Origin of the sequence: Algoriphagus namhaensis (assembly GCF_042649705.1) — a bacterium.
Taxonomy (GTDB): Bacteria; Bacteroidota; Bacteroidia; order Cytophagales; family Cyclobacteriaceae; genus Algoriphagus; species Algoriphagus namhaensis.
In genome coordinates, this window is record NZ_JBHRZS010000003.1 from 288,358 (window position 1) to 346,028 (window position 57,671).

Here is a 57,671-nt window from a genome sequence, read left to right on the forward strand (position 1 = left end):
CACAAAGCTCCTTTCTATAGTCATATAATCTTCGTCCCAAGCGCAAACCTCGAAATTCGGGCTTGATAAATACGTCAATGCCATAAAGCAAATCACCATCGTCATTGTGCTTTTCAAAAGTAAAATTGGAAGTAATTCCCTTATAGGTATGCTCTCCTTCCAAGTGATCTTCATCCACCACAATGCTCAAGGCACAACCGGCGAGCTGATCATTAATTCGAATTACCACTTGACCTTCTGGAAATTTGGTCAAAAGAATCTTGATTTGATCTTCACGCCAATAGGCCTCTGCCATTGTTTGATAGCTATCTACCATGGCATCTTTTAGTTCTTGGTAGTCAGAAAGTTGAAGATATGAAAGCGTAATATTTTCTATTTGAGAATGATCCATTTCTAGTATTATAAGGCTGCAAATCTAGCTATTTAATTGCACGAAAAAGCGAGCAATCGAAAACTTAATGGTCTATGATGGCCGGTAATTTATAGCGTGTTTTCTAATTTATTTCGGTTAGTGGCCATTAGATTAAGACCCTAGTTTTTGGTCTAGGGTCAGGATAGTTTGAAGAAGGACATTGGCTCCGTTTGCAATGTCCTCTGGGGATGAATATTCGCTTGGAGCATGAGAGATGCCATCCTTGCTTGGGATAAAAATCATACCCATCGGTGCTATTCTGGCCATTTCTTGAGCATCATGTCCAGCGCCACTGGGTAGGCTCATTGTGGAAAGACCTAGGGCTTTGGCTTGTTCGTCAATGATATTGCGGATGATATCATCTGCTATGGCCGGCTTTGAGGCCACATCAATCGGCTGGATAGACACTGTGGTGTCGTATTTTTCCGCTGAAGCTTTGGCCCGTTTTTCTAGTTCGGCATACATGCTTGAAATTTTTTCTGGCGAAAGGTCTCTAATTTCCAAATTGAGGGTCACCTCACCGGGAATTACATTTCCAGCTCCCGGAGATGCCTCAATCTTCCCGACCGTAGCCACTTGTTTGCCTTCAGTAGATTTTGCGACTTCATTAACCGCCAAAATAAACTCAGCAGCTGGAAGCATAGGGTCCTTCCGCATATTCATGGGGGTGGTGCCTGCATGATTTGCAAAGCCGTGAAAGGTAAATGTCCACCAATTTATGGCGACGATTCCTTCAACTACTCCGATTTTTACTTTTTCGCGATCCAGATTTCCTCCTTGCTCGATGTGGAGCTCTAGGAATGCAGCAAGTGAAAGCGGATCCCTTTTGAGTTCAGGAATCCGATCAGGGTCGCCTCCGATTTTTTTGATCCCCTCATATTGAGTGATACCAGCATTGGTCACCACTTGAAGGGCCTCTTTACCAAGTTCTCCAACCAAAGCCCGACTTCCGATGACCCCACCTTCTTCGTTGGTGAAAATGATTATTTCGAGAGGGTGCCTTGTTTCTATCCTTTCATCGGCAAGAGTCTGCATGATTTCTATGGCGCTCATGGAGCCCACAGGACCGTCATAGTCACCACCATTAGGCACTTCATCAATGTGGGACCCAAAGGCAATTGGCTTCAAGGCCGGGTTTGTTCCTTTTCTTTTGCCAATGATGTTTCCCGCAAAATCAACACTGACTTCAAGCCCAGCATCATTCATCAAACCCATTACATAGCTTCTAGCTTGAATATCATATTCAGAGAATGCAATGCGGTCTGTTCCTCCATTTGCATTTTTGCCAAAGGTGGAGAGTTTTTTAAGGCTTCCGTTGAGCCTTTCTGAATTTACTCGGAGTTCTGAGGTTTGCCCTAGACAAAGGGTCGGGATCCAAAGGAAGAAAAGAATTTGTAAAATTTTCATTGGAGCAAAGATTAGAGAAATAAAATAGGGAAATAGGACTAAAACAAAAAGTCCCTCTCCAATATCGAGAGGGACTTTTAAGGTTGGATTTAATTCTATTTCATCCAGGCGAGTTTGATCTCGTCCGGGGCCTTCATTCGGTCTGCCAGTCGCATATAGCGATCAGCCAGGTTTGCGAGATAATCTTGAGCCTTGGACGCTACATCGTTCAGGCCAGTTAGGGTTTCTACTTTCCAGGTATTCACCAAATGATCGATGATTCGAGCATAATCCCAGCCGGTATAAACCCCAATTTTCTGAGTGATGGCCGAGAAGTCTTTAAACAAAGTAGGGTTATTCCCTCCTTCACCCATCATTACTGCTGGCATGACGATTTGCTTTCGCATCATCTGCTCAAATGCATGTAAGGCTCCATTCGGATCGATTTCAAAAATCTTGGACATAAAGCTTTTGTAGGCTTTTTCGTGCCTTGCTTCATCTCCCGCTATGGTCTTACAGATTCTAGAGAGGACTGTGTCTCCAGCTTTATCTGCGAGTTTACCTGTATTTACGTGTGAAATTTTGGTAGCTCTTTCTTGGAAAGATGTGTAAATCATAGCCTGATATGGGTCTCCATCCGTTTCTGGATCAAAGCCATTATGTAGCAGTCGATGAATAGTCCGCTCCACAGCCTTCATGTCTACTCTACCGGTCATATATAGATACTTATTCAGCAAGTCACCATGTCTATTCTCTTCTGCTGTCCAAGCTTTAGACCATCTTACCCAGCCTGATGGATTGAAGAGATTTCTCTCCTCGTTGATTCCTTCTAGCATATTGAAATAGGTCTGGTAGCTGGGTAGAGCCTCTTCAGTAATCATATTGCCCACCAAAGAACTCAAAACGGTATCTGGGATTCCCTCAGCTCGCTGCTGTAAAGCTTTGATTTCCTCGTGAATGTTTGGGTCTGAGAAATCCGGAAGAAAATCAGTAGGCTGCCAGCATTCATCAGGGTCAACCAAAATAGTATCTACTGCCTCCGCCACAAATCCTTCAATTTGAGAAATCACCTCTAGGTTTTTCTCAAGCTCGTAGTTTATTTTTTTATCTGTTTTCATATGTTCTAAAATCAAAAATTCAATTCAGGTTTACAGAGACTAAGTTAAGCACAAATACTAAGAAAAATCGGCAAATCTTAATTAAGGGCATTATCGAGGACAAGTGGGTAAAAGAGGTCTTGGCTTTCCATCTGGCTCATCTCAAATAATTATTTAACTTAGGAATGTTAGCTCAAAGATTAGCATATGGGAAAAATTCTGGTGGTAGGTAGTAGCAATACTGACATGGTGATCAAAGCACCAGAGCTTCCTAGACCGGGAGAAACGGTTTTGGGCGGCGAGTTTTTTTCTTTTGCCGGAGGCAAAGGAGCCAATCAAGCCGTAGCTGCAGCAAAGCTGGGTGGAGATGTCATTTTTCTGGCCAAAGTCGGAGATGATGAACTTGGAAAAAATGCTATTCAGAGTTTTCAGAAACTAGGTATAGACACTTCATTGATCCGGTCTGCAAAAGGCTTGCACTCAGGCGTTGCGCTGATATTGATCGATGGGAATGGGGAAAACAGTATTTCTGTGGCGTCAGGGGCAAATAATTCCTTCACTCTGGCGGATATAGATTCTATTGATGAAGTTTTGGGCCAAACTGAATTTGTCCTGGTGCAGCTGGAGATTCCCATTCCCATGGTGGAGTATTTGGTAGAAAAATGCAGTGAGAAAGGAGTCAAAGTGATTTTAAATCCAGCCCCTGCCGCCAAATTGAGTCTGTCATGTCTAGCTGCTTTGAATATCATCACACCCAATGAAACCGAAGCGGAAATGCTTACAGGAGTCAAAGTTTCAGATGAAAAGAGTGCTGAAAAAGCGGCTCATGTTTTATTGGAATCAGGTGTGGAAAATGTGATCATTACCTTGGGAGCCAAGGGTTCTTTTTTTCTCAATCGAGTAGAAAAAGGGCTAGTTCCAGCCTTCTCGGTTCAAGCCTTAGATACAACTGCAGCAGGAGATACTTTTAATGGAGCACTTGCAGTCGCTTTGGCCGAGGGCCAAAGTCTCAAAGACTCGATTCTCTTTGCAAACCGCGCCGCATCTATCTCTGTGACCCGGATGGGTGCACAAGATTCCCAACCCTTTCGACATGAAATCATCCTCTAACTTCTAGACCATGTTCATTCCTCAATCCTACGCCTTGGCTGTGCTTCTTTGCGTGATCACGATGATCTGCTGGGGCTCTTGGGCCAATTCCCAAAAGCTCGCTTCTAAATCTTGGCCATTCCCCCTGTTTTATTGGGATTATGCGATCGGCATTGTGCTTTGTTCACTCATTTTCGGGCTTACGCTAGGAAGTTCGGGATCAGAAGGCCGTGCATTTTTGGATGATATTGCTCAGGCAGATTCCAGTGCGATAGGCTCGGCATTTATCGGGGGCATCATTTTCAATTTGGCCAATCTTCTGGTAGTTGCAGCTATAGACATTGCTGGAATGGCCGTGGCTTTTCCAGTGGGAATTGGAATAGCCTTGGTTTTGGGTGTTTTGGTAAATTATTTGGCAGAGCCTATTGGTGACCCACTGATTCTTTTTCTAGGAGTTGCCCTAGTAGTTTTGGCGATTATTTTGGATGCAATCGCATACGGCAAGCTTTCTCAAGGAAAAGCTCAAACTCCAACTCGTGGTATTTTTCTTTCCATTGCGGGTGGCATACTGATGGGCTTCTTTTATCGATTTGTGGCAGCTTCGATTTCTACCGATTTCGACGCTCCAGAAGCTGGCTTGATGACACCTTATTCAGCGGTCTTCATTTTTGCTCTTGGTATTTTTGTCTCCAATTTCCTTTGGAATAGCTTTTTCATGTTTAGACCCCTTCAGGGTCAAGCAGTGAGTTATGCGGACTATTTTAAGCTTGGAACCCTAAAGCTTCATCTAGTAGGTTTACTTGGAGGGATCATTTGGTGTATTGGTATGTCACTGAGTGTGATTTCTGGAGAAAAGGCAGGCTTTGCGATTTCTTATGGTCTGGGTCAAGGAGCGACTATGGTTGCTGCCGCTTGGGGTGTGTTTGTTTGGAAGGAATTCAAAGATGCTCCGAAAGGTACGTCGACCTATGTCCGATTGATGTTTTTGGCCTTTATCTTAGGTTTGGTGCTGATCATTTTTTCGAGATTTTCATAAAAAAACCTTCTCGATTTCTCGAGAAGGCTTCGTGTGATACTTCGAATAAATCAGTATTCCAGCTGGTATGCTGCAACTTTATTCTTGAAGAAAGTTGGGACTAAGACCACATTGTCTTCAGGGATGAATCCTAGGTCAGCAGTATTTGACTCCTCTGCTTTGGTATCCAAAAGTAGAGTTTGACCCTCAGAAGTGACGAACCAAATCTCTCCAACCCATCGAGAAACGACAAAATTACCGTCTCCTAAAATAACTAGTCCGTCTCCTCCCGTGACGTGGGAGTTAATGATCTCAGTGCTTCCTTCTTCTGTCCACACGATTAGGCCAGAGGCATCCAAGCCGTAGATGACTCCACCTTCTGATACGGCGATCCCGTTAATGGATTCATGACCTTCAGAAATGGTGCTTACCACTCCATCTGCTAGTAGATGAACTTTGCCGGTATTCATGTCTGTGAAATAGACTTTCCCGTCATGGGTAGCCACATCGTTTAGAAAAGTTGCTCCTTCCACAGGGTATGTGGCGCTGATGCTGGCAGATGCAATATCTATTTCCACCAGTTGATCAATATCGGTCACGTAAAGCTTTCCGTTTGCTATTCCCATTCCTTTTGGAGCACTGATTCCTGTGACCCAATCCTGAGTCACAATAGTCCCGTCTTTAGCTATAATAGAAATGGAGCCTTTTCCATCCTTATCGGTAGGATTCCCTTCGATATTTGAAACATAGATTACTCCAGATTCTTGATCATAAAGAACAGATTCATTGGTGATCAGCGTTTCTGGGGATTCACCGAGCAAGGTGAGCGTGGGTGTCTTGACATCTTCTACTTCTGCCAGTGGCTCTACGATTTCTTCTGTTTTGTTTGAGCCACATGCCAATAGAATAGCCCCGGAAAGTACTAATAGGCTATAATTTAGGTGTTTTTTCATAAGTCTAATTTTTGGTTAATGTCCAGTTTTGTTGGTTAAAATTATTGGGTGCAGATTCCCGAAGACGATCTTCGATTTCATCCAAATACATGGTGTTATAGCGCAATCGAGTGATGTAATTTGGCAAGGTCGGATCTCCATTCCAGCAGTGCTCTGCACGGTCTCCATAAGCAACCTCACCAGCATAGTAAGGATTTTGGGTTTGCTCCAAGAATTCTTCGGTGAGATACACTGCATTGTTCAGATAGTAGTTGTCCATATCACCGCAATAGATATGTACTTTTCCTTCAAGCTTAGGTCCCAAAGTCTCCCAATCCCGCTCCATGATATATCGAAGGTCGTAATTTTCTCTCCAAAAGTTTGCCACCTCTGGATCGATTTTTCCGGAATACTTATCCCAAATGGGTTTTGGGTAGCCATCATCGCCAACGGGTGAATAGACCGCCTGCCAAATATCAAATTGCTCTCCGGATTTCGTTTTGTCACCACCGATTGCTAGTTCACGATGATTCATATCTTTCAGCATTGCATCTACATGTCCTAAGTAGTCCCGGTGTCCGGGTCGCAGCGTTTTGCGAAATTCACCTTCTTGATAATAGGCGTTTTTGTCTTCGTAAAGATTCACAGTGGTAAAGGCTCGGAAGTCAATCGGATCCGGACAAGCAGCAAAGCAGCCATTGTATTCGTCAGGGTACTTCACCTGCACGGCTAAAGCCTCCCAGCCACCTGTACTTCCCCCGTATAAAAACCTAGCCCAGCCCTCGCCGATTCCTCTGAACTCTTTTTCAATGTGCGGGATCAATTCGTAAGTGATGGCATCTCCATAAGGTCCTAGGTTTTCTGAGTTTACTGCATAGCTATCGTCATAAAATGGATTGGCATGCTGAATTTCTATAGCGATAAAACGCTTGAAGTCTGGAGAGATCCAATCTTGGTAGAAATCATAGGCTTCTTGTTGCTGCATTTTGGCGTAACCGTAAATCCCAAATCGAGCGCTATAGTCGTCCTCGCCTAAACTAGGATCTGGTGGAGAAGTCCGAAAGCCCCCAAAATCATCCGGGTAATGTCCATGAAAAACCATTAGAGGGTAATGGTCATTTGGGTTTTCTTCAAAGCCCTCAGGCAAAAGAACATGAGCCCCGAGATACATGTCTCTTCCCCAAAACTCAGATAGTAATTCAGATTTGATTTTGACGTGTTTGATGTATTTGCTGTCCTCTTTTTCAGAAATGGGAGGGATTATTTGATCGATGTTCAGTTCGATTTTTTGGCCTTGCTTGAAGCTGATTTTTTGTGGCGTACTGTAAATATTACCAGGAGTATTGGCCCATTTTCGACCTTCTCCCTGATCCATGGCTAATTTTACAGTGTGTCCATCTGCTCGATTGAAGGTTTCGTATTTGATCACGAAAGCTTGAACGGTATAGTCTCCCTCTTCTAAGTTGGCCATTGATTCGATGGGATAGCCAAAGCTCTCAGTATCGAAATAGACTGGGTTTCCCGCTTTGTAATCGTCTATGTCCATGCCAAAAACCTGAGCGGTTTGCACATTATCCGAAATTGAAAATCTAGGTTCTCTTTCTCCATCTTTGGAGAAAATCAGTAAAACCCGACCATCCTTAAGTCCCTCGGCTAGGGCTGGGTCTAGGTTGATTTCAATGGCTTGTTCCGAATTTGGTGCACAGGACCAAATTAGAGTGATTAGTACACAGATTGCGTATATTTTTTTCATTGAGCTGGGGTTTTTTCTATTGAAATTTAAGCATTCCACTGTGAATCTTTGAGTGGAGGGTGAAAAATTCCCCTCGATTCGAATTTCTACAGCACCATTTGTAGAATTTTTTATGCCTAGTCGAGAAAAGAATATAACTTGATTCGATCTAAAACCATCAAATATGAAAAAGACCTTATCCTTCCTGTTTTTTGTTGCCTTAGCCTTTGGCTGTGCAGCACCTGAAGAAGTTCAAATTGACTATACCGCCATGTCTGATGCTGAGCGATTAGAAGCGGCCACTGAGATGGCAAGATCTACCATCATGGTCGATGGGCATGTCGATTTACCCTATCGGATGAAGGTGGGTGGATTTACTCTCCAACGTGAAATTTTGGATGTATCCGTACGAACAGACGGGGGGAATTTTGATTACCCTAGAACCAAAGAAGGTGGATTGGACGCGCCTTTTATGTCCATTTATATCCCAGCCGGCAACCAGGCCATTCCCGGTGCCTCAAAAGCTCTGGCTGATTCTTTAATTCTAATGACTGAGCGCTTGACTGAAACCTTTCCTGACAAATTTGCCATGGCCTATAGTCCTGCAGATATTGAGGCCAACTTTGCCAAGGGCATCATTTCTCTTCCAATGGGTATGGAAAATGGAGCTGGGCTCGAGGATGACTTAGCTAATGTTGAATATTTTCATAGCCGAGGCATTCGTTATATCACCTTGACTCATGGCAAAGACAACTTGATAGGTGATGCAAGTTATGATACCACAGGCACCCATGGCGGGCTTTCCGAATATGGTAAGCAGGTAGTTGAGGAGATGAATCGAGTTGGGATCATGGTGGATTTGTCACATGTGTCTGATAATACTTTCCGGGATGCCTTGGCGATTACCAAAGTGCCAACAATGGCTTCCCATTCTTCTGTAAGGAAATTTACGCCAGGTTTTGAGCGGAATATGAGCGACGAATTGATTCAAGCCATGGCAAAAAATGGAGGTGTGATGATGATCAATTTTGGGGGAACCTTTATTGATTCGGCTTATGCAGCAGGTGCCGGTATGGTTCGAGAGCATTTGGTGAATTACATGGTAGATAATGGTCTCAGTCGCTCAGATTCAGCTTTTGTTGCTTATGCTGCAGAATATACCGCTGCAAATAATCCATTCCCAACAGTAGAGCGGGTTGCGGATCATATTGATCACGTAGTCAATTTGGTAGGAGTAGATTATGTAGGTCTTGGTTCTGATTTTGATGGAGTAGGAGATTCTTTACCCACAGGCCTAAAGGATGTATCCATGTACCCAAACTTAATTGCAGAGTTATTGAAGCGCGGCTACTCCAAGGAGGATATCGAGAAGATATGTTATAAGAATATTTTCAGGGTCTGGAAGGCCGTGGAAGATTATGCGGCGCAGAATTAGTCCAATTTAGTGTTAGTAAAAAATTCCTTCTAGCAGTTTTGTCCGGAAGGAATTTTTTTGCTCAGACAAATTTTCGATTTTTATCAAATAAATAATTCACAAAGTCTTTTAGTATGAAAAAAATATTTATCGCGCTTGCTCTTTTCTTAACTATTGGGGCAGGCTATTCACAGCAATCTGAGCCAAGTATCTTCGCCACAGGGATAGAAGGCTGCTACAGTAATTACTATATTTCTTTTCATGAAAGAGGAGCTTTTGAGGTTCCTGATGGGGAGCACGAAACCGTCATGGTTGTGATTAATCAGGGCAGAAGCGAATGTTATCTGGCAAAGGCTAAGGTTGAAAATGGACAAATTGTTGCACCAGTTTCTGTTCAGAAAGAGGATGGGACCTATGTTCCCGCAGCTCGAATGTTTAAAGCATTAAATCAAGAGTGGCTTGAAGATCAAAACCTTGAAGCGTTATATACCATTACAGATGGGATGAGCAGCTTATTTAAAACCCAAGAAAACTATTGGGTGCGATTATTCTTTCATACCTACATTCACCCAGATCATGGAGGCAACAAAAAAGCCCCACCTGCAAAAGATCTTCTTAAAGGAAATTAATCACAATCCCCATCGAAGCCGATGGGGATTTTTTTGTCTCCGTGATCGTACTCCTTTTTACAATTGTACTTTTCGATGTAAAGTATTTCCCTATTTTTCAATACTTTACTTATTAATCCTTATTTTTAGTATTAATTTTTTTATGATGAACCCAAATAGATTTTCTTTTTCGATTGCCGAGATATGCAATTGGACGGTCTTAGTCATGTTAGCTTTTGTTTTCATGTCTTGTCAGCCTTCATTGCCAGAAGAGGTGGAGGTTGCTTATGTAGACTTACCTGATCAGATTGATTACAACTTCCATGTAAAGCCAATTTTGGCGGATCGATGTTATGCCTGTCATGGTCCCGATGAGGGATCACGGAAAGCAGGTTTACGACTCGATATCGAGGAAGAAGCATTCATGAAATTGGCTTCTGGTAATAGAGCTTTTTCCAAAGGAAATCTTGGGAAAAGTGAAGTCTATCACCGAATGGTGAGTCTGGATCCGGAGGCGATCATGCCTCCTCCTGAATCCAATCTTTATCTTACTCCTACAGAAATAGCCACTATTGCCAAATGGGTGGAGCAAGGGGCTGAGTGGAAAGAGCATTGGTCGTTTTTGACAGTAGAAAAACCAGAAGTTCCAGAAGTTAAAAATGACTGGCGTCGAAGTAATGCTGTGGATCATTTCATCCAAACTGAGCTACTGAGACAAGGACTTTCACAAAATCCAGCGGCAGATAAAGAAAGGTTATTGAGAAGAGTTACGATGGACTTGACAGGCCTGCCTCCGACCCTGGAGGAAATGGACGCATTCCTTGATGATAAGTCGCCCGATGCCTATGAAAAAGTAGTAGATCGACTTTTGGCCTCTAAAGAAAACGCCGAACGATTAACTATGGAATGGCTCGATGTAGCTCGATATGCTGATACGCATGGGGTGTCCTTTGATGGATACCGTGAGATGTGGCCTTATCGTGATTGGGTGATTGAAGCGTTCAGGCAGAATATTCCCTACAGTGATTTTATCACGAAACAAGTTGCCGGGGATTTATTGCCTAATGCGAGTATTCAGGATAAGCTTGCAACAGCATTTTATAGGCTGAATCCTATGGAGGCCTCAGCAGGGTCTATCGATGAAGAATATCGTGTGGAATATGTAGCGGAGCGAACAGCCACAACTGGCTCGGCTTTTCTTGGACTTACTGTGGGCTGCGCACGATGCCACGATCATAAGTTTGACCCTATAAGTCAGAAAAATTTCTTTCAATTATCAGCTTTCTTCAACAGTATCGATGAATATGGTTTAGGCCCAACTGATTTGAACAGGGCACCTACGGTTTTACTTTTTGATGAGGCCCAACAAAGAGGTCTTGACTCTTTGGAATCTGAGATTATGGCTAAAGAAAAAGAATTGAATCAGCTCAAGGCGGATAAAATAAAAAGCTATCTCGGGGGGCTGGAAAATGGCAAAATCAAAAATGAGGCAGGCTCATTTTCTTTTGAGAGTTTTGAAAAGGCTAAACGAGAGGACAAACGAGAAAATCCATTTGCTGAAGAAATGGCTGCGGAGTACAAATTGCTTTCGCCAAAAGAAAAAGCTAAAGTAGATTCATTAAAAGCTGTTGAAAAAAAGAAAAAAAAGGTAGAATATGAGGAATACCTAATCTTAGATAAAAATAAGATTTCCGAAGCCACTCCAGGGGTTGAGTTGTCTGAGGCGAAGGTCGGTAAGGGAGTCGTTTTTGATGACGACTACGACTATGTGAGCTTGAATAAAATTGGATTTTTTGACCAATATGACAGGTTCAGTACTAGCCTTTGGGTGAATCCTAAGAAAGAGGAAACTCGACATATCAAGAATATTATTGGTAATAGCACAAATTTTCTGGGCTTCTTTCGAGGTTGGGAAATGATTCTGGATTCGGCTAATCATCTTTCGGTACGCCTGATTCATAGACTTCCTGATGATTATCTACAGGTTACCAGCACCCAAGCGGTTGCGTTCGAGAAATGGTCTCAAGTTGGCTTTACTTATGATGGTAGTGGAAAGGCAGAAGGAGTTTCTCTTTACGTGAATGGGCTAAAGCAGGAGACCGAAACCCTCAAAGATGAATTGACACGAAGTATTTTGCCAATTCATGAGTACACGGCAAAGCTGGACACCCTGCCTATTCGTCTAGGAAAAAGCTACCGACTTTTCACCTCTGATCCTGGACTCTATCGCGGCGTTATGGATGAAGTGAAATTGTTTGATCGCGACTTAAATCCTGATGAAATGGCAATCTTGGGCGGGATAGATGCTAAATCCACCTCCAATTCTGCGATTGAAAAGTATTTTACTGAGAATGATAAAAAAGCTCTGGCATTACGAAATGAACTGCGAAATCTGCGTAAAGCCAAGACCGCTTTGATGACTTCTGTGCGAGAAGTAATGGTGATGGAGGACATGGCTGAGCCAAGGCCGACATACCTTTTGGATCGAGGAATCTACAATGCACATGCTGAGGAGGTGGAGCCCAGCACTCCTGAGAATGTACTTCCATTCCCTGAGGACTTTCCTAAAAATAGACTGGGACTAGCCAAATGGCTTACTCATCCAGAAAATCCACTTACCTCAAGGGTTATCATTAATCGCTATTGGCAGATGATTTTTGGAGTAGGTATTGTCAAGAGTTCTGGTGATTTCGGTATTCAAGGCGATTTACCTACACATCCCGAATTATTGAATTGGCTGGCTGCTGAGTTTATGGATTCAGGCTGGGATTTGAAGCATATGCTTAAGCTTATGGTGATGTCGGCAACCTATCAACAGTCTTCATTTGCTGGTCAAGATAAGTACGATAGAGATCCCGATAATAAATACTATGCTCGCGGAAGTAGCTATCGACTACCTGCTGAGTTTATTCGAGACAATGCCTTAGCATCAAGCGGGGTTTTGGACAAAAAAATCGGTGGGCCAAGTGTAAAACCATATCAGCCCAAAGGCCTTTGGAAAGAGTTGGGGGATTTCTCCTTTAAGCTCCACAAATACCGTCAAGACACTGGTTCAAATCTTCACAGAAGAAGCCTATACACATTTGCGAGAAGGTTTTCCCCCTCACCTTTTATGATCACATTTGATGCGGGAAATCGTGAGATATGCATTACGCAAAGGGTGAATACCAATACGCCATTGCAAGCACTAAATCTGCTGAATGATCCTCAGTTTGTGGAAGCTTCACGACTGATGTCCGAGCGAGTGATCAAGGAAAAAGAAACCCTTGAAGAGCAGCTTGTCCTTAGTTTTAGATTGTCTACAGGTGTGACACCAAGTGAGCAATTGCTTGCAACCTTGAAGGAACACTATGAAAGCTCTTTTGAATATTTCAAAGCCAATCCAAGTGCTGCTGATTCTTTACTGAAAGTGGGGGAGTTGCCTCGTGATGTAAATCTGGACAAAACCCAAACAGCCGCCATGGCTATGGTGGCTAATTCAATTTTTAATTTTGATGAAACCTACATGAAAAGGTAATTATGGGACATAATCATATTCATACTCCCCTGACTCGAAGAGAATTTTTAACCAAAACATCACTTGGAATAGGAGCTGTTTCGTTAGCCTCCTTACTCAATCCAAGTTCACTTTTTGCTGCTGGAAATGGGACTCATTTTGTGCCGAAGGCGAAAAGAATTATTTATCTCTACATGGCAGGCGCGCCATCTCAATTGGATTTGTTTGATTATAAGCCACAGTTGATCAAAAGAAATGGCCAAGACCTTCCTTCTAGTGTTTTGGGCGATCGAGTCACAGGTACAGTCTCTGCTCAAAATTCTCTTCCAATGGTAGGTTCGCCCTATAATTTTAAACAACATGGAGGCAGTGGCATGTGGATGAGTGATTTGATGCCTCATATGTCTAAAATCACAGATGAACTCTGCAAAATCCAGTCTATGCACACAGCTTCTGTTCAGCACGAACCTGCACAGATGTTTACCAATACTGGCTCAGAGTTGCCAGGAAGGCCGTCTTTTGGGTCTTGGATTAGTTATGGGTTAGGTTCTGATAATGAAAACCTACCAGCCTTTATCGTTTTGAAAACTGAGGGGCTAGAAGGAGGTTTTGCGGGACTTTATTCGAGCGCATTTTTGCCAGCGGAGCATCAAGGAGTTCGTTTTCGTGGGGGAAAGGATCCAGTTTTGTTTCTAACCAATCCTCCAGGAGTAAGTGAATCAGCGCGAAGAGAGCAGCTTGATTATTTGAAAAAAATGCAAGAAGGAGCTTTTGATTTTTGGGAAGACCCGACCATCAAGGCGAAAATGGCTCAATATGAAATGGCCTTCAGAATGCAAACTTCTGTGCCTGAAGTGGTGGACACCAAAGGCGAGCCGGATTACATCTACAAGCAATATGGTGAAGACAGTAAGAAGCCTGGAACCTTTGCAAGCAATTGTCTCTTGGCACGAAGACTAGCTGAGCGTGGTGTAAAATTCATCCAAGTTTACCATGGGGGCTGGGACCATCATAGTGATTTGCCGCGAAATATTGGTGACCGAGCCAAAGAAACAGATCAGGCTAGTGCGGCTTTGATCATGGATCTGAAGCAAAGGGGTCTTCTAGAAGATACTTTGGTGGTTTGGGGTGGAGAGTTTGGCCGAACCTGCTTTTCCCAAGGTCAGTTGACCAAGGATAATTTTGGTCGTGATCATCACCCAGATGCCTATACCATGCTTTTGGCAGGAGCTGGAGTCAAAAAAGGAATGACCTACGGTCGGACTGATGATTTTGGATATCATGTGGTGGAGAATCCAGTTTATGTACATGATCTTAATGCTACATTACTTCATTTGATGGGGCTGGATCATGAGCGTTTGACCTATAAATTCCAAGGCAGAAGATTCCGCCTAACCGATGTAGAAGGCCATGTGGTAAAGGACATTCTGAGTTAAATTTCTATTGAATTTTTAAGCAAGTTTCATTGCCAGCTGCATCTGTTGCGCAGATGCTTATAGTGTCACTTGGCAATATTTGCTCTATTACGGACGACCAGAGGTATTCTCCGTACCAATTCATCGGAAAATCTTTATCATTTACTTTTACCAAAACCGATTTCCAATCTTGTGGCATGCTCGGACTTTTATTGTCATGGATTCGAGCTTTGATGATTGTGCTTTCACCAATTTCAATATCAAAATGAGAAATGATAGGCTTGGCGCTATCGATTGGAATATTTTTTCCGACAAAAATCCGTTCCTCAATTAACTCTTCCCCCTCACCTTGGCCCATTATAATGTCCATTTTGTGATCTCCATTGATATCAGCAAATACTAAGGATAAGGTATGTGGTGTGGGTTCTCCTGAGAGAATGGACTCTCGAAGTGTAAATTTTCCTTTTCCATCATTGATTAAGAGGCGATCTTCCCCTGTAAGGGAGCTCAGAATGAAATCTGCATCTCCGTCCGAATCGAAATCCAAAAAGGCCACGTTATTGTCATCTTCTCCCGTGTTGGCTTCATCCTTCCAAAGGACCGAAGTTGCATCGACAAATCTCTTTGCGCTATCGTTCAGAAAAATATGTTCACGGCGGGACCAAGAATTTTGATCGACGATCTCACCATCATTTACCGTGACTAGGTCTAGGAAACCATCTCCATTCACATCCATGGCTTCAAATTCGTAGTTATTCGTGTAGGCTGGAAGCATTCTTTTCTCTTCGAAATTTCCGAGGCCATCATTCACATAAATCCGACTCGTTCCGCATCGCTTGCAAGAAATGGCGATATCCAAGTAAAAGTCATTGTCAAAATCGATGAATTCTAAATCCCAAGAAAATTGAATCAAAAGATCGGGCATCTGAGTATCCGTCTGATCAGAAAAGATGCCATTCCCGTCATTTATCCAAAGCATAGTTTTCCCGCCGTCGTTGTTCATATTAGAGCCAGGGCCCCAATCTGCCAAAACTATATCCAGGTCCCCATCTATGTCCACATCGCCAAACTCTACGTCCCCAACACTGGCAAGTTTTTGAGGTAAATGGGAGGATGTCACTTTGCTGAATTCGCCATTGCCCGTTCCAAGGTACAGTTGACTTTGATTTTGAAAAGTAGCTCCAATGAAAATATCAGGGTAACCATCTGCATTCAGATCTCTAACCTTGATCACCCGGGCGTAAAATTTCTCTTCCCCAAAGACTTGCTCTGTAACCTCCAGAAATTGCGTTTCTGACCCTTGATTGATGAAAATCCGACTTGATTCGAGTTTTCCAGGCTCGGAATAGTCGCCTCCGTTTGCAAAAATCAAATCCACCAATCCATCTTCATTGAGATCAGCCACTTCCACACGATTGGTCCACTCTCCTGTTTGAGGCAGATAGACACTACTTTGATCTTCCCAGAGATATTTCTCCTCTGAGAGAGAGGACTCTTCGGTTTGTGGAGGGGCGCATGCAAACAAAAGTGATATTGAATAAACTAGAATATTAAGTTTTTTAAAAAATTGATTCATAAGTCAAATGGTTCTAACATAATTCAAACAATACCCCGCTGGATCGGAAGAAAGTAAGTTACAAATGTTATCTTTAAATAAGCCAATTTTACTTTTATGTACGTTCTGCTTCAATCTGATGCCACACTTTTTCTAGGCCGATTTCATTCTCTCACTGTCCATTTACCTATTGGATTCTTACTTTTGGCGGTTTTGATATTTTTCATTTCCTACTTCAAGAGATTTGAATTTTTGCTTAAAGCTCTTCCCTTGACGCTTTTTCTTGGGGTTTTGAGTGCCATAGCTTCTGTTGTTTTGGGATTATTTCTAGCTGAAGAGGGAGGATATCCGGAAGATAGTTTGTTTTGGCATAGGCTTATGGGAATAGTTGTGGCAGTGCTTTCTGTAGCTGCACTCCTATTGATTTTGGGTTTTTTCAATAAGAAAAAAAAGGTCCATTCCTTGGCTTCGAGGCTTCAGATTGGGGAAATGGAAAAAGGCATTCTCGAAAAGAAGTCAAGCCTAGCAATTCTTTTCAGTGCTATCATCGTCTGTATCTCCATTACAGGACATCTCGGTGGAAATTTGACCCATGGAGAAGACTATTTGTTTGCCTATGCTCCCGAGCCTATTCAAGAGCTGTTCTCAAGCGGTGAAGAACAGAACGCATTATCATTTCCTGAGGACTCAGATTCTACCTTGCTTTTTGAGCATATTTTGGGTCCTGTGATCAATCAAAAGTGTGCTTCCTGTCATAATTCTGAGGTGCAAAAAGGAGGGCTGATGGTTACTTCTCTCGAGGAATTGATTGAAGGTGGAGAAAGTGGTCCCGCGCTTTCTGAAGGTTCGCCCGAGTCCAGTGAGTTGTTCAAACGAGTGACGATGGACCCAAAGAGCCGAAAGTATATGCCACCAAAGGGGGCTGGTCTTTCATACGGTGAAATCACTTTGTTGAACTACTGGATTAAAAATGGAATGGGGGGAGATCTAGCTGTGACTGATGAAGAAATTCCAGAAGAAATTCAATCAATTTTGGCTTCCGACTTTGGCCTTTCGACCAAAAGAAAAGCACACTATGAGAAAATAAAGGTAGAAAAGGTGCCAGAAGAAACTCTGGCCGGGCTAAAGTCTGAGGGCTTTAGAATTTCCACTCTTTCAGAGGAGAACAACTTTCTGGAAGTTGTAGCTACAGGAAAACTAACCAAAGAAAATCTTGATGCTTTGCTGGAGATTAGTGAACAAATAACATGGCTCGATTTGGGCAATTCAGGTATTGAGGATTCGTGGCTTTCTGTTCTAAGCGATTTCCCAAATTTGACTCGCTTGGTTCTGGATAATAATCAGATTGGGGATCAGGTGAGCAAAGCTTTAGCTAATCTGGATCATTTAGAATCCATTAATCTCTACAATACTTCAGTGGGGGATTCTACCTTGGAAGTTATTGCTCAAATTAAAAGTCTTCGAACAGCCTATCTATGGAATACCAAAGTTTCGAAAGACTTGGTGGCCAAATTCAATGAGTCAAATCCCAAATTGAAAATTGATAGTGGAGTGATGGGTTCAAATAAAGAAGAGGAGTAAGAGGGGTAACCTATTCCAAAGTCAAGCACATACTTTTTATCTGATCGGGGTCTACTTTGGCTCAAGGAGCGCTTGATTCCTTTGGATTTTTCTGTCAAAAATTCCGAAAAAAGCGAAATTCTAATAATAAATCAGCCATAATGACCGAAAAATCAACTTGGAGATGAATTTGATGAAGGGATGATACTGAGTAAATTCTAAAAGGGTTTCTCCCGATTTGGAGCTCAGCAACGGAATTCAGAAAAATAGAAAAGAAGATATAATATGGACTTTAAACAATTCACAATCAAATCTCAGGAGGCGATCCAAAAGGCTCTGGAGTTGGCATCGGCGGAGGGGCAACCCAATATCGAGCCCGTTCACCTGCTCAAGGGAATCCTATCTGAGGACGAAAATGTCACCGATTTCTTGTTCAAGAAATTGGGGACAAGTAAGCAACTTATTAGCCAAAAGCTAGATGAACAATTGGCTAAACTCCCCAAGGTTAGTGGGGGGCAACAGCCTTATCTATCCAATGCAGCCAATCAGGTTTTAACCAAAGCCAAGGACTATTTAAAGACTTTTGGTGATGAATATGTGGCTATTGAACACCTTATTTTGGGTATTCTGGCTGGGTCAGACCCTACGGCTCAGTTATTGAAAGATCAAGGATTAAACGAAAAATCGCTAATCGAAGCAATCAAAGAACTTAGAAAAGGCAATAAAGTGACAGATCCTAACGCAGAGAGTAAATATCAGGCTTTGGAGAAATACTCCAAAAACCTGAATGAAATGGCCAAAAAGGGTAAAATTGATCCTGTCATAGGCCGAGACGAAGAGATCCGAAGAGTACTTCAGATTCTTGCTAGGCGTACTAAAAACAATCCGATTTTGATCGGTGAGCCGGGTGTGGGTAAGACTGCAATTGTAGAAGGATTAGCCCAGAGAATTGTCTCTGGGGATGTGCCTGAAAACCTTAAATCTAAGACCTTAATATCTCTTGATATGGGCTTGCTTGTCGCAGGAGCAAAGTATAAGGGAGAGTTTGAGGAGCGCTTGAAAGCGGTGATCAAAGAAGTGACGGATTCAGACGGAGAGATAATTCTCTTTATCGATGAGATCCATACGCTGATCGGTGCTGGTGGAGGAGAAGGTGCGATGGACGCTGCAAACTTGCTTAAGCCAGCCTTGGCTCGTGGTGAGTTGCATGCCATTGGTGCCACCACTTTGAAAGAGTATCAGAAATATATCGAAAAGGATAAGGCGCTAGAGCGAAGATTCCAATCTGTAATCGTTGATGAGCCAGACGCTGCCGATGCTATTTCTATCCTACGAGGAATCAAGGATAAATACGAACTGCATCATGGCGTTCGAATCAAGGATGATGCAGTGATTGCTGCTGTGGAGCTTTCGCAGCGATACATTTCTGATCGGTTTTTGCCAGATAAGGCCATCGACTTGATGGATGAGGCTGCAGCAAAACTGCGAATGGAGATTGATTCATTACCACAGGAATTGGACGAACTCAATCGAAGAATCATGCAGCTCGAGATCGAGCGCGAAGCGATTCGAAGAGAAAAGAACAAGGATAAAGAAACGGTGCTGAGCAAAGAATTGGCAGAACTTTCTGAAAAGCGAGATTCAGTAAAAGCCAAATGGGAGAGCGAGAAGGCCGTAATTATGGGTATTCAGCGAGAAAAAGAGAATATCGATAAGTTTAAGTTGGAAGCCGAACAGGCAGAACGAGTAGGGGATTTCGGGAAGGTTGCTGAGATTCGCTATGGCAAAATCGTGGAAGCTGAGAAGAAGTTGGAGTCATTTAAATCTCAATTGGCAACTATGCAGGCTGGATCTCCATTGCTCAAAGAGGAGGTAGATCATGAGGATATTGCTGCGGTAGTATCCAAATGGACTGGAATCCCGATGAACAAAATGATTCAATCCGAGAGAGAAAAACTTCTCCATCTTGAAGACGAATTGGGTAAAAGAGTGGCTGGCCAAAAGGAGGCAATTACTGCGCTTTCCGATGCAGTACGAAGAAGTCGAGCAGGTTTGCAAGATCCAAAACGCCCCATTGGTAGCTTTATCTTTATGGGTACTACCGGTGTGGGTAAGACCGAGCTTGCCAAAGCTTTGGCAGAATACCTCTTCAATGATGAAAATGCGATGGTCCGTATCGATATGTCCGAGTATCAGGAAAGACATGCCGTCAGCCGATTGGTGGGAGCACCTCCTGGATATGTAGGCTATGATGAAGGCGGGCAATTGACGGAAGCTGTACGTAGAAAGCCGTATTCGGTGATTTTGCTAGACGAAATCGAAAAGGCCCATCCGGATGTATTCAATATCCTGCTCCAGGTTTTGGATGATGGAAGATTGACAGATAATAAAGGCCGAATCGCCAACTTTAAGAATACGATCATTATTCTAACTACCAATATCGGTTCGCATCTGATTCAGGAGCGATTTGCTGAAATGGAGGAATGGAATAAGGAGGAGATTCTGGAGAAGACGAAGACCGAAGTCTACGATTTATTGAAGAAATCTGTGAGACCTGAGTTTCTCAACCGAATCGATGAAACGATCATGTTTGAGCCGCTGAATAAGCAGATCATTCGAAAAATCGTGGATATCCAATGGAGAGAGATTCAGAAGAGACTTTCAGAGGCGAATATTGAAATAGAGGCAACCAAGGAAGTTCTGGATTACTTAGGTGAGGTTGGTTTTGATCCAAATTTTGGAGCCAGACCGCTGAAGCGAACCATGCAGCGACTGATCTTGAATGAGCTTTCGAAGCAGATTCTTTCGGGATATATCAAAAACGATTCGGCTGTTCTAGTCGATTTGGATGCTGAGAATCAGGTGTACTTTAAGAATGTGGATGCTGAAGTAGAGGTAGAAAAATAAGACATCGGTGAAATATTGCTTCACTGTAATAGTCTGAAACCCTTGAGGTCTTAATTGATCTCAAGGGTTTTTTTTGTGACGGCCAGAATTAACTTTAATTATTTAAGTAAAGAATAATTAAACCCAATGCCCTTTCCATAGTTTCTAAAGAAAAACTAGTCATGCTCGAACACTTCTTCCAATGCCCCTATTGCTTCGAAGAAATCTCTATGCTCTTAGACCCATCCGTGCGGAAGCAAACTTATATCGAAGATTGCGAGGTTTGTTGCAATCCCATCGAGCTGACTCCGGAGTTTGAAGCTGGCGAATTGGTTTATTTTGACGCTCAATCCATCGAACAATAATGCTATTCAATCAAGAGAATACCACAGAGGAGATTTGGCAGATGCTTCGGCATGAACTGAACCGAGGAGCATTGGACTCTAAGCACCCTTTTCGGTATCTGAATTTGGGGACCTTTGGCCAGGATTATCCGGAGGTTCGTACGGTGGTACTTCGTACTGTGGATGAGGGTCTAAACTTTTATGTCTACACTGATCAACGCAGTGAAAAGGTGCTATCTCTTTTGAATAATCCGAATGCCAGTCTCCATTTTTATCATCCTAAAAAGCGGTTGCAAGTTCGGGTTCAAGCCAAATGTCATATTCATCATCTGGATGATGTCGCAGGCAAATTTTGGAATAAGGTAAAGGGCGATGCCCAAAAGGCCTATAACTCTCAATTGGCACCGGGATCAGTGATCCGGGGCCCTCGAGAGGCCTGGACATGGCCTGAGGAAATGGATGAGCGATTTTTCGCAATTCTACTTTTTCAGCCAGTTTCTTTAGAAGCCTTGCAATTGGATGGACTGAATCATTTGCGCATCAATTTTTCTAAAGCTGATACCAATTGGGTAGGCGAGTGGCTGGTGCCGTAGAATCAGAAAGCCTTGATGTTTTTGTCACAGGATTTCCCTAAATTCCGTCTCAACCATCAATCAATTTCTATGAAATTACTTTTCAAAGGTAGTATGGCTTTGCTTATGCTTTGCCTTTTTACCTTGCCTGCCCTTTCGCAGAAAAATAAAAAAACTGCCAATACCACAGACGCTTCCCAAATCGATACCGCGCTTTACAGCGGGCTACAATTCCGACTCGTGGGCCCATTTCGTGGAGGAAGAGCCACGGCAGTCGCCGGTGTGGTGCAGGACCCTATGACATACTACATGGGAGCTACAGGCGGAGTCTGGAAAACCAGTGATGCCGGAGAGAGCTGGACCAATATCTCTGACGGTTTTTTCAATACAGCTTCCGTCGGCGCGATAGCCGTGGCCGAATCAGATCCCAATGTCATCTATGTGGGCATGGGAGAGGCTCCCGTGCGTGGTGTGATGACTTCCCATGGCGATGGAGTCTATAAGTCTACTGATGCTGGGAAAACCTGGACGCATATCGGGCTAGAAAAGACTAGACAGATTTCTAAGATTGTTGTTCATCCGGCAAATCCTGACGTATTGATCGTTGGTGCTCAAGGTAGTCCCTATGGTGCTACCGAGGATCGTGGGATCTACCGGTCCATAGATGGAGGCGCCACGTGGGGAAAAGTGCACTACGTGGATGAAAATTCCGGTGTGGCTGATTTGAGTATGGATATGAATAATCCACGGGTGATCTACGCGAGTTATTGGGATCATCGTAGATTCCCTTGGCAGGTGCAAAGCGGTGGTCCAGGTTCTGGACTCTTTAAATCTACGGACATGGGGGCCACCTGGACGAAGCTAGAAAAGGGCCTTCCTGAAGGTACGCTGGGCAAAATGGGAATTTCTGTTTCCCGAGCCAACTCCAATATTGTATGGGCTATCATCGAAGCTGAAGATGGCGGTCTATATCGATCGGATAATGCGGGCGAAAGCTGGAGATTGGTCAATCCGGATCGATTGCTTCGCGCCAGATCTTGGTATTACATGCATATTCAGGCGCATCCTACCGAAGCGGAGACTGTGTATATCATGAATGCGCCCTTGGTAGAATCTACCGATGGAGGCAAAACCTTCAAAAATATGCGTACTCGACATGGGGATAATCATCAACTTTGGATCAATCCGGAGCAACCGCGATACATGGTCAATGCCAACGATGGTGGCGCGAATGTGAGTATAGATCGAGGTCAGAATTGGTCCCGTCAGGACAATCAGCCCACGGCACAGTTTTACCGAGTGAATGTTGATCGACAGTTCCCTTATCGAATTTATGGAGGACAGCAGGATAATTCATCCGTTTCTGTTGCTTCACGTGCCAATGGACCAGGGATTGGCTGGAATGAGTTTTATCCTGTAGGCGGATGTGAATCTGCATACTCTGCCTTTGATCCAGAAAATCCAATCTATGTGTACTCCGGCTGCTATCAGGGGATTATTACCGAGTGGAATGCTGATACCAAGCTGGAAAAAGATGTGATGGCCTATCCTTATTTAGGTTTGGCTTCCAATCCCCGCGAGGTGAAGTATCGATTCAATTGGAATGCACCGATCATTTCATCCATTCATGATCGAAGTGTGATTTATCACGCGGGAAATGTGATTTTGAAAACCACCAACCGTGGGTTGACTTGGGAGGAGATTTCCCCTGATCTTACCAAAAATGATACGACTCACCTGATTGCTGGCGGTGGGCCGATCACTAATGAAGGAGCAGGAGGAGAAGTTTTCCATACGATTTATTATCTAGCTGAATCTCCCTTCACACCTGATGTGCTTTATGCCGGAGCAGACGATGGTCTACTTCATGTGACCAAAGATGGAGGAAAGAGCTGGACCGACATTACGATCCCAAATACTCCCGAAGGAATGGTGAATCAGATTGAGGTTTCTCCTCATGATCAAGCCACGGTCTATGTGGCATTTAATAGCTACAAGTACAATGATTTCACTCCGCATATTTTTAAATCCACTGATTACGGCCAAAGCTGGACTAGACTAGTGAACGGCATCGCTCCTGAAGCCCATGTGCGAGTGGTGCGTGAGGATCCCAATCAAAAAGATTTGCTGTATGCAGGAACAGAGACCGGGCTATATATTTCTTTTGATGGAGGTCAGCAGTGGAGAGAATTTCAAGATAACCTGCCTATCGTACCGATCACAGACTTGATGATTCAGGACAATGACATGATCGTGGCAACTCAAGGAAGAGCTTTCTGGGTATTGGATGATTTAGGTCCGCTGTATGAAATGGAGCAGGCCAAAAGTACTAAGTTTTATGTCTATGAACCGGAAGAGGCTATTCGAGATTTAGCTTTCCGTACGGAAGCCCCTGAAATGGGTCAAAACCCCTACGAAGGCTTTGCCATGAAATACTATCTGAAGGAAGTAAAGGACTCTACACATCTGAAGGTGGAAATTAAAGACCAGGCAGGTGAGGTGATTCGCACTTTTAGTTCGGATCCTGAGGCCAAAAAGGATAAAATCAAGGTGAACGCTGGAATGAATCAGGTTCATTGGGATCTGGCAGTTCAAGAATTTGAATTGGTGGAGGGAGTCTTTTCCGGGCTGGAAGCTGGACCTGCGATGGTGCCACCGGGTGATTATCAGGCCGAATTTACCTACGGAGATGAGTCAGTGACCAAAGCCCTGAAGGTAAACCCAGATCCACGATGGACTGCAACTCAGGCGGATTATGAAGCACAATTCGCTGCGCTCAAGCCGATTGGAGAGGCTTTGGTTCATACCCGAACTACGGCTGAAAATCTTAGATCTGTTCGAGCTCAAGTTAAGGACCTGCAAAGCAGAGTCTCCAAAGAGGACTATGCAGATTGGTATGCCCAGGCTGATGAGTTGGTCGAGAAAATCAATGACATCGAAGGTAAACTGATCCAAACCAAGCAGAAGACCTTCCAAGATGTGATCAATTTCCCAAATCAGCTGGATGTGGAGCTGGCGCATATTTATGGCACCATCGCTAATCAGGAGCCGCCGGTCACTTCAGGACAAAGGGCTTATGCCAGCGATATGCTCGCTAAGTATGAGCGCTTGATAGAAGAAGCCAATTCTGTCAACGCAGATGTGGAGGCCTTGCAAGAAGCAATGATCGCCCAGAAGATTCCTTTCTTGGCTCCGAAGAAGAAATAGGGAGGTTTCATTTAATTAAAAAGCACTTAATCAGATGTTGATTAAGTGCTTTTTTTTCGTCTCGGTTAGTTAATTCAATGGCGTATTCCGCATCAAATAATTCGTCAGCAAGGTGTACAAGTGTAATCGGGTACCTTCTCCCTCATAGATTCCATGCGAGCGGTTGGGATAGGGCATGATCTGAAATTGTTTATTGTGCTTGATTAGTTCATTGATGAGCATCTCTGCACTTTGGTAGTGTACATTGTCGTCTCCAGTGCCATGGATGAGCAATAGATTCCCTTCCAAGTTTTTGGCATAAGTGATAGGAGAACCATTCACAAAATCCTCCATATTTTCCTGTGGCAAGCCCATATAGCGCTCCTGGTAAATATTGTCATAGATCAGTTGATTGGAAACAGATGCCACAGACATTCCCGTTTGATAGACTTCAGGGAATTTGAAAAGTAAATTGAGCGTCATGGAACCACCACCGCTCCAACCCCAGACAGCCACCCGACTTTCGTCGAGATAGGGAAGTTTTAGGATTTCTTTTGCCGCTAGGCCCTGGTCTTGCGCATTGATTTTTCCTATGTTTCGGTAGATGCTTTTTCTCCAGGCAGAGCCTTTGAGTGTAGGCGTACCTCGATTATCCATATCGATGATAAAGTAGCCCTTTTGCGCCAGCATCACATCAAACAATCCGATCTCTGTATCCACAGCTGTGGCACCCCAAGGCTCCCCATATACATGAAATAGCACTGGGTATTTTTTGCTCGGGTCAAATTCAAGTGGATAGACTATGCGAGCATCTAGCGTAACGCCCTCAGAAGTCTTCACCTCGGTAAACTTCACCTCGGGCAGAGCTAGCGACTTCCTTTTCTTCAGGTATTCACCATTTGTAACCAAAATCTTCAGTGGCTCATGGGAAGGCAGTCGCACGAGTCGCACGGTGCGAACTTCACTAGTGCTCTGATGGCTATGGATTGCAAAGTGTCCATTTGGAGCGATGTCATAGGTGTTTACACCGGAAAAGGTATCTGGCGTGATTCGTAGATTTTCCCCAGCCCCATCTAGTTTTTTGGAGTAAAGATATCGCTGGGTGGGATTTGAAGGTGAAGCAATGAAATAGACCGAATCCTGGCTCAGACCGCCAAATGAAGCCACATCGAAGGAATCTGAAGTTACATTTTGAATATCGCCTGATGCTAAATCCACTTTGATGATTCGTCTCCATTTTCCATTTTCAGTCATCCGCAGGAAGGCAGAGCCATTGTCCACGATTTTCAGATCATTATTTTCCCAACCATTGGCCGAAATATCAGGATAGCCCAGATCCACCCAAGTGTCTTCTGTTTCTACATAGATTTCTTTGAGTGCTTTTGTGGAGGGCTGATAGCTCCAGACGGTAAGTCGGTTTTGTTTGCGATTCATCTGCTGAATCAACATTAAATCCTCATTCACCCATTGCATTCCGGGTAGGTAATTTTCGGTTTCAGATCCTGGGATAGGGACCCAGTCAAATTCCTTTGTTTCAGGATTTACGAGGCCGATTTTCGCGCCAGAGGGAGTTTGTCCTACTTTTGGATATTGCAAAGGGATGGGTTGGGAATAAACCGAATCAATGTTATTGATCATGTAAAAAGTCCCGATCTCTCTTGCGTCAATCTGCCAGTAAGCGATTAATTTTCCATCTGGACTCCAAGAAAACCCATCTCGCTTCCCAAATTCCTCCTCGTAGGCCCAGTCAAATGTGCCATTGATGATTTTGTCGGTTCCGTCTGTTGTGAGTTGTTTGATTTCTCCAGTGGCAAAGTTTTCTCTAAACAAGTTGAATTTATGGACGTAGGCTACGAATGTGTTGTCAGTGGAAAATTTGGCAAACATCAGGGAAGATGGTTCGAAACTCTTTCCGAGCTGACTGAGTTTTTTAGTGCTGAGATCATATACCCAATAGTCCCCTTTGGTATTGGATCGCCAAACGCGACTTGAGTTTGTGAAAATCAAGACCTTGCTCTCATCTTCACTCAGCGAAAAGGATTCGATTTCGGTGAAGTTACCATTTGCCCGAAGGGCTTCTTTTGGTACGAAAATCGAGCTTTCTCCACTTTCACTTTCCCATCGAATCAGCTCATTTCCATCAGTTGAGGAGGCTACAGTGATGTAAGCCTCTCCATTTTCGATCCACTGTATAGGTGCTTGTCGTTCTTGATTAAATTCTGAAGAGGCAAAAATCCGCTCCAGCGTAAGGAATTTGGGATCATTTTTCTGCTGAGCAAATGAGGTTTGACAGAAAGCGAAGATCAAAAATAGAAGGACGGACAGGTATTTTTTCGGGATCATATATGGAGGTGGTTAAAGCTTCGCTCAAAATACAGCAATCCCCTGAGCTTTCTAAATATTCTTACCCAGCCAAACAAATCTCTGCCCTAAAGGTGCCGGGGCTCTTCATCTCACATTCTCTAATCTTCTAATCCCTTTTCCCTTTTAATATTAGGATTAAACATTCCACCAATAGGTAAACTTCAACACAAGCGAGCGATTCTTTACGCCAAAAGGTTCGGGTAGATAATTGTCTGTATAGACCAAAAACAAATCTGAAGCAGGCTTAAATCTCCACTGGAAACGAGCGTTTAGGTTGATATTGTCGATCTGTTCGTTGTATTGGATAAAAGTGGTTAAGAACAGCGTGTTTGTCATGGTCACATCAATTCTAGGTCCCACTAGCCAAAAAGATGTCGTGTTCCACGGCTCTGGCAATTCGATTTGATTGTAGTTGGCAGCCATGGCTATGGCCACATAGGGTTGGAATCGATACCCTAGATCTGCTGTCACATTGTATCTCTTTCCTCCTGCAAAATAGCCACCCATTCTTGTGCTAAATGCATACGTAAAAACACTCTGCGGTTTGGAGGTGTATTCTGTGCCCCAAGCAAACCATTCATGCTCTGAACCTATCGGTAAAGTTTCCCCGCCCAGGTTTGTTGGGTCAAATGGGCGCTGGAGCTTCACGAAATCATAAGCTGTCCAAAGCATGAAGCGACTTTGACTTCTCCACCGGATATTGTAAGCTAAAATGGTCGCGTTATCAGTTTTCACACCTTCTGTGTTCCAGAAAAAAGTGCTACTTACAGTCGGGCCATGACTCAATATTTTTTCACTTTTTGGGAAGAAAAGATAACTCCCACTGGGGTTAATCTTATAGTAGCCCCTCCTTGGCACAAAACCAACTTCAGCCGTGTAGCTTTCTGAAACGTATTCGTGACGCCATTCCCAAGTTAAATTGCCACTTGCATACTTTAAATTGGCAGCATGAACGAAGCCATTCCCAGTGTTGTCAGGGGCAAAACTTTGCAGTACCATTGCCTTGCCTGTCCAAAGGTTGTTGCTTGAAGCCAGATTGTATTCCAAGCCTGCATTACGGTTAAATTCGGAGTAAACAGGCATTCCTTCGTCCACAGCATCCGGGTTGTATCTCAAGGATTGCTTATTGACAAAGATCGCCCCGATATTAGATCGTGCACCTACTTGTCGTTGAAGTGACATGACGGTGAAATTTTGCGAAGGCAAAGCATCTTCTTCCACATCTGCAGTCTGCATGGTCATGGCTCCGATCCGCCAGTCCTTATTAATTTTTCCACTTACCCGTGCGCCAAATTGAATCGGTACATTCAGACCAATTCTTCTTGAGAAAAAGGGGCGGATGGTTTCGTATCCAAAATTGGCAAAGAGGTCACCGTTCTCTAAAAAGAATTGTCGTCTTTCTGGGAAGAATAGCTCAAAACGGTCCAAATTGGTGACTTGCCTATCCACCTCGACTTGAGAGAAATCTGGATTTACCGTGAGGTCAAGATTTAAGGAAGAGGTGAGCCCTATTTTCGCATCCAAGCCTATTTCTCTTTTATATTGGGTGCCTGTTTCAGATTCAAAATCCGTCGTTGCTCCACCCAAGACATAAGGGATGATTGACACATTGGTACCAGCATTAGGAGGGGGATTGTCCCAGGCTAAAATACCCGTGTAAGCCAAAGTCGAGGAAGGAAACTGTCGTGGCACCGGTGCCCAACCGGATTTTTCCGTGGTTTTCAAATCTAGTCTGGAAAAATTTATCCCCCACTCATCGATTCCCTTTTTATACCGGATGGATTTGAAAGGTATGGACGCTTCAAAAATCCATTTGTCTTCGTAGTTCGTGACTTTGGAGGTCCATTTATTGTCCCAGCTCAAATCCATTTGATTTCCATTGGACATGATTCCGTCCCATTGTGCACCGGCGGCGTTTGCCCCAAAAGAGAATCCGTTGGTCTGATCATCAAAGGGGTCCATGAAAAAAATGAAATTGTCATTCTGCCCAAAGCTAAAATCTCGTCTCAATGATTGCACGATATAGTCGCCCTCCACGGCGTGATGATTCACTGCAAGGACATATAAATTTTCCTCATCGTAGGCCATTCGTACTTCAGTCTTTACCTGACTGAAACTGGTGTCCATGGGGGTGATCATAAAAAAATCAGTCGCCACATCAGCTTCCATCCATGCCTTTTCGTCTAGCACACCGTCAATGATGATCTCTGAACTGGCTCTTTTGATATTTAGCCGATAAGAATCATTGATTTTTTGAGCCAGCAAATAATGTGAGGCCAGTAGAAAGAGAAATGTAAAACAAATGCGAAATCTCATGCAATGTCTAATCTAGTAGACTTCAACTTAATAATGGTGAGCTTTGGGTTCAAAGGTCGGATTTTTATTTCGATAAGCATGATATAGGCCCCGTACCGCATTTATTGGTTAACTTCCACCCTTGACTAATCCCAAACCCTATGAAAAAGCTTTGTTTAGCATTTTTTGCATCCTCGATCCTCTTCGCATTTTCGGCCAATTCCCAACAAATGCCACCGCATATCGCGGAAACAATCACTTATCCACAATTGGACTTTACCCCATGGGTCGGGGTGATACCAATAGAAAATGCGGCTATGCCTTATGACCCTTCTTTGGACTATAAGATCGCAATAGATGTCTACGGCTCAGTGAAAGATTCCACAAAAATTCATTCCACATTCACTGAAATTGCCCGAACATATAATCTCCACATTGCCAATGGTGTGCCGGCTGACAAGATTGAGATTGTGGCAGTGATCCATGGTGGAATGTCCTTGGCTGCGGGTACACATGAAGCCTATCAAGAAAAGTATGGCATTGACAATCCTAATATGCTCGCGATCCAGGAGCTGGAGAAAGTGGGCGTAAAGTTTTTGATGTGTGGACAGAGTATGTCTTTTTGGAATATCCCCGCAAATAATATTACCCCTGAGGTTAAAATCGCTATTTCTGCGAAGACAAGTTTCGTGATGCTCGATCAAATGGGCTTTTCGTATCTCAACGTGAGTGACGACTAGCCATTGATGGTTTGCTTTCTGGCTAGAAGGCTTTTCCGAATCAATTGGAAAGCCAAGGCCAAGAAAATGACAGACATACAAATGAGAGCGGTTCCTTGAAGGCCAGATTGAGTGCCTGAATGCCGAACAGAAATCGCAAAAAGGGCCCACATCCCGACCAAGGGGAAGGCATATAGGTTTCGTAAAAAGACGATTGAAATATTGACTAAGGCAGCAACGGCCATCATGATGATCGTCCAAGTGATTTCATCTATAGGGCCTCCCGACCATCCGATTTTGGCTAAATAAGCCGAAATATTTGCCACCGTCGCCACAGTAATCCATCCGGCGTAGATGGAAATCGGTGTTCGGACTAAAAGCTGAATAATTTTGCTTTCTTTGCTGATATTCATTCGGAGGCTAAGGATTACGATCACCAAGCAAAGCAGGATCCCAAGCATAGTTACTACGCTGAGTCCGGTATTTTCAGTAAGCCAAAACCAGAGCCATCCCGCATTGAAAATATTAGCAATAATCAAGTAGGGTCCGATTTGCGAAAGGAAAGTTGATTCTTTAGTCCTATCAAATGCCCGAACGATGAAAAAGACTGCCTGCGCAGTTAAGGCCAAATAGATCAATCCCCAAATTGCAAAAGCATAGCCTGCCGGAGTAAAGTAATTGTCATATTCAGCACTGAGCTCGCCCACTGTTTTTCCACCTATGTTTCCGGTATTGGAATAATAATTCCACCAAATGACCAAGGCTAGCACAATTGCATTGATCAATGCATAGGCTTTATGCGAGTATTTTTGAGTATTGGAAGTGGTACCTGTCATAGCTTGTTAACAATAATAAGCGACTTTTGTCTTTTTTCAGGTCGTTTATTTCGAAAAACCATCATTTTCACTTTAGCTTTCCAAGCCTATGAGATAGCCTGTATAAAGTAGGTAGGTGATCAGTAGAATTAATGCTTCCCAACGGTCTAACTTCTTCTTTTTACCAGTGAACATGGCCAAAAAGAGAAACGTTGTACCTGCTATCAACAAATATATATCGGTATTGAAGGATGGGTTGAAATCGAGTGGTCTCACCTGACTACTTACGCCGAGAATAAGAAAAATATTAAAGATGTTGGAGCCAATGATATTGCCGATAGCGATATCGGTATTCTTTCGATATGCAGCGACGATAGAAGTGGCAAGTTCCGGTAAGGATGTTCCAGCAGCTACGATGGTAAGACCTATGATCTTTTCGCTGACTCCTAAAGTTTGTGCCATGGAAACAGCATTATCCACCACAAGCTTTCCTCCAAGAACCAGTCCAGCTAGGCCGATTATGATCAACCCCCAGATTTTTAATTTCGAATAATCACTTACTTCTACCGCTTGCTCGGTTTCTTCGGACTTCAGCTGTGTGGAAACATAATAAAGGAAGGCGAGAAAAAGCCCCAATAAGATGAATCCGTCCAATCGAGTCAGTTGATTGTCCCCCGCTATCAAATAGCTGTTGGTAAGGAAAAAAAGCAAGATGACCGCAAAAAGTGAAAAAGGGATTTCTTTCCAAACCGTACTGGATTGGACCGAAAGTGGAATAATCAGACCGGAAATACCTAAAATCACAAAGAGGTTGAAATTATTGGACCCGATGACATTCCCAAACACGATATCGGGATAATTCCCTGAGGATGCGACTACATTCACGACCAGCTCAGGAGCGGACGTTCCAAAGGCGACAATGGTCAGGCCAATTGCCAGATCAGAAATTCGATTTTTTTTAGCCAAAACCGTAGCACCATCTACCAACCAATCTGCACCTTTGACTAATAAAGCTAGTCCTAGAAATAGCAAAATAAGGGATATCAACATGGTAAAGTGAGGTTGAAGTAGAGTTCAAATCTAAGTTGTTTTTTCTTCAGATTTATGTGAATTTTTTGGGGTTATTTATTTAAAAATCAAATGATTGTCATTTTCTAGACCTTATTGACACGAAGAAATAGATTAGAAGGTCTAAAGAACTTTTCGGTCTTAGTCTACTGAATTTATCAGCACTTCCATTTAGTCAAACAACTATAATATCTGAGATGCTAGATTTATCTGGATAGGGGCAGAAAAAATCCCGCAGCTTTCACCGCGGGATTTTTTCATCCTTCAGATTTCTGCCTTCCTAAAAGGCTCTCTTCTCCAAATGCTCCTCCAGATCCAGCTTATCGATTCCTTTTTCTAACCAATCAGGAGCAGGTTCGCCCTTGAGGTGATGATTAAAGAATTCCATCATCCGTACGCTATAGTCCTTCCGGTTTTCGAGTTTGCTGAGCCCGTGATTTTCACCTTTGTATTGCATCAGCACTACTGGCTTTTTCAATCTTCTCAAAGCAGAGTAGTATTCAATGCCCTGAGTGAAATCTACGGCTCCATCTTTATCATTGTGCAGCATCAGTAGGGGAGTGGTCACGTTCTTTACATGATACACTGGGCTATTTCGCTCATACGCTTCCCAGTTTTCCCATGGAGCGCCACGAAATCTACCCTGCGAAGCTTCAAAGATGGACATGTTTCCACCCCCTGAATTCCAGTAGATCAGATCATACATGGAGATCATATTGGTCAAAGGAGCTCCGGCCGCCGCAGCCTTAAACATATCCGTCTGCGTGATCAGGAAGGAAGTCTGATATCCACCCCAAGAGTGGCCATGGATTCCGATATTATTTTCGTCAATGACCCCTGTTTTGATTGCTTCTTTTACCGCAGGGAGTACGGCCCATACAGCTGACATCCCCGGATCATCCAGTTTGTACACGATATCTGGAATAAAGACTGCAAAGCCATTTGAGGTATACATATTTGGGTTCCAACCCGTGCCGCTGTAGCCTGGGTTGGCCCAGTTGTGTCGAATTTGCGAAAGCTTTTCATAGTAATAGACCACCGTCGGGTACTTCTGGCCTTCCACATAGTTAGCCGGTAAGAAAAGTGCTCCTTGGAGCTTATCTCCTTTATCTGTGATATAATCTACCAAGCGAGTTCCTGCGGACCATGCATACTTATCCACATCTGGAGCGTTTTCGGTGATCTTCTTCGGCGAGGAAAGTGAGGCATCCGTCACATACATTTGGTCGGGCGTATTGAATGTTTCTCTGTTGAAGAAATAAACTTCAGCATTCTCAGCCTTGGTGAGACTGCCTATGTTGGCGTCTTCCCAGATTAGTGACTTTGCTCCAGCCTGAAGCCCACCTTTTTTCGCTGGACTAAGAAGTGCAATCCCGCTTTTCTTATCCCACTCTCCGTAGGTTCTGACATAGATTGGCTTGCTGAGATCGATTCCTTTTTCATCTGGATCTAATCCAAAACGATATTGGTAACGAATCTGATCGCTTCTACCATTTTGGGTCAAATTGATGGCCTCTGACTTACCATCCATTGGCACTTGCCAGATATCCCAGTCATCGCGGAGCAAGGCATATTTGCTATCTGAGCTCCAGCCTAGAGGAGAAATCATCGGTTTGATCACATTGTGATCATCCTCCACATCCACAAAAGTCACGGGTATATTTTCCGTGATGTTGGTGGTGGTGCCAGTAGGAATGTCATAAATAAAGAAATGACCATCCTCTCCGTAAATCAACTTAGTACCGTCAGTCGAAGGTCTTGGGAACGAACCGAATGAAGGGAGATAAAACTTAGTGAAGAGGGTCTTTTTCTCCCCAGTCTTCAGGTCCACGATGTAAAAATCGCTGTAGTTCTGACCGTTCAAATTAATGTCTAGTTCGTAAGCTTGCTCATCCGAACCCAGTGCATATCGATGCTTTGGAAGAATACTTAGATCCTTCATGCTGCTGTCCTGTAAGGCAATATGCTTTCCAGAGGCTACATCATACATGGCCCAGAAACTGTAATTCTTATCACGGTTTTCCATCACCTGCTGACGAGACTGGAGTCTGCTATCATTCCAATGCCAAATGGTCATGTCTGGCTTATCGGCATCATTTTCCTTCTTTCCGTTTACTTTGCCTGAATCTAATTTGGCAATGGCCTTTTGAAGGTCTGAAATGGATTTAATGGTTGTGTCTGCCATGATTTTTTTCATTGCAGCTGATTCAGCCATGGCGACGGAATCTTTGTTCACTTCCTTTTATGGCTCTTCTTTTTTAGCCAAAACCAAAGGGCGAATGCCGTAAAAGAGGCGGGTTAAGTCTTCTGACCACATCGGTCTCTGGTTGCCGCTGATGGTATAGCTTTGATCAAATCCAGTACTGTCTTTCTGGGCATCATATACCGTGACTTGCGGATTGTTCAGGTTTTTTACACCGATTACCTTGCCGTGATCTTGCTTATACTTCTTGTCCTCGACCATTTTCAGTGCCGCAAATGCTTCACCCTTCTCAGTCCAATTGAGGGATTGATATGAGGCTTTGTCAGAATCCAAAATCGCAGTGCTATTGCTTGCAAGATTCATTAAATACACTCCATTCCCAGATTTATTGGCTGCGTCCACCACATATGCAAGATGAGTTCCTGACTTATTGAAGCTAAATTCTGAGACATTGCCCATGTTTTGAGCCTTTTCTGACTTGAGATGATAGATCAGTAGATCAGATCCTTTTGCGTCGCCATTGCCTTCTTTGGCAAGATTGATGGCTAGATGCGTCGATGCATCCCCATTGAATGAAAAGCTGCTGACGTTTTCAAATGTCTTCTTTTCCTCCTTTCCGAGTTCTAGAAGAATTAGCTTATCTCGAAGTGGTTTTCCTTTGGATTTTTCATTGGCTTTCTTTTCAGAAAAAGTAGGGTATTCTTTAAAAGCCATCCACTTACTATCCTTGCTGAATTCGATTGAAGGAAAGTTTGTTGATCCAATTTTGAAAGTTTTCTTTGATTCGGGGTCATTCACTTTTTGGAGGATTACTTCTCCATCTGCCTCCAAAGCCACCATCCCATAGGCGATCCATTGCCCATCTGGTGAGACTTCGAAGCTTGCCCCTTGCATATATTTCCAGGTAGGTATATCCTGCCAAGTCATAGGTTTTTTTTCTTGGGCTATCGCAAAGCTTGTCAGAAAGCAGAGCACCCAAATGGCGAGTATTTTTTTGTACATAGTTCTAATTGTTTTTACAACTGGGAAAATAGGGAAAATGTGTGGCTTTTATTCACTAGAGGTTGAAAGCTGTGGGTATTGCTATAAAAAAAACATCTATCGTGAAAAAAGTTTTGCAAAAAAAAACAGTTAGTTATCTTTCTTACGTTGATAATTGAATGATGAAAAATCTTCCACTAGTTTTTTTGCTTGGTCTGGTTCTGATGTCCTGTGATAAACGATTTCCTTACGAAACAGGCGCTTTTTCTGAATTTGAGGTGATTAATTTAACAGAACTTAATTCGCCATATGATGACATGAATTCAGACTATAATCCACCTTTTATTGATGCGGATCTGGGCTTGATCTTTTCCTCAAATAGTGAAAGTCGTGGCGGAGAATTTAATCTTCTGAATCGAGATCTGAGCTTTATATGGAGCAAGGAGGATGCTACCTTAACTTATGAATCGAATGTCAATTCCGAGGGCTTTAGAAGAGTTAGAAATAAACTTCTAGAGGTTAATTCTAATTGTAATGAGAAGGGGCCTTATTCATTTTATGAACGAACGGAGAGTGGAATTAATGACTACTTACTTTTTTCCTGCGATTGTGAAGGGACTTATCAAATTCAATTGGCGAAATTTTCGGCTGACGCTAGTTTTGGAGAAGGATATTCAGCAGAAAAATGGAGTATTTCGTTGTTAGACGAAGGAAGTAATGAAATGTATCCTACTTTTTATGCCCCTAATTATGAGAAAGGGGAAGGATTAGGGATTGATCTACTACCAGAGCAATTGCTTTTCAGCTCTGACCGGGAAGGCCAATTTGACATTTATGAATTGGATTTCACTTCCCCAATAAATTTCATTTCCCATATGACTTCAAACGTATCTAAACAGATTCGGAAAAGTTCGATAAGTTCTACATCAAATGATCATATGCCCTTCGTGTATGGTGATTTGCTAGTATTTGCGTCGGATCGGCCAGGAGGATTTGGGGGATATGATTTGTATTATTCACTTAAAAGCGGAAACGGATGGAGTGAGCCAGTAAACTTTGGCCCGAGCATCAATTCGGAATTTGACGAATACAGGCCAGTGGTATCCGGTCACTGGGAATTTTCTAATCAGGTGATGATTTTTTCCTCTAACCGGCCCAAAGGATTAGGTGGTTTCGACTTGTATTTTGTGGGGATACCGAAGTTTTAGTATGTCAAAGATTTTTGCGGCTAGGATACAGCATAGTCCTCTGCTGGATTCATAATCGTCGAGATATTTTACAGTCACTTCACTACAGTGGCACACCGATAAATTTGGCTTTGTTGTTTGGACGAAATACAAACATGATGTAAGCCCAATTTTGAATTTCTTTTAGCGGGTCATTATTCTGGAAATGCGCAAATGTGTCCGAAGTAAAAAACTGACTGTACCCAACCTGAATGGAAACTGACTCGCTAACTACTTTAGCTATAGTAAAGTCCAATTCTGATCCGAATCCCTTGCTTAATTCATCTCCTGAAGTTCCCTCGCTTAGTAATTCTGCTGCGCTTGAGAAATGGTGGTAATCTCCCTGGATCCAGAAGGTGGAATTGAAATCATAACGACTTCTTAGAAAAAGGTCATTCAAACCTACTGTGTTGAAATGATTATTACCTACATAAAAAAGGTCCATGAGTCCATTGACTGCATGGTTGGTTCCGTAAAGAGGGCTGAAGGAATTATTTTTTTCTAATTCATTACTCGCAGTTCCGCTCAGCGACTCGAATCCTGCGGTAATTCTATACTTGGAGCCTCGTTCGTCATTCTGGGCAATCTCTTGAGTCACTAGCAAGGAAAAGTTAGTGGCACTGACAGATTTTCCCGCTACATCATTTCCAAATTGATAATAAAACTGTCCAGTAAGCATGGTTTTATTTAAGGGTAGCCGAAGTGTTGGGATCGCCAATGTGGACATGTATCGGATTCCTTCATTTAAGATAGTGCCAGCGTCATCCTTTTCTATAAACTGCCTCCCGTCATTCCAAAAGAGGAAGGAGTAAGAAAGCCTTCCTACTTTATTTTGGAAACTCACCATTTGGGCTGCTTTATAATTATTTGGAATAGTGTATGTATTCCCGGTTATTTTAAATCCATCTTGATTGAATCCAGCCCCAAAATGAAGTTTTGAATCCCCTTTTTCATACTTCATCAGAATAAAATCATGAGATCTGGCTTGGAGTGCCCAATCTAGATTTCCCAAAAAACGTGCATTGTCATAGTTGAGCTCCTGTCTACCAAGTTTTAACTTCCAGTTTTCTCCAAAACTCACTTCCCCCCACGCTTCATGCACAGATAAGAAATCATCTGACACGTTGGCGGAAGGTGTGCTTCCCCAAGTGCGAACATCTTGGATGCTCATGAAAAAATTTAACCGATCGATTTTATAACTAGCCTCCAATCGTGCCCTATGTGCGATAAATCCTGCAGGATCCGAATTCTCATTGATTAATTTGCCGTAACCATTTCTAAATTCACTTCGAACCAGCATTTGCCCATTAAGTGAGAATTGGGCCCATGATTCTGAGCTTAGCAAGAGAACAATTCCTGTCGCAAAAATGTACTTCGCTTTTCTAATAAATGGTCTTATGAAGTCTCTGGCAGAATTCATGTTGAAGGTCATATTCTGGCTGAGTTATAAATGATTTTTCCAAATTGGAAGAAGGTATCTCAAAGGATGGATTGTATATAACAAAAAGAGGACGCCTGCTCGGAAAACCATGCCGTCGTCCTCATCCTGCCGGCCTTTAGACAGCTATCTGGAATTATTTTTTATAAACCACTTTACCAGCTACTACTGTCATCATTACTTGAGTAGTCAGGATTTCCTGCTCTGGTACCTCCATGATGTCTTTGTCAAAAATGGTGAAATCAGCTGCTTTACCTACCTCAATGGAGCCTTTGAAATCTTCTTCGAACTCGGCATAGGACCCGTCTAAGGTATACGATTTTAAGGCTTCAGCTCGTGTCATTTTCTGATCTGCTTCATAGCCTTCTTCTGGAAGACCCTCCAGTGTTTTACGAGTCACTGAGGCATAAAATGACGGTAATGGATCTACCGGCTCCACTGGAGCATCTGTGCCATTGGCTATTACAGCACCTGACTTCATGAGCTTTTGCCAAACGTAGGCTCCATCAATAATTCTTTTCTCTCCCAAACGATCTATAGCCCATGGTCTATCGGAACTTAAGTGAATAGCTTGCATGGCTGCAATCACACCAAGTTGCCCAAATCTGGGGATATCATCTGGATGAATATGCTGCGCATGCTCAATTCGAAAACGATGATCAGTAGCGCCTGGATTTTTTGTGAAAGCAGCTTCATATCTATCCAGGATTTCTTGATTCGCTCGATCACCAATGGCGTGTGAGCAAACTTGGAATCCTAGGGGTAAAGCTTTTTCTGACACTTCAGTCACCACTTCCATCGGTAAAGTCTCATGTCCTCTGTGTCCTGGGCGATCGTAATAATCTTCCAATAGCCAAGCCCCTCTAGGGCCTAAAGCTCCATCACAATTAAGCTTGATCGAACGAACCGTGAGCATATGATCAGTAGAATCGATCATGGGTCCTCTTTTATACCATTCTTCCAAAAGCTCTGGCTGGCGGCCAGTTAACATAATGTATTGACGGACCGTGAGTTTACCCTCATCCTTAAATTTTTGTACTAAGTCAATTACATCTTGACCCGAGCCAGCGTCATGAAAAGAGGTAATTCCTTTTTCTACTAATTCCTGAAGGGCTAAGGTCAAAGCTTCCTCCGCTCTTTCAGGAGTTTCGGCGGGTACTAATCTAGCAACCAATCCAGAAGCTCGTTCCGTCAATACACCCGTCGGGTTTCCAAAATCATCTACGATTATTTCTCCACCTTCCACTTCTCCTGGACGTTCACCTGTCAGGTTGGTAATTCCGGCCATTTCCAGTGCTTTATCATTTGCAAAGGAAGCGTGACCAGAAGCATGACGAAGAAAAACCGGATTGTCCTTCGATACTTCGTTTAGTTTATCATTGGTTTGAAAACCCTTGACCATGTTGTCTGGCTTTTCTATCCATTTATCTTGATGCCAACCACGGCCAGTGATCCAGTCTCCAGGCTTTGCTTTTGCGACAGCTTCACCTACTTTCTCAACCAACTCGTCGTAAGTTTTCACATACATCAAATCCAGTTCTAGCTTATTGTATCCTATACCCATCAAGTGAGCGTGAGATTCAATAAGCCCGGGTGTCATTGTTTTACCCTGTAGATCGATGACTTCGGTGTTGTCGCCAGTATGTGCTAGCATTTCTTCGGTAGTTCCTACTCCTAGGATCAGTCCATCTTTGACAGCGACTGCCTCGGTTTTGGGATTGTTTTCATCGACCGTGTAGATGATGCCATTGGTAAAAATCAGGTCAGCTTCTTCGGCTTTCTGTGTACTGCAACTCGCCCAAATCAAGGCAAAAAGAGCAATTAAATAGATTTTTCTCATAGTGTTATTTTGTGAAAGAAAGGAAATTACCTCCTTTTATCCTTAACACAAAATATTCACCCTTACTGAATGTAGAATTTCCTAGATTCTAGGAATTCGTCATCTACAGAAACTTGTAAAATATACAATCCAGGAGTCCACGGCATTCCTTGAATCTGTAACTCTTGATTGGCAAGGATCTCGATATCATCTAAAAGGACTTGGCCCATCGCCGTGACAATTCTGCCTTTGGCTGATCGATTACTCAGAATTTTTATTGGGCCTGTACTCGGGTTAGGAAAAATTTTCAATAAATATTCACCTTCTCCAGGGCTATTTGTATTGCTGCCTGTGAGGTAAATTAGGCCACCTCCGCTCGATCCGAGCAGAAGGTCAGGAGCCTCACTAAAAAGTGGAGGGATGACTGTTAATGCATTGATTCTACCCAGACGAGTCGGGAAAAGTTGATTTCCGATTTCAATCTGAATTTCCTCCCGTAGCTCGGATTCCATAAAGTTGGGAATGTGAATGACCCTGCCTAGCTGGTCACTTGTGTAGAGATCTGGATTTTCTTTTTGCCATACGGCCACAAAAAGATTTCGATTGGCAGGGTTGTCTCGGAAATTCAAGAAATCTTCTTCCAGTAGCGTTGACGATTGGGTGGCAAAATCAATGGAATAAAGACTCAAGCTGCCATTTCTTGCTGCCACCAGCATGTAATCCTGAGCTGAATACTCAAAAAACTGAAGGTAATCTCCGCGACTTGGAGAGTATCCTGAAAGATCAAAGTCCATATAGTTTCCCTGATCAAATCTGAATAGCTGCTGAGTCGGAATACTATTTTCATATCTGATCCCGCTGACGATTTGATGATTGATTCCTTGTTGGTCTACAAATTCCAGATATTGAGCATCGAGTAATCTAAGATTGGAAAGGCTAGGTTCTACATTCTCCTTCACAGTCAATATGCCGTTGGATAAGCTGAGCGAAGCCAGTTCCGACTGAGTACCGGATGCGGTTGTCGTGTTGTAGCTCAGCCAGAGATTTCCTGAAGATTTATTTCCCCGAAAAAAAGGGCGGGTATTTTCTCCCAAATCAAAATTCTGATCTTGTAAAACCGGAGTTGCCTCAGCTGCTGATCCATCAAGTCGCACGATGGACTCTGCAAAATCAATCGTAAAATTGAAGGAGGATTCATTGGTATTTAGGCTAATTATCAAATCATCACCAATTAGTCGGCCTACATGAAATCGTTGGAAAGCTGGAAGAGACCCATAGCCTGGGAGTTCGGTCTGGAACTCGTCAAACACTGGTGAGACTTCCGTACCCTTATTTGGTAAAAAGTAGAGAATATCGCATTCATCGCGTCCAAGGAGCAAGTCGCTCAAGCCATCTCCATCAAAGTCCTCATACAAAATGGAATGTCCACCTGCATGTAAGATTCGAGCATTTGGGTCTGAAAGGCTATTTTGACTAATCGGGAGTCCTTCACAGGTTGCTCCAAAACTGAATTCTGCACAAGCGCAAAACACAAATTCACCCCAGAAAGAAACAGGAAATTTAAACCCGTCAATATCGGCAACTCCTTTGCGCTCGATGCTGGTGTTTTTATAAAACTCCAAAAAGTCCCCTGAGGCAAAATTGAAAATAATCAAGTCCAGATCACCATCCGAATCCAGATCTTGGAGCAGAGGAGTGTCTAAATTATTCGCCTGGATATTTGGTCCGGTATCTAATCGAAGTACAGGGCTGGCAATCTCGAAAGATGGATTGTTGCCGACGCTCGTGTTTTTGTAAACCTTAATTCCCAATGCAGTGGAAGTAAAAAGATCGCCTTTGCCGTCTCCGTCAAAGTCCTTAATGACTAAGAATCCATTAATATCTTCGGGAAAAGCATAGCTTAGCTCAGGTAAATGTGTGAATTGGTCGCCATCCTTTGCGAAAACTTGGAGCTGTCTAGAATTGATATCCCAAATCACCCATTCTTCTACACCATCGCCCGTCAGGTCTAGAGTTTGAATTTGTGCCGAATTGACCCCTCCTGAAAATGGGCTATTGACTTTTTGGTCATCCTGCCAAACCTCAACATTTGTCTGTAAAGAATACCGCTCTTGCCCCCATGCGAGGGAGCTAGCAAAAAAACAGAGACATAAAAGTATTCTTGGAATCAAAATTTTGGACAGCTTGTAAAATTATTACGGCCTTCGGAACTCAAAGATGTCTATCATTCCTTTATTTTGATACAAATATCCGTCAAACTATGAACGTTTCCATTTTATACCAGCTCTTTTTGAAAAGTACTGGAGTAAGTACTGATACGAGAAAGATCGAAAAAGGTAATCTCTTTTTTGCCCTGAAGGGCCCGAACTTCAACGCAAATGAGTTTGCCGCAAAAGCTCTGGAGATGGGTGCTTCAACTGTGGTGATTGATGATCCAGCATATTTTATAGAAGACGATGAGCGGTATTTTATCGCAGAGGATGCCTTGGAAATGCTTCAAAAGCTTGCCAATCATCATAGACATCAGCTGAGTATTCCCATTATCGGTTTGACTGGATCAAATGGAAAGACCACGTCGAAAGAGCTTTTGCACGCAGTGCTCAAAAAGAAATTTAAGACTGCGGCCACAAAAGGAAATCTCAATAATCACATCGGAGTACCACTTACCTTGCTTGAAATTAAACCTGAGCATGAAATTGCCATTGTGGAGATGGGTGCCAATAAGCAGGGGGATATTCAAGAACTTTGCGAGATCGCCGAACCTACCCATGGGTTTATTACCAATATCGGCAAGGCTCATCTCGAAGGAATGGGCGGGCCGGAAGGAGTATTGAAAACCAAAACGGAGCTGTATCAACATCTCCGTGCGAATAAGGGGAAAGTCTTTATCAACTCTAAAGACCCCATTTTGAGTAATATGATCAAGCGATTTGAGAATCCGGTTTTATATCCAGCCAAAGGAGATTTTTGCGAAGTGGAATTTCATGGAGCAAATCCATTTGTGAAGTTTTCAGTGGAGGGAGTACCTGGGGAGCATTTAACCTCGCTGATTGGGACTTATAATTTTGGGAATATTGCCAATGCTTTAACTGTTGGAAAGTTTTTTGGTGTCCCATTGAAAGATGCTGTGGAGGGAGTAGTCGGCTACAAACCTGAGAATATGCGCTCTCAATTAATCGAGAAACGCAGCAATTTGATCATTCTGGACGCTTATAATGCCAATCCTTCTTCAATGGAGGGTGCCATTCGCACCTTTGGTAAGATGAGTGGAAAAAAACACAAAATGATCATCTTGGGCGATATGTTTGAGATGGGAGACTATGCCGAAGAGGAGCATAGAAAGTTGGGTGAAATTGTCAGCGAATACGAGATTGACAAGGTTTGCTTTACAGGAAAGCTGATTGTTTCTGCACTTGAAAAGGCTCCCAAGGCCTTATATTTTCCAGATCCTTTTTCACTTAGGAATTGGCTGGAGGACAGCAAGCTTGAAGACTATCTGATTTTGATCAAAGGAAGCCGAGGGATGAAATTGGAGGGTTTGGTGGATTTTATTTAAACTTCAAAAAGCAAAACCAGTTAATTTCTTGAGCCATACCATTTATTCTAATCACAAAAACCCATTCAAATGAGACCTTATTTCAAGTTTCTGTCTGCCTTAGCCGAAAATAATCATCGAGACTGGATGCTGGCCAATAAAAAGTGGTATGACGAAACGAGAAGTGAGTTTATGGAGGATGTGGATTACCTAATTAAGGGGCTGGGTGAGTTTTTACCTGGGATGGACTCCTTTAAAGCCAAGGACTGTGTGTTTCGAATCAATCGAGATGTGCGTTTCTCAGCTAATAAAGATCCTTATAAAACGAACTTTTCGGCATATTTCTCACCCAAGGGTAAGAAGTCAGTAGGTCCCGGGTTTTACTTGAGCATCAAGCCCGGCCAATCCATGCTGGGTGGAGGAATCTGGATGCCAGAGGCTGATACTCTCAAAAAAATCCGTAGAGAAATAGACTATTCAGGAGATCGCCTGAAAGAAATAGAGGAGCACCCTGACTTCAAAAATACTTTTGGTCAAATTGATGGGGAGCGCCTAAAAACTTCTCCGAGAGACTACGATCAAGATCATCCGCACATTGATTATCTGCGGCTGAAAAGCTTTACCGCTTTTGCAGCGCTTCAGGATGCCCAAGTGAATTCTGGTGCCTACTTAAATATAGCCTTGGATTCATTTCGTAAAATGATGCCCTTTAATGAGTTTTTGGAGCAAGCGATTGAGGATGTCGAGGATGGCTCGGGTATTCTTTAAGGTTTTCTAGTTAGTTTTTCCAGTACTATCGCTACTCCATCCTCTTTATTGGTAGCAGTGATTTCATTCGCGACAGCTTTTACTTCTGGTTTGGCATTCTCCACCGCCACGCCCCAGCCTACTTGCTGAAGTAGGTCCATGTCATTATAATTATCACCAAAGGCGATGACGGCATCCATCCCAAAATTATATTCATTTTCGAGGATTTTCTTCAGACCTGTGGCTTTTGAAATACTTTTGGGTGCAATTTCGAGATAGGTTGGACTCGATCGATATAAATGCAAATCGGCGGAATGTTCGAGATGTAATTCACCAAAAAGCCAATTCAGCTCATTACTATCACCCATGCACATGACTTTATGGGCGCCGGAATTGCCCCGGGACCAAAGGTTTAAAACATCAATTCCTCTCATCCAAGTACATTCCACCTTCGTATTTCTGATTTCACGCTGTGACCAATAGTCGTCCTTTTCTTCATACCAATTTTCTCCTTGATATAGGCTGATATGAATTTCCGTATTTTTGGCGAGGTCAAGGATTTTTGATACCAAGGCCAAAGGGATACTTGAGTCTTCTAAAATAGCTCCCGCAGAACTCAAGACGTATCCGCCATTGTAGGCGACTAATGGCTGGGGATGCTTCCCAAGATCACGAACCAAATGTCGCATAGCTTCTGGCATTCTAGAACTAGCTAGGATAATGGGGAAGTCTGTAGGAAAAGCACTCACTGATTCAATCAGCCTCGGGGAAAGATCCCGAAGAGAGTTTAAAAGTGTTCCATCAATGTCAGAACAAATTGCCTTGTACTTCATCAATCAATCTGTGACCAATCAATCTCGTCTGCAAAGTTTGCGAACACACCAAATCCAATGATAGAGATAATGATGACAGCAATGGCAAAACCGATCAACTTGACGATTAACTCAGATTTTGCCCAATTCGCTTTACTCTGCTCTGTGTTCGAATCAACGGCCCAAACGATCAACATTATAAATCCAATGAGTGGGATTTTGGTTACCAAAACTGAAATAATCCAGTCTCCTAGCGTCAATGGTCTTTTTTGAAATTCTGGTGGTAAGTTCATAGTTATTGTGTTTTGAAATCTTCTATTTGGAAAGTGTGTTCTTGCATGGCAATGTTTTCCGAATTCATAGGATCGATCTGGATAAATTGTACTGTGATAATGTCGTAATCTGCGCTTTTCTCGAAGTCACGAATGTAGAGTTCCGCACATTTTCTAGCTAAAACTTCAGGCTGATTCCCCAGAAGTACTGGATCTCCATTTTCTAATTTTAGGAAAATGGTAGACTCTGTGAGCCCCTCAGATTTATTTTGGCTCAGATTTACGCTCACATTTTGAAATTCTCCGAGTTGACGGATTTCTTCAGAAGGTATAAATCCCTCACCCAGCATAGATTCCATTCCAGAAACTGCAAATCTGGCGATGTCTTCTGGTTCACAAGAGCAAGAAATTAAGGCAGCGGAAAGCAAAACTGCCAGAAAGCAGCTGTAAAGAGTCTTCATAAGCACTAGAGGGGTTGTAATCTCTAAAGTACTAAAAATAATCAGCTCCCTATTTTTTCTACCGTAAGAATTACTTCACGCTTATTTCCGTCAATCTTGGCAGTAGTGGAGGGATAAGGAAGAACATCTACTAAAATAAATTTGAAAGATTCAAAATCGATTGTTGCAGGAACTCCATTCACAGTTGAATTGGAGCTGAGTTCAATCTCAGATTTTTTTCCATTCACTTTCAGCTCTAGTTTTACGTGTACGAAACCCGCCCAAATACAGGTTACATCACTCGGACATCTTGATTCGTTCAATGCTTCTAAGAAAGTCACCGAGACATCTTCAGAGCACAAGTTTGTAGTCTGATTAATTCGAGTCGGAAATGCAGTGCCTAGTTCCGAATCTAGACAATTTGGGCTATCGTTCTCAGCACAAGAGATAAGTGGGAGCAGAAAAAATATAAGAAAAAACTTTTTCATGAGTGCTATGGTAGTGGGGGAAGCATACGAATAAACGAAATAGAGTTTTTTCGGTTGTGACCAGGGCAACAAAAAAAGCTCCCTCGAAAACGGGGAGCTTTTGGTGGACCCCGAAAGCATTCGGGGCTGAGTCGAACCGGTGGCCTTCCCGACCTTCGTCGGGACGCTCTAGGCCAGCCTTGGTGGAGAATACCGGAGTCGAACCGGTGACCTCTACACTGCCAGTGTAGCGCTCTAGCCAGCTGAGCTAATCCCCCATTTTTATCAATAACACTCAACATACTTGAGTGATTTAATTTTTCAGGCGATCTAAGTGACCTTCCCGAATTGGTTTGCAAATATAGAAAGCCCTTTCGGCTGCGCAAAGGGTTTTTTACTCAGAAGAATAATTAATTCTAGTCAGAATACTTCGACCCAAGGTCACTTCATCTGTGTACTCGAGTTCGCCTCCAACTGGGATTCCTCTTGCTATAGTACTTACTTTGACGTTTTTGTCCTTCAGTCGCTTGCCGAGGTAAAAAGAAGTGGTATCTCCTTCCATGGTAGCGCTTAGTGCTAAAATTACCTCAGAAATTGGAGAATCTTCTCGGCTCTGGTCGATACGTGTGATAAGACTTTCGATTTTTAGTTCTTCAGGCCCTATTCCTTGAAGTGGAGAAATTACCCCGCCAAGAACATGGTATTTACCTTGGTACTGACTGGTATTTTCAATGGCAAGAACATCTCGAATATCCTCTACCACGCAGATTAAGCTTCCATCCCGTTTATTACTTTGACAAATGGAGCAAAGTTCTTGGTCAGAGATATTGTGACAGCATGAACAGTACTGTACTTCGTTGCGCATGGTGGTCAAGGCTAGTGCCAAGGCCTCAGTATGCACTGGGTTTTGCTTTAAAAGATGTAAAGCCAGACGCAGAGCTGTTTTTTTTCCGATTCCCGGTAGTCGAGAAATTTCGGTAACTGCGTCTTCTATAAGCTTGGAGGGGATGTTCACGTAGAGGGTTGACTTATAGGATTGTAGCTTGAATGCCGGCATCCAAAATCGCCTCACATTTTGGCTTGAGCTCTTTGAATGAGCCTTTTTTTACTGCGCATTTGCCTTTGTAATGGATGATCAATGTGCACTGCTCGGCCTGTTCGACGGAGTGTTCACAAACTTTGATCAAAATGTTAGTCACATGATCAAAGGTATTTACATCATCATTGAAGACCACCAATGCGGAATCTTCCAAATCCAACTCCTCTTCCAAAAGGACCTCGGATTCTTCAATATTTGGAATCTGGGAACTTATAAACATCATTTTGCAAATTTAGGAATAATGAACAATTTAGCAGCTAATTCCTCACCCGATTTATGAATCCACAGGTAGTATTAGCAGTAATTGGCGCATATTTTTTTCTCCTTTTTCTGATTTCATGGTTTACTTCTCGGAATGTGTCATCAGACACCTTCTTTACTGGAGATCGTCAGTCGCCTTGGTTTCTTGTGGCATTTGGTATGATTGGAGCTTCGCTTTCAGGGGTTACATTCATCTCTGTTCCGGGCGAAGTGGGTAATACAAACTTCTACTACTTCCAAGTGGTTTTGGGTTATACTTTGGGATACTTCACTATCGCTAAGGTCTTACTCCCACTTTATTACAGGTTGAACCTAGTTTCGATTTACTCCTACTTGGAGGATCGATTTGGCTTTTGGTCTTACAAGACCGGGGCTTTCTTTTTTATCCTTTCCAGAACCTTGGGATCTTCACTCAGGGTTTTTCTTGTAGCCAGTGTTTTGCAAATTATTCTCTTTGATGCATTGGGTATTCCCTTTTGGGTTTCTGTCTTGATTACGGTTGGTTTGATTTGGATTTACACCCATAGAGGAGGTATCAAAACGGTAGTATGGACGGATACTTTACAGACCTTTTTTATGCTTCTTGCAGTTGTTGTAAGTATTCTTTTGATTGGCAGTGAACTGAGTTTTGATGGGGTAAAAGATTACTTTTCCTCGGTTTCTGATGACCCTCGATCCAAAATATTCGATTGGGACTGGAAGTCTGGAACCAATTTTTTCAAGCAATTTATATCAGGAGCTTTTATCACCATAGTGATGACGGGGCTGGACCAAGATATGATGCAGAAAAATCTTACCTGTAAAAATATAGGTGAAGCTCAAAAGAATATGTTTTGGTTCACGACTATTCTGGTAATCGTAAACCTACTTTTCCTTGCTTTGGGCGTGATGCTTTATCTGTTTGCAGAGGCGAAAGGAATTCAGCTACCAGAAAAGAGCGACGAGTTATTTCCACTTCTTGCAACAGAATATTTTACGCCTTTTGCCGGAATTATCTTTGTCTTAGGTATCACAGCTGCGGCTTATTCCAGCGCAGATTCTACCCTCACAGCTTTGACCACAAGCTTTTGCATTGACTTTTTGGAGCTCGAGAAAAAGTACCCTAAAGAACAGCAAGTCAAAGTGCGCAAGCAGGTTCACATTGCTTTTACGCTGGTTATGTTTCTAGTGATCTTGCTTTTTAGATGGATCAATGATCAGAGCGTTATCAATTCGGTCTTTATCATTGCAGGGTATACCTATGGGCCGCTTTTGGGCTTGTATGCCTTCGGACTTTTCACCAAGTGGCAGGTTCAAGACAAAGTCATTCCGTATCTAGCTGTCGCTGCTCCTTTATTGGCTTTTTTGATTTCTGAAAATAGCGAAACCCTATTCTGGGGATATAAATTCGGCTTCGAAGTTCTGATTCTGAACGGACTCCTGATGTTTGTGGGAATGATGATTTTCCGTAAAAAGTAAGTCAGATTAGCAATTCCTTATCTGGATCCCAGAAACACTTTTCAAAGTCTTGTACTTTGTCTTTGACGATCTTGACTCCTTCTTTTTCTAATAATTCCTGCATAAGGGTTGGTGTGGCGAAGTGATGCTTACCAGTCAATAAGCCTGAAGCATTCACCACTCGATGTGCAGGGACGTCAGGTAGGGTATGCGCGGCATTCATGGCATAGCCCACCATTCGAGCCCCACTTTTCAGCCCTAGGTAATGGGCGATCGTGCCATAATTTGTGACTCGCCCAGGTGGGATTTCACGTACAACTTGATAGACCAAGTCAAAGTAATTAGGCTTTTCCTTTTTCGTCATTCCAATAAATTAAAGCCTGATTGATTTCCTGAGTGATGACAGTTTCTAGTTCTTGGTGCGCAGTAAGAAGAGGAAACTGAACTCTTACAAGGAAGCTATCCTTTTTTCTTTCTAACACAGAAAACACAAAGCCTTCTATTTCCACTTTGCTTCCATATTTTCTTAGGATTCCGGTAATTTTCTCCGGGATCTTTGAGATTGCCTCTTCTTCCTTGATGTCAAGCTCTGAAGTAAAGACGATCTGGTAGGTTTTTCCTTTAGAGTAGTTCACTACATCCAGATTTAGCGCTTGAATGTTAGGGATGGTTACCAGATTGTTAGAATTGTCCTTGATCACCAAGTTGATCAGGGTAATGTCCTGGACAAAGCCAAGATGATTGCCTATTTTGATCTTATCCCCGACGGCGATTTGATCTGAAAACATAATGATTAGCCCATTGATAATCCCAGTAATGTAATCCTTGGTCAAAATGGCAATAGCCGCCGCAACGATGGTAATACTGGTGAGAAACTCCAGTGGTTTGATTCCAAAGGCTAACATAAGCGTAATGAGAATCACGAATACATTAAGCAAAACGGATATTCGGTTGATTCCCAAAACAAAGTTGGGCTGGACGGCAGACTCAATTTTCCGGTTGAGGTAAAAACGCAACACAATAAACCGACCGAGTGCGATGAGGACAAAGCCAGTAAACAGGAAGATCAGAGCTTGAAAAAAATGGCCAAGAAACTCGTTGGTTTCAATCCATTTTTTCACCAAATCATTGCCTTGGTAGAGGTATTCAACAAGGATTAAAGCCAAAATCAAAAGAATAAAATTCCTTCGATTTTTATTCTCTTGGCTGAGGATATGGGATTTGAGTGTGTTCATCTAGGATTTAAAAATAAAGACTAATTTTAAGCTTTATTACAAATAACTATTCCAATGAGTAGAAATATTATAGTGACAGGAGCTGCCGGCAATTTGGGTTCGGCTGTGGTAGACAAGTTTAGTCGCGAAGGATATGAGGTGATCGCGGTGGTAGAGCCAGGCAAGAATCATCAAATCGAGGAGGTAGATTATCTCTATGAAGTGGACGTGACTTCAGCTAGTTCGGTAGAAGAGTTTACCAAGGAATACCAACTTCAGCATGGTGATTTGGACGCAATTGCGCTGCTAGTAGGAGGTTTTGCAATGGGAGGAATCGAGCAAACCACCCAAGAAGATTTTGAGAAAATGTTTACGCTCAATTTCTTTTCTTCATTTCATCTAGTCAAGCAGTTTCTGCCCATTTTCAAGGCCCAAGGATCCGGAACTTTTCTTTTTGTAGGTGCCCGTCCTGCTATGAATGCTGAAGATGGTGCAGGGGTTTTGGCTTATGCCATGAGCAAAAAACTTGTTTTTGCTCTCGCTGATATTGTTGCTGCAGAGGTGAAAGGAACCGAAATAGGCTCTCATGTTTTCGTCCCGAGCATTATTGATACACCTCAAAATCGAGAGGCTATGCCAGATTCTGACTTTGAAAAATGGGTGAAGCCAGAAGATATTGCTGATTCTATGCATTTTGCTGTGAATCATCCCGAATTGAAAAACATGACCTTCAAGCTTTTTGGTCAAGCATAAATCCAACATTATGAAAAAATCACTACTTCTCTTGGTCTTTTTTAGTAGCACTTTCCTTGTTTCGGCGCAGTCGGCTGATCAAGAGGTGAAGGCTGTTATTCAGACACTTTTTGACGGCATGCGTGCCAAAAATATTGAAATGATCTCATCAGCTTTTGATCCAGATGCGATGATGCAGACGGTGGTGTCTAATCCAGAGGGAAGCGAAACTCGGGGAAATAGTGTCTCAGATTTTTTGGATAGAATAGGACAGACGCCTGCCGACACACAACTGGATGAGCGAATTCTTGACTATCAGATCAAAGTAGATGGGACATTGGCTTCCGCTTGGACTCCTTATGAATTCTACGTCAATGAGACATTTAGCCACTGTGGAGTCAATTCATTTCAGCTTGTGAAAAAAAGCGAAGGTTGGAAAATCGTCTTCATCATAGATACTCGCCGAAAAGAAGGCTGTAAATAATCAGATGCTTTCGAAGAAAAATCTGTTTGATCAGATCCTTGCGCAGCTTGGAGACCGAATGACTTTGCTCCAAGAAGAAATCCAACGTCTTCAGGAGAGTAAGGCTGCGGACACAAAAAGTAGTGCAGGAGATAAATTTGAGACAGGCCGAGAAATGATCGGTCAAGAATTAGCCAAAGTAGAGGCAAGTTTGAATCAGGTCAAATCTCAAATACAAGCTTTGTCCTTTTTCGCTGAACTCAAGCCCAACAAGGAAGTTCGAGAAGGAAGTATGATCCAACTTGGTGAAAAATGGTTTCTACTCTCTGTAAGCCTAGGTGAAGTGAAGGTAGGAGAGGATAGGGTTTTTTTATTGAGCAAAGAATCTCCACTTGGACAAAGTCTGCTAGGTAAGAAAATTGGGGATTCGGTTCAGTTTATGGGTAAACCCCACCGAATCCTGCAAGTACTCTAGTTATTTTTTCGGAATCAAAGTCATTAATTCGCTAGCTCCATTTAGTAGGGTTAGCTTATCCTTGTCGACTTTCAAATTACTTACTTTTCCAAGGGCTGAAATAAAGTTTTGTTCCCCACTTCCAGGACAGGCTTTTCTAGTCATGGCTCCTGGGTCTAGGTTCAAGCTGGTCCCTTCTAGGGCAAAACTTCCATTGAAATTATTACATCCGCTGAAGCCAGTGAGTTTTCCTTCTTCAAGAAAATTTAAGGATGGAATGCCGGCAGCAAATTGGCTGAGGTCTAGGTTTTTCCCAAGTAATGATGCCAACTCCCAAGTATTCCCAGTCAAAAGACTGAGTGGATTAAGAGATTTTAAAGGGTTACAGCTAGAAAGTAGCACGAAGGCTACAAGGATAAAGGTGGATTTGAGTGCTCTCATTTTAGAATTAATTCAGTTATGTTTAAATATAAATATTCAAATGACAAAGAGTTTCAAGGGTAAGCCTTTGAGTTTGGGTAATTGAATAATCTTCAAAGAAACTCCTTAAGATTTCCCATTTTAGCAATGTTTTGTTTGGGATAATAAAAATATCTCAGTAGACTTGTCGAGTTATTAGTCCAGATCATGGTTTTTTCTACTTTTTCTTCATTCGTACCTCTGACCACCACTAGCTCTTTTGGAGCTAAGGGTATGATGTTTTTTACGATGAACACCATGACCACGGGTATTACGGGTTGATCCCGTCATAGCTAAATTCATACCCGCCCCAAGGCCATAGGCCAATCTCAATCACAGTATCTCATTTCTATTCTCATGAAAATTATAAAATTCGGAGGTTCTTCCGTCGCTAATTCATCAACTATCCAGAAGGTTTTTGATATCATTCGAGACAAACTCAAATCACACGAAGTAGCAGTCGTTTTTTCTGCATTTGGTGGAGTGACCGAAAATCTTTTCAGTATCGCTGAACTCGCCAAAAAAGGTGATCAGACGTATCGAGTTCTTCTTCAAACCTTGGAAGAAAGACATATGAATCTGGTGAGAGAATTGATTCCAGTCCATCAGCAATCCATGGTGATGACTTATGTGAAGGTTCGATTTAATGAGTTGGAAGATCTTTTTCATGGGATTTTTCTGATTAAAGAAAGTTCTCCGCGCACCATGGATTATGTGGTGAGTTTTGGTGAGCGTCTGTCCACTTTTATATTGGCAGAAGCACTTCAAGGGCAAGGGATTAAATCACAGTTTGTCGATGCTCGTGAAATTATCCGAACCAACGGTAGGTTTGGCCAGGCTAAAGTTGATTTTGAAGTGACCAATGCTCTCATCCAAAAGTTTTTCAAAGAACACGATGGCATGAAAGTAGTCACTGGATTTGTGGCCTCTACAGAAAAAGGAGAGACCACTACCCTCGGTCGATCTGGTTCGGATTATACTTCGGCGATTTTGGCAGCGGCACTTCAGGCGGAGGATTTGGAGATTTGGACAGATGTCTCAGGGGTACTCACTGCGGACCCGAAATTGGTTTATACTGCGTTTACCATTCCTCAATTGAGCTATAATGAGGCCATGGAGCTCTCGCATTTTGGTGCGAAAGTTATTTTTCCTGCTACCATGCAGCCAGCCATGCGGCGGAACATTCCGATTTTCATCAAGAATACGTTTGACCCAAATAATCCAGGTACCCTCATTAATGGAGATGAAAATAAGCAGAGTCTGATCAAAGGCATTAGCTCGATTTCCAATATTTCCATGGTTACTGTGGAGGGTGCAGGACTGATGGAAACCATCGGCGCCAGTAGCCGCGTTTTCAAAGCCTTGGCGGAAGCCAAAGTTAATATCTTGTTGATTTCACAGGCTTCTTCTGAGCACAGTATCTGTTTGGCCATCAAGTCTGATGAATCAATCGGCGCGAAAGAAGCGATTGAAGCAGAATTTCACTATGAAATCAAATCTGGTGAAATGAATGAAGTCAAAGTGCAGCATGACCTTGCCACTATCGCAGTGGTGGGTGAAAACATGAAGCATAACCCGGGTGCTTCAGGTCGAATGTTCCGTGCTTTGGGAAGAAATAATATCAATGTGGCGGCAATTGCTCAGGGGAGTTCTGAGTTAAATATTTCTGCCGTGATTTCTCACCAAGATTTGCAAAAAGCACTCAATGCCCTCCATGAGGCCTTTTTCCTTTCTGAAAATAAGGTTTTGCACGTTTTCTTAATTGGAACTGGACTCATCGGGAAAACTCTCCTCGGAATGATCCATCGAAGACAAGAAAAGCTACACAAGGCATCGGAACTGGATATTCAGGTTCATGGCTTGGCAAATAGTCGCTTTATGGCATTTCACGAGGATGGCTTTGATCTGGCCAATCCTTATGAGCTGAGTGAAACAGATGCCAAAATGGATCTGGAGAAATTTGTGAAGCAAATGGAGGAAATGAACTTTTCCAACTCTGTGCTCGTGGATTGTACTGCTTCGCAAAGTGTGGCAGATGCTTACGAGCGAATTCTTCAGGCTAAGGTGGCGATCGTCACACCGAATAAAAAGGCTAATTCATCTTCCCTTGAGATCTACAAAAAACTGAAGGGTCTAGCCAAAAAGCGGGGCGTAAAATTTCTCTATGAAACCAATGTGGCTGCTGGCTTGCCAGTGATCAGCACCTTGCAGGATTTGATGCTCAGCGGAGATAATGTGATCAGAATCGAGGCTGTTTTAAGCGGATCGATGAATTATATTTTCTCCGAATTAGAAAGTGGAGCTCCGTTTTCTGAGGTAGTGAAGCAAGCCAAACTGAAAGGTTATACGGAGCCAGATCCTCGGGATGACTTGAGCGGGATGGACGTTGCCCGGAAGATTTTGATCTTAGGAAGAGAGGCCGAGCAGGAACTGGAGTTTGATGCGATTGAAGTACAAAGCATGGTTCCAGCGGATTGCCAAGACGCCAAATCTGTAGATGAATTCTTTGAAAAGCTCAAAGGACATGACAAAGAATTTGCAGAACTACTTGCTAAGGCCAAAGAGAAGGGAGAAAGACTGCGCTTTATGGCTACTCTCGAAAATGGGAAAGCCAAAGTGGGTTTAAATTCATTGCCAGAATCACATCCTTTCAGTAGCCTAAAGGGTAGTGACAATATGATTCTATTAACCACGGAGCGATATCATGATTTCCCGATGATCATTCGTGGTCCGGGAGCTGGAGCTGACGTGACTGCGGCTGGAGTATTTGCTGATGTAATTCGAATTGGAAACTATACTCGAGAATAATGAAAAGAGTCAAAGCCTTTGCGCCAGCAACAGTCGCCAACGTCTCTTGTGGGTTTGATATTTTAGGTTTCGCTCTGGATTCTCTTGGCGATACAGTGGAGCTAGTGGCTAAAGAGAGTCCCGGTCTCACGGTGAAATCAATCAAGGGTGACGGGGGAAAACTCCCCCTTGAGGAAGACAAAAACACTTGTTCCATCGCCATTCAGGCTATGCTTGATGCCATGGGCTCGAAGCAAGGATTTGATATTTATCTGGAAAAAGGGCTACCTCTTGGCTCCGGAATGGGATCAAGTGCGGCCAGTGCGGTAGCCGCTTTGGTGGCAGCAAATGAGTTGTTGGGAAACCCTTTTGATAAAAAGGATCTGCTTCCTTTCGCGATTGTGGCAGAAAAAGCCGCGTGTGGAGCCGCTCATGCAGATAATGTTGCTCCGAGTTTATTGGGTGGCTTTGTTTTGATTCGAGATTATTTCCCACCGGATGTGATCAAGCTGCCAGTACCTGAAGGGCTTTGCTGTACGCTTTTACATCCACATTATCAGCTCAATACTTCTGATTCTAGAAGCGTTCTTCGCGAAAGGATTCCGCTCAAAGATGCGATTACCCAATCTGGAAATGTTGCTGGATTAATTGCCGGCCTATTTCAGTCTGATTTTGAATTGATTTCACGCTCACTGAAAGATGTGATCGCGGAGCCTTATCGCGCCAGTCTTTTGCCTGGGTTTGAAACAGTGAAATCAGCTATGCTTCGAGCAGGTGCTCTTGGAATGGGGATTTCAGGTTCTGGTCCAACCCTTTTTGTTTTATCTAAAGGGGCGCATTTGCACGAGAAATTTGGCAGCGAAGCGAAGAAAATTTATGATCAATTGGGGCTGGGCTTGGACATGTATTTCTCCAAAATTAATACCCAAGGCGGGGGCCTAATCCAATCTTAAAATCTGAGACTATGCGATTCTTTAGTACAAATGATCCAACTCACCAAGTTGAGCTAACCCAAGCGGTCGTCAAGGGTTTGGCGCCTGATCAGGGGCTTTATTTTCCCTTCGAAATCCCCAAGTTATCCAGTGATTTTTTGGAAAGTTTGCCCGATCTGTCTTTTAGAGAAATTGGTTATGGGGTGATTGGGGCGATTTTTTCCGATGATTTAAGTACTGCACAGATAAAAGAACTTGTAGATCATACGCTTGCTTTTGATGCTCCGATTGTGAAGGTGGAGCAAGATGTGTACAGCTTAGAGTTGTTCCATGGGCCTACCCTTGCATTCAAGGATTTTGGAGCACGTTTTTGCTCGAAACTGATGAGTATGCTCATGGCAAAGTCAGATAAGAAAGTTCGAGTTTTAGTAGCTACTTCCGGAGATACTGGGAGTGCTGTTGCCAATGGATTTCTGGGAGTTGAGGGTGTTGAAGTAGTTATTCTTTTCCCGAAGGGTAAAGTGAGCGCGCTTCAAGAAAAGCAATTTACTACGCTAGGTCAAAACATCATTTCTCTTGAAGTTGAGGGTGTTTTTGACGATTGCCAGAAGTTGGTTAAACAGGCTTTTTTGGATTCGGAATTGAACTCTAAACTTTTGCTTACCTCTGCCAATTCGATCAATATTGCCCGCTGGATTCCTCAGTGTTTGTACTATTTCTATGCCTTTTCCCGCCTTCCCAAAAATGGAAAGGAAGTAGTTTTTGCCGTTCCAAGTGGGAATTTCGGGAATTTAGCGGCTGGTATTTTGGCGCAAAGAATGGGGCTGCCGATCAAGCATTTTGTGGCGGCTACCAATGCGAATAAAGTGGTTCCGGATTTTTTGAAGGGAGATGTTTTTACTCCGAAGCCATCTGTTCAGACGGTCTCCAATAGCATGGATGTGGGAAACCCGAGTAATTTTCCTAGGCTTTTGGCACTCTATAATTTTGATGAGGATAGCCTAAAAGCTCATGTGAGCGGAGGGTTTTATTCGGATGATGAGACCAAAGAAGCGATTCGAAGCGTACGAGAAAAAGGTTATGTCTTAGATCCGCATGGAGCAGTGGGTTATTTGGGATTGAAGGACTTTATGAAATCGAATCCAGGATTTACAGGTGTTTTTTTGGAAACTGCTCATCCAGGCAAATTCAGGGATGTGGTAGAAGAAGCCTTGGGTGAAGATTTGGTTTTGCCGGATCGCTTGGCAGCCTTTTTAGAAGGGCAAAAGAAAGTGACCCCAATGAATAATGATTTCGAGGAATTTAAGACGTTTTTGAAAGAATTGGAGTGATCAGCTTGAGCCGAACCTTTCGATCAAAAAATCATTTTTTTCGCTCAATGCTATATGTGACTAGAGACTGAAGGGAAGTTTTATATTCCGAATCAGGGAATTCTCTCAGGATTCCCATGGCTTCCTCGTAGAATCGATTCATCGCTTCTTTAGCGTATTCGAGACCTCCACTATTTTTCACAAAACCGATCACCTCGTTCACGGCTTTTTTATTCTCGCTTTTATTACGGATTAGATTGATGATTCTGCGCTTTTCGAACCAATCCGCTTTCTGCAAAGCAAAAATCAGTGGGAGGGTCATCTTTTTTTCCTTGATATCGATTCCGACTGGCTTACCGATTTCCTCCTCACCATAGTCAAAAAGATCGTCTTTTATCTGAAAAGCCATTCCCACCTTTTCACCAAACTCTCTCATTTTGGAGATAGTTTCTGGGTTACTTTCAGTACTTGAAGCGCCTACTGCACAACAGGCGGCCATCAAACTTGCAGTCTTTTGGCGAATGATTTTATAATATACCTCTTCTGTAATGTCGAGTTTTCTAGCCTTTGCAATCTGCAAGAGTTCACCTTCAGACATTTCTTTGACGGCATTGGAGACAATC

At 42.9% G+C, this 57,671-nt stretch carries 48 protein-coding genes and 1 tRNA gene (2 of these 49 only partly in view); 22 read left to right on the forward strand and 27 right to left on the reverse strand.

All coding sequences use genetic code 11. The annotated features are described in order from the left end of the window. From ACFOSV_RS02940 to ACFOSV_RS02950, 3 genes are all read right to left on the reverse strand, one after another. On the reverse strand, window positions 1-391 hold the start of the coding sequence (locus ACFOSV_RS02940) for a carbon-nitrogen hydrolase family protein (protein ID WP_377903229.1). 1,145 nt of this gene lie to the left of the window's left edge; only the first 391 of its 1,536 coding nucleotides appear in the window; it begins with the start codon at window positions 389-391; the stop codon falls past the left edge of the window. Between the two features lie 132 nt (window positions 392-523). Next, window positions 524-1,819, reverse strand: coding sequence for a Zn-dependent hydrolase (locus ACFOSV_RS02945; protein ID WP_377903231.1), 1,296 nt, complete (start codon window positions 1,817-1,819; stop codon window positions 524-526). A gap of 95 nt (window positions 1,820-1,914) precedes the next feature. After that, the gene (locus tag ACFOSV_RS02950) at window positions 1,915-2,916 is read right to left on the reverse strand and encodes an acyl-ACP desaturase (protein WP_377903233.1); all 1,002 of its coding nucleotides are present in this window, start codon (window positions 2,914-2,916) and stop codon (window positions 1,915-1,917) included. 186 nt (window positions 2,917-3,102) lie between these two features. Between ACFOSV_RS02950 and rbsK the strand changes: the two genes are divergently transcribed. Beyond that, the gene (gene rbsK, locus ACFOSV_RS02955) at window positions 3,103-4,005 is read left to right on the forward strand and encodes a ribokinase (protein WP_377903235.1); all 903 of its coding nucleotides are present in this window, start codon (window positions 3,103-3,105) and stop codon (window positions 4,003-4,005) included. A 10-nt stretch (window positions 4,006-4,015) separates the two neighbouring features. Next, window positions 4,016-5,020 (forward strand): multidrug DMT transporter permease, encoded by a 1,005-nt coding sequence (locus tag ACFOSV_RS02960; protein WP_377903237.1) that lies wholly within the window; start codon window positions 4,016-4,018, stop codon window positions 5,018-5,020. Between the two features lie 50 nt (window positions 5,021-5,070). Here ACFOSV_RS02960 and ACFOSV_RS02965 read toward each other — a convergent pair whose 3' ends face one another. Next, the gene (locus ACFOSV_RS02965; RefSeq protein ID WP_377903239.1) at window positions 5,071-5,952 is read right to left on the reverse strand and encodes an SMP-30/gluconolactonase/LRE family protein; all 882 of its coding nucleotides are present in this window, start codon (window positions 5,950-5,952) and stop codon (window positions 5,071-5,073) included. Between the two features lie 4 nt (window positions 5,953-5,956). Further along, a complete protein-coding gene (locus ACFOSV_RS02970; RefSeq protein ID WP_377903241.1) occupies window positions 5,957-7,684 on the reverse strand; it encodes an alpha/beta hydrolase-fold protein in 1,728 nt (575 codons plus the stop codon). Window positions 7,685-7,847: 163 nt separating this feature from the next. Here ACFOSV_RS02970 and ACFOSV_RS02975 point away from each other — a divergent pair, with 163 nt between their 5' ends. From ACFOSV_RS02975 to ACFOSV_RS02990, 4 genes are all read left to right on the forward strand, one after another. Then, on the forward strand, window positions 7,848-9,098 hold the full coding sequence (locus tag ACFOSV_RS02975) for a dipeptidase (protein ID WP_377903243.1): 1,251 nt from the start codon (window positions 7,848-7,850) through the stop codon (window positions 9,096-9,098). A 113-nt stretch (window positions 9,099-9,211) separates the two neighbouring features. Then, complete coding sequence (locus ACFOSV_RS02980; RefSeq protein WP_377903245.1) at window positions 9,212-9,706, forward strand: hypothetical protein; 495 nt, start codon at window positions 9,212-9,214, stop codon at window positions 9,704-9,706. A 205-nt stretch (window positions 9,707-9,911) separates the two neighbouring features. Continuing rightward, window positions 9,912-13,202 carry a DUF1553 domain-containing protein gene (locus tag ACFOSV_RS02985; RefSeq protein WP_377903247.1) on the forward strand — a complete coding sequence of 1,097 codons (3,291 nt, stop codon included), beginning with the start codon at window positions 9,912-9,914 and terminating at the stop codon, window positions 13,200-13,202. 2 nt (window positions 13,203-13,204) lie between these two features. After that, the gene (locus ACFOSV_RS02990) at window positions 13,205-14,617 is read left to right on the forward strand and encodes a DUF1501 domain-containing protein (protein WP_377903249.1); all 1,413 of its coding nucleotides are present in this window, start codon (window positions 13,205-13,207) and stop codon (window positions 14,615-14,617) included. 4 nt (window positions 14,618-14,621) lie between these two features. Here ACFOSV_RS02990 and ACFOSV_RS02995 read toward each other — a convergent pair whose 3' ends face one another. Then, complete coding sequence (locus ACFOSV_RS02995) at window positions 14,622-16,172, reverse strand: FG-GAP repeat domain-containing protein (RefSeq protein WP_377903251.1); 1,551 nt, start codon at window positions 16,170-16,172, stop codon at window positions 14,622-14,624. 96 nt (window positions 16,173-16,268) lie between these two features. On the opposite strand from ACFOSV_RS02995, the gene ACFOSV_RS03000 reads away from it, so the two are divergent. The 5 genes from ACFOSV_RS03000 to ACFOSV_RS03020 all read left to right on the forward strand — a co-directional run bounded on the left by ACFOSV_RS03000 (window position 16,269) and on the right by ACFOSV_RS03020 (window position 24,720). Then, window positions 16,269-17,732, forward strand: a complete 1,464-nt coding sequence (locus ACFOSV_RS03000; RefSeq protein ID WP_377903253.1) for a c-type cytochrome domain-containing protein — start codon at window positions 16,269-16,271, stop codon at window positions 17,730-17,732. A gap of 264 nt (window positions 17,733-17,996) precedes the next feature. Further along, window positions 17,997-20,618: an ATP-dependent chaperone ClpB gene (gene clpB, locus ACFOSV_RS03005; RefSeq protein ID WP_377903255.1), complete on the forward strand. Its 2,622-nt coding sequence runs from the start codon at window positions 17,997-17,999 to the stop codon at window positions 20,616-20,618. Between the two features lie 161 nt (window positions 20,619-20,779). Beyond that, window positions 20,780-20,962 carry a CPXCG motif-containing cysteine-rich protein gene (locus tag ACFOSV_RS03010; protein ID WP_377903257.1) on the forward strand — a complete coding sequence of 61 codons (183 nt, stop codon included), beginning with the start codon at window positions 20,780-20,782 and terminating at the stop codon, window positions 20,960-20,962. Then, the gene (locus tag ACFOSV_RS03015; RefSeq protein WP_377903259.1) at window positions 20,962-21,534 is read left to right on the forward strand and encodes a pyridoxamine 5'-phosphate oxidase family protein; all 573 of its coding nucleotides are present in this window, start codon (window positions 20,962-20,964) and stop codon (window positions 21,532-21,534) included. The genes ACFOSV_RS03010 and ACFOSV_RS03015 overlap by 1 nt, the downstream gene beginning before the upstream one ends. A 69-nt stretch (window positions 21,535-21,603) precedes the next feature. Continuing rightward, complete coding sequence (locus ACFOSV_RS03020) at window positions 21,604-24,720, forward strand: VPS10 domain-containing protein (RefSeq protein WP_377903261.1); 3,117 nt, start codon at window positions 21,604-21,606, stop codon at window positions 24,718-24,720. Between the two features lie 69 nt (window positions 24,721-24,789). Here the strand turns inward: ACFOSV_RS03020 and ACFOSV_RS03025 are convergent, their stop codons facing one another. Continuing rightward, window positions 24,790-27,042: a S9 family peptidase gene (locus ACFOSV_RS03025; protein ID WP_377903263.1), complete on the reverse strand. Its 2,253-nt coding sequence runs from the start codon at window positions 27,040-27,042 to the stop codon at window positions 24,790-24,792. A 156-nt stretch (window positions 27,043-27,198) separates the two neighbouring features. Next, on the reverse strand, window positions 27,199-29,379 hold the full coding sequence (locus tag ACFOSV_RS03030; protein ID WP_377903265.1) for a DUF5916 domain-containing protein: 2,181 nt from the start codon (window positions 29,377-29,379) through the stop codon (window positions 27,199-27,201). A gap of 140 nt (window positions 29,380-29,519) precedes the next feature. Here ACFOSV_RS03030 and ACFOSV_RS03035 point away from each other — a divergent pair, with 140 nt between their 5' ends. Further along, window positions 29,520-30,098, forward strand: coding sequence for a DsrE family protein (locus tag ACFOSV_RS03035; RefSeq protein ID WP_377903267.1), 579 nt, complete (start codon window positions 29,520-29,522; stop codon window positions 30,096-30,098). On the opposite strand, the gene ACFOSV_RS03040 is transcribed toward ACFOSV_RS03035, so the two are convergent. From ACFOSV_RS03040 to ACFOSV_RS03055, 4 genes are all read right to left on the reverse strand, one after another. Next, window positions 30,095-30,913 (reverse strand): hypothetical protein, encoded by an 819-nt coding sequence (locus ACFOSV_RS03040; protein WP_377903269.1) that lies wholly within the window; start codon window positions 30,911-30,913, stop codon window positions 30,095-30,097. The two genes, ACFOSV_RS03035 and ACFOSV_RS03040, sit on opposite strands and share 4 nt — an antisense overlap. Before the next feature lie 72 nt (window positions 30,914-30,985). Next, window positions 30,986-31,942: a calcium/sodium antiporter gene (locus ACFOSV_RS03045; RefSeq protein WP_377903271.1), complete on the reverse strand. Its 957-nt coding sequence runs from the start codon at window positions 31,940-31,942 to the stop codon at window positions 30,986-30,988. Between the two features lie 298 nt (window positions 31,943-32,240). After that, window positions 32,241-34,157 (reverse strand): S9 family peptidase, encoded by a 1,917-nt coding sequence (locus ACFOSV_RS03050; RefSeq protein WP_377903273.1) that lies wholly within the window; start codon window positions 34,155-34,157, stop codon window positions 32,241-32,243. A 45-nt stretch (window positions 34,158-34,202) separates the two neighbouring features. After that, complete coding sequence (locus tag ACFOSV_RS03055; protein WP_377903275.1) at window positions 34,203-35,165, reverse strand: hypothetical protein; 963 nt, start codon at window positions 35,163-35,165, stop codon at window positions 34,203-34,205. A 158-nt stretch (window positions 35,166-35,323) separates the two neighbouring features. On the opposite strand from ACFOSV_RS03055, the gene ACFOSV_RS03060 reads away from it, so the two are divergent. Beyond that, window positions 35,324-36,352 carry a hypothetical protein gene (locus ACFOSV_RS03060; protein WP_377903277.1) on the forward strand — a complete coding sequence of 343 codons (1,029 nt, stop codon included), beginning with the start codon at window positions 35,324-35,326 and terminating at the stop codon, window positions 36,350-36,352. Between the two features lie 82 nt (window positions 36,353-36,434). Here ACFOSV_RS03060 and ACFOSV_RS03065 read toward each other — a convergent pair whose 3' ends face one another. From ACFOSV_RS03065 to ACFOSV_RS03075, 3 genes are all read right to left on the reverse strand, one after another. After that, window positions 36,435-37,802, reverse strand: coding sequence for an alginate export family protein (locus tag ACFOSV_RS03065; RefSeq protein WP_377903279.1), 1,368 nt, complete (start codon window positions 37,800-37,802; stop codon window positions 36,435-36,437). A gap of 142 nt (window positions 37,803-37,944) precedes the next feature. Then, window positions 37,945-39,648: an amidohydrolase gene (locus ACFOSV_RS03070; RefSeq protein WP_377903281.1), complete on the reverse strand. Its 1,704-nt coding sequence runs from the start codon at window positions 39,646-39,648 to the stop codon at window positions 37,945-37,947. A 62-nt stretch (window positions 39,649-39,710) separates the two neighbouring features. After that, window positions 39,711-41,798 (reverse strand): T9SS type A sorting domain-containing protein, encoded by a 2,088-nt coding sequence (locus tag ACFOSV_RS03075; RefSeq protein WP_377903283.1) that lies wholly within the window; start codon window positions 41,796-41,798, stop codon window positions 39,711-39,713. Between the two features lie 89 nt (window positions 41,799-41,887). Between ACFOSV_RS03075 and ACFOSV_RS03080 the strand changes: the two genes are divergently transcribed. Both ACFOSV_RS03080 and ACFOSV_RS03085 read left to right on the forward strand, forming a co-directional pair. Continuing rightward, window positions 41,888-43,183: a UDP-N-acetylmuramoyl-tripeptide--D-alanyl-D-alanine ligase gene (locus tag ACFOSV_RS03080; RefSeq protein WP_377903285.1), complete on the forward strand. Its 1,296-nt coding sequence runs from the start codon at window positions 41,888-41,890 to the stop codon at window positions 43,181-43,183. Between the two features lie 69 nt (window positions 43,184-43,252). Beyond that, a complete protein-coding gene (locus ACFOSV_RS03085; protein WP_377903287.1) occupies window positions 43,253-43,930 on the forward strand; it encodes a DUF2461 domain-containing protein in 678 nt (225 codons plus the stop codon). Here ACFOSV_RS03085 and ACFOSV_RS03090 read toward each other — a convergent pair. From ACFOSV_RS03090 to ACFOSV_RS03120, 7 genes are all read right to left on the reverse strand, one after another. Then, window positions 43,927-44,742, reverse strand: coding sequence for a Cof-type HAD-IIB family hydrolase (locus ACFOSV_RS03090; protein WP_377903289.1), 816 nt, complete (start codon window positions 44,740-44,742; stop codon window positions 43,927-43,929). The genes ACFOSV_RS03085 and ACFOSV_RS03090 overlap by 4 nt on opposite strands. After that, the gene (locus ACFOSV_RS03095; RefSeq protein WP_377903291.1) at window positions 44,742-45,014 is read right to left on the reverse strand and encodes a hypothetical protein; all 273 of its coding nucleotides are present in this window, start codon (window positions 45,012-45,014) and stop codon (window positions 44,742-44,744) included. Before ACFOSV_RS03095 ends, ACFOSV_RS03090 begins: the two co-directional genes overlap by 1 nt. 2 nt (window positions 45,015-45,016) lie before the next feature. Continuing rightward, complete coding sequence (locus tag ACFOSV_RS03100) at window positions 45,017-45,454, reverse strand: hypothetical protein (protein ID WP_377903293.1); 438 nt, start codon at window positions 45,452-45,454, stop codon at window positions 45,017-45,019. A 41-nt stretch (window positions 45,455-45,495) separates the two neighbouring features. Next, window positions 45,496-45,921: a hypothetical protein gene (locus ACFOSV_RS03105; protein ID WP_377903295.1), complete on the reverse strand. Its 426-nt coding sequence runs from the start codon at window positions 45,919-45,921 to the stop codon at window positions 45,496-45,498. 180 nt (window positions 45,922-46,101) lie between these two features. Beyond that, a tRNA-Ala gene (locus ACFOSV_RS03110) sits at window positions 46,102-46,178 on the reverse strand. Window positions 46,179-46,294: 116 nt separating this feature from the next. After that, a complete protein-coding gene (gene recR, locus ACFOSV_RS03115) occupies window positions 46,295-46,915 on the reverse strand; it encodes a recombination mediator RecR (protein ID WP_377903297.1) in 621 nt (206 codons plus the stop codon). A 13-nt stretch (window positions 46,916-46,928) separates the two neighbouring features. Continuing rightward, a complete protein-coding gene (locus ACFOSV_RS03120; protein ID WP_377903497.1) occupies window positions 46,929-47,219 on the reverse strand; it encodes an ATP-dependent Clp protease adaptor ClpS in 291 nt (96 codons plus the stop codon). A 56-nt stretch (window positions 47,220-47,275) separates the two neighbouring features. On the opposite strand from ACFOSV_RS03120, the gene ACFOSV_RS03125 reads away from it, so the two are divergent. After that, entirely contained in the window at window positions 47,276-48,718 is a 1,443-nt protein-coding gene (locus ACFOSV_RS03125; protein WP_377903299.1) for a sodium:solute symporter, read from the forward strand. Window position 48,719: 1 nt separating this feature from the next. On the opposite strand, the gene ACFOSV_RS03130 is transcribed toward ACFOSV_RS03125, so the two are convergent. Both ACFOSV_RS03130 and ACFOSV_RS03135 read right to left on the reverse strand, forming a co-directional pair. After that, entirely contained in the window at window positions 48,720-49,061 is a 342-nt protein-coding gene (locus ACFOSV_RS03130) for an MGMT family protein (RefSeq protein WP_377903301.1), read from the reverse strand. After that, window positions 49,039-49,932: a mechanosensitive ion channel family protein gene (locus ACFOSV_RS03135; protein ID WP_377903303.1), complete on the reverse strand. Its 894-nt coding sequence runs from the start codon at window positions 49,930-49,932 to the stop codon at window positions 49,039-49,041. The genes ACFOSV_RS03130 and ACFOSV_RS03135 overlap by 23 nt, the downstream gene beginning before the upstream one ends. A gap of 54 nt (window positions 49,933-49,986) precedes the next feature. Between ACFOSV_RS03135 and ACFOSV_RS03140 the strand changes: the two genes are divergently transcribed. The 3 genes from ACFOSV_RS03140 to ACFOSV_RS03150 are packed head-to-tail and all read left to right on the forward strand — an operon-like array spanning window position 49,987 to window position 51,581. Further along, window positions 49,987-50,664 (forward strand): SDR family NAD(P)-dependent oxidoreductase, encoded by a 678-nt coding sequence (locus ACFOSV_RS03140; RefSeq protein ID WP_377903305.1) that lies wholly within the window; start codon window positions 49,987-49,989, stop codon window positions 50,662-50,664. Window positions 50,665-50,674: 10 nt separating this feature from the next. Further along, window positions 50,675-51,127 carry a nuclear transport factor 2 family protein gene (locus tag ACFOSV_RS03145; protein ID WP_377903307.1) on the forward strand — a complete coding sequence of 151 codons (453 nt, stop codon included), beginning with the start codon at window positions 50,675-50,677 and terminating at the stop codon, window positions 51,125-51,127. A gap of 4 nt (window positions 51,128-51,131) precedes the next feature. After that, a complete protein-coding gene (locus ACFOSV_RS03150; protein WP_377903309.1) occupies window positions 51,132-51,581 on the forward strand; it encodes a hypothetical protein in 450 nt (149 codons plus the stop codon). On the opposite strand, the gene ACFOSV_RS03155 is transcribed toward ACFOSV_RS03150, so the two are convergent. Both ACFOSV_RS03155 and ACFOSV_RS03160 read right to left on the reverse strand, forming a co-directional pair. Then, the gene (locus ACFOSV_RS03155) at window positions 51,582-52,001 is read right to left on the reverse strand and encodes an META domain-containing protein (RefSeq protein ID WP_377903311.1); all 420 of its coding nucleotides are present in this window, start codon (window positions 51,999-52,001) and stop codon (window positions 51,582-51,584) included. A 92-nt stretch (window positions 52,002-52,093) separates the two neighbouring features. Then, window positions 52,094-52,279 carry a hypothetical protein gene (locus tag ACFOSV_RS03160; protein WP_377903313.1) on the reverse strand — a complete coding sequence of 62 codons (186 nt, stop codon included), beginning with the start codon at window positions 52,277-52,279 and terminating at the stop codon, window positions 52,094-52,096. A gap of 97 nt (window positions 52,280-52,376) precedes the next feature. Here ACFOSV_RS03160 and thrA point away from each other — a divergent pair, with 97 nt between their 5' ends. Genes thrA through thrC form a run of 3 tightly spaced genes read left to right on the forward strand, consistent with a single transcriptional unit; the run spans window position 52,377 to window position 57,069 of the window. After that, window positions 52,377-54,827 carry a bifunctional aspartate kinase/homoserine dehydrogenase I gene (gene thrA, locus ACFOSV_RS03165; protein WP_377903315.1) on the forward strand — a complete coding sequence of 817 codons (2,451 nt, stop codon included), beginning with the start codon at window positions 52,377-52,379 and terminating at the stop codon, window positions 54,825-54,827. After that, window positions 54,827-55,759, forward strand: a complete 933-nt coding sequence (locus ACFOSV_RS03170; RefSeq protein WP_377903317.1) for a homoserine kinase — start codon at window positions 54,827-54,829, stop codon at window positions 55,757-55,759. Before thrA ends, ACFOSV_RS03170 begins: the two co-directional genes overlap by 1 nt. Before the next feature lie 11 nt (window positions 55,760-55,770). Then, window positions 55,771-57,069 carry a threonine synthase gene (gene thrC / locus ACFOSV_RS03175; protein WP_377903319.1) on the forward strand — a complete coding sequence of 433 codons (1,299 nt, stop codon included), beginning with the start codon at window positions 55,771-55,773 and terminating at the stop codon, window positions 57,067-57,069. Between the two features lie 31 nt (window positions 57,070-57,100). On the opposite strand, the gene ACFOSV_RS03180 is transcribed toward thrC, so the two are convergent. Further along, a protein-coding gene (locus ACFOSV_RS03180) for a polyprenyl synthetase family protein (RefSeq protein ID WP_377903320.1) crosses the window boundary here: on the reverse strand, window positions 57,101-57,671 show its 3' portion. The gene runs 404 nt beyond the window's last position; the window shows 571 of its 975 coding nt (coding positions 405-975); the start codon falls outside the window, past its right edge — the gene reads right to left on this strand; the stop codon is at window positions 57,101-57,103.

Coding starts and splice junctions, on each gene's coding strand:
- ACFOSV_RS03060 (WP_377903277.1), top strand. CDS start 35,324: ATGATGAAAAATCTTCCACTAGTTTTTTTGCTTGGTCTGGTTCTGATG.
- ACFOSV_RS03155 (WP_377903311.1), bottom strand. CDS start 52,001: ATGAGAGCACTCAAATCCACCTTTATCCTTGTAGCCTTCGTGCTACTT.
- ACFOSV_RS02980 (WP_377903245.1), top strand. CDS start 9,212: ATGAAAAAAATATTTATCGCGCTTGCTCTTTTCTTAACTATTGGGGCA.
- ACFOSV_RS03050 (WP_377903273.1), bottom strand. CDS start 34,157: ATGAAAAAAATCATGGCAGACACAACCATTAAATCCATTTCAGACCTT.
- ACFOSV_RS03085 (WP_377903287.1), top strand. CDS start 43,253: ATGAGACCTTATTTCAAGTTTCTGTCTGCCTTAGCCGAAAATAATCAT.
- ACFOSV_RS03035 (WP_377903267.1), top strand. CDS start 29,520: ATGAAAAAGCTTTGTTTAGCATTTTTTGCATCCTCGATCCTCTTCGCA.
- ACFOSV_RS03020 (WP_377903261.1), top strand. CDS start 21,604: ATGAAATTACTTTTCAAAGGTAGTATGGCTTTGCTTATGCTTTGCCTT.
- ACFOSV_RS02990 (WP_377903249.1), top strand. CDS start 13,205: ATGGGACATAATCATATTCATACTCCCCTGACTCGAAGAGAATTTTTA.
- ACFOSV_RS03040 (WP_377903269.1), bottom strand. CDS start 30,913: ATGACAGGTACCACTTCCAATACTCAAAAATACTCGCATAAAGCCTAT.
- ACFOSV_RS03150 (WP_377903309.1), top strand. CDS start 51,132: ATGCTTTCGAAGAAAAATCTGTTTGATCAGATCCTTGCGCAGCTTGGA.
- ACFOSV_RS02995 (WP_377903251.1), bottom strand. CDS start 16,172: ATGAATCAATTTTTTAAAAAACTTAATATTCTAGTTTATTCAATATCA.
- ACFOSV_RS03120 (WP_377903497.1), bottom strand. CDS start 47,219: ATGTTTATAAGTTCCCAGATTCCAAATATTGAAGAATCCGAGGTCCTT.
- ACFOSV_RS03010 (WP_377903257.1), top strand. CDS start 20,780: ATGCTCGAACACTTCTTCCAATGCCCCTATTGCTTCGAAGAAATCTCT.
- ACFOSV_RS03125 (WP_377903299.1), top strand. CDS start 47,276: ATGAATCCACAGGTAGTATTAGCAGTAATTGGCGCATATTTTTTTCTC.
- rbsK (WP_377903235.1), top strand. CDS start 3,103: ATGGGAAAAATTCTGGTGGTAGGTAGTAGCAATACTGACATGGTGATC.
- ACFOSV_RS02950 (WP_377903233.1), bottom strand. CDS start 2,916: ATGAAAACAGATAAAAAAATAAACTACGAGCTTGAGAAAAACCTAGAG.
- clpB (WP_377903255.1), top strand. CDS start 17,997: ATGGACTTTAAACAATTCACAATCAAATCTCAGGAGGCGATCCAAAAG.
- ACFOSV_RS02985 (WP_377903247.1), top strand. CDS start 9,912: ATGTTAGCTTTTGTTTTCATGTCTTGTCAGCCTTCATTGCCAGAAGAG.
- ACFOSV_RS03140 (WP_377903305.1), top strand. CDS start 49,987: ATGAGTAGAAATATTATAGTGACAGGAGCTGCCGGCAATTTGGGTTCG.
- ACFOSV_RS03065 (WP_377903279.1), bottom strand. CDS start 37,802: ATGACCTTCAACATGAATTCTGCCAGAGACTTCATAAGACCATTTATT.
- ACFOSV_RS03030 (WP_377903265.1), bottom strand. CDS start 29,379: ATGAGATTTCGCATTTGTTTTACATTTCTCTTTCTACTGGCCTCACAT.
- ACFOSV_RS03090 (WP_377903289.1), bottom strand. CDS start 44,742: ATGAAGTACAAGGCAATTTGTTCTGACATTGATGGAACACTTTTAAAC.
- ACFOSV_RS02965 (WP_377903239.1), bottom strand. CDS start 5,952: ATGAAAAAACACCTAAATTATAGCCTATTAGTACTTTCCGGGGCTATT.
- ACFOSV_RS02970 (WP_377903241.1), bottom strand. CDS start 7,684: ATGAAAAAAATATACGCAATCTGTGTACTAATCACTCTAATTTGGTCC.
- ACFOSV_RS03145 (WP_377903307.1), top strand. CDS start 50,675: ATGAAAAAATCACTACTTCTCTTGGTCTTTTTTAGTAGCACTTTCCTT.
- ACFOSV_RS03015 (WP_377903259.1), top strand. CDS start 20,962: ATGCTATTCAATCAAGAGAATACCACAGAGGAGATTTGGCAGATGCTT.
- ACFOSV_RS03025 (WP_377903263.1), bottom strand. CDS start 27,042: ATGATCCCGAAAAAATACCTGTCCGTCCTTCTATTTTTGATCTTCGCT.
- thrA (WP_377903315.1), top strand. CDS start 52,377: ATGAAAATTATAAAATTCGGAGGTTCTTCCGTCGCTAATTCATCAACT.
- ACFOSV_RS03000 (WP_377903253.1), top strand. CDS start 16,269: ATGTACGTTCTGCTTCAATCTGATGCCACACTTTTTCTAGGCCGATTT.
- ACFOSV_RS03105 (WP_377903295.1), bottom strand. CDS start 45,921: ATGAAAAAGTTTTTTCTTATATTTTTTCTGCTCCCACTTATCTCTTGT.
- ACFOSV_RS03160 (WP_377903313.1), bottom strand. CDS start 52,279: ATGGTGTTCATCGTAAAAAACATCATACCCTTAGCTCCAAAAGAGCTA.
- ACFOSV_RS03135 (WP_377903303.1), bottom strand. CDS start 49,932: ATGAACACACTCAAATCCCATATCCTCAGCCAAGAGAATAAAAATCGA.
- ACFOSV_RS03130 (WP_377903301.1), bottom strand. CDS start 49,061: ATGACGAAAAAGGAAAAGCCTAATTACTTTGACTTGGTCTATCAAGTT.
- ACFOSV_RS02960 (WP_377903237.1), top strand. CDS start 4,016: ATGTTCATTCCTCAATCCTACGCCTTGGCTGTGCTTCTTTGCGTGATC.
- ACFOSV_RS02975 (WP_377903243.1), top strand. CDS start 7,848: ATGAAAAAGACCTTATCCTTCCTGTTTTTTGTTGCCTTAGCCTTTGGC.
- ACFOSV_RS03055 (WP_377903275.1), bottom strand. CDS start 35,165: ATGTACAAAAAAATACTCGCCATTTGGGTGCTCTGCTTTCTGACAAGC.
- ACFOSV_RS03095 (WP_377903291.1), bottom strand. CDS start 45,014: ATGAACTTACCACCAGAATTTCAAAAAAGACCATTGACGCTAGGAGAC.
- ACFOSV_RS03170 (WP_377903317.1), top strand. CDS start 54,827: ATGAAAAGAGTCAAAGCCTTTGCGCCAGCAACAGTCGCCAACGTCTCT.
- ACFOSV_RS03080 (WP_377903285.1), top strand. CDS start 41,888: ATGAACGTTTCCATTTTATACCAGCTCTTTTTGAAAAGTACTGGAGTA.
- ACFOSV_RS03100 (WP_377903293.1), bottom strand. CDS start 45,454: ATGAAGACTCTTTACAGCTGCTTTCTGGCAGTTTTGCTTTCCGCTGCC.
- ACFOSV_RS03045 (WP_377903271.1), bottom strand. CDS start 31,942: ATGTTGATATCCCTTATTTTGCTATTTCTAGGACTAGCTTTATTAGTC.
- ACFOSV_RS03070 (WP_377903281.1), bottom strand. CDS start 39,648: ATGAGAAAAATCTATTTAATTGCTCTTTTTGCCTTGATTTGGGCGAGT.
- ACFOSV_RS02945 (WP_377903231.1), bottom strand. CDS start 1,819: ATGAAAATTTTACAAATTCTTTTCTTCCTTTGGATCCCGACCCTTTGT.
- thrC (WP_377903319.1), top strand. CDS start 55,771: ATGCGATTCTTTAGTACAAATGATCCAACTCACCAAGTTGAGCTAACC.